Here is a 56,695-nt window from a genome sequence, read left to right as displayed (position 1 = left end):
TGCCGGTCAGGCCCTGGAAGGGTTTAGGCATGAAGGTTGCGCGCAGGCCGTGCTTTTCGGCGACCGATTTCACCATGAATTTGAAGAAGGAATGCTTGTCGGCGGTCGCCAGCGCATCGTCGAAGGCCCAGTTCATCTCGAACTGGCCGTTGGCGTCCTCGTGGTCGTTCTGGTAGGCGCCCCAGCCGAGCGCCAGCATGTGGTCGCAGATCTCGGCGATCACGTCGTAGCGGCGCATCACCGCCTGCTGGTCGTAGCAGGGCTTCGACGCCGTGTCATATTCGTCGGAAATCGTCTTGCCATCCGGCGAGATCAGGAAGAATTCGGCCTCGACGCCGGTCTTGATGTGCATGCCGTCGCCAGCAGCCTCCGCGATCAACCGCTTCAGCGTGTTGCGCGGCGCCTGCTCGACCGATTTGTCGTCCATGATGCAGTTGGCGGCGACCCAGGCGACCTCCGGCTTCCAAGGCAACTGGATCACCGAGGCCGGATCCGGCACCGCCAGCATGTCGGGATGCGCCGGCGTCAGATCGAGCCAGGTGGCAAAGCCGGCAAAGCCGGCACCGTCCCGCTGCATGTCGGCGATCGCCTGCGTCGGCACCAGCTTGGCGCGTTGTCCACCGAACAGGTCGGTGTAGGATATCATGAAATATTTGACGCCCTTTTCCTTGGCGAAGGCGGCGAGATCGTTCCCCATTATAGTTCCTCGCTTACTGGCATTTGGTTTGTCTTAGAAGCCGTTCTTGCCCGGTATCCAGTTGGTGCCGGCCAGCGGCACGCCGGCCATGGCGGCGGCTTCGATCGTCAAGGCCACAAGATCCTCGGGCTCGAGATTGTGCAGGCTGTTCTTGCCGCAGGCGCGGGCGATTGTCTGAGCCTCAAGTGTCATCACCTTAAGATAATTCGCCAGCCGTCGGCCGGCCGCAATCGGATCGACCCGTTTCATTAGCTCGGGATCCTGCGTGGTGATGCCGGCCGGGTCGCGACCCTCATGCCAGTCGTCATAGGCGCCGGCGGTGGTGCCGAGCTCGTTGTATTCCGCCTCCCAGCGCGGGTCGTTGTCGCCGAGCGCGACAAGCGCTGCCGTGCCGATCGACACCGCATCGACGCCGAGCGCCAGCGCCTTGGCGACGTCGGCGCCGTTGCGGATACCGCCGGAGACGATCAGCTGCACCTTGCGGTGCATGCCGAGATCCTGCAGCGCCTGCACGGCCGGCCTGATGCAGGCAAGCGTCGGCTGGCCGACATTTTCAATGAACACTTCCTGGGTCGCCGCAGTGCCGCCCTGCATGCCGTCGACGACGACGACATCGGCGCCCGATTTCACCGCAAGCGCGGTGTCGTAATAGGGCCGCGCGCCGCCGACCTTGACGTAGATCGGCTTTTCCCAGTCGGTGATCTCGCGCAGTTCAAGGATCTTGATCTCGAGGTCGTCCGGCCCGGTCCAGTCGGGGTGGCGCGAGGCCGAGCGCTGGTCGATGCCTTTCGGCAGCGTGCGCATTTCGGCGACGCGGTCGGAGATCTTCTGGCCGAGCAGCATGCCGCCGCCGCCTGGCTTGGCGCCCTGGCCGACGACCACTTCGATCGCGTCGGCGCGGCGCAGGTCGCGCGGGTTCATGCCGTAGCGTGACGGCAGATACTGGTAGACCAGCGTCTTCGAATGGCCGCGCTCTTCCTCGGTCATGCCGCCGTCGCCGGTCGTCGTCGAGGTGCCGGACAGCGTCGCGCCGCGGCCAAGCGCTTCCTTCGCCGGGCCGGACAGCGAGCCGAAGCTCATGCCGGCAATGGTGATCGGGATTTTCAATTCGATCGGCTTCTTCGCATAGCGCGAGCCGAGCACGACGCTGGTGTCGCAGCGCTCGCGATAGCCTTCGAGCGGATAGCGCGAGATCGAGGCGCCGAGGAACAGAAGGTCATCGAAATGCGGCAGCTTGCGCTTGGCGCCGGCGCCGCGGATGTCATAGATGCCGGTCGCCGCGGCGCGGCGGATCTCGGAAAGCGTGTAGTCGTCGAAGGTCGCGGATTTGCGCGGCGTCGTCGGCGGGTTGCGATAGGTCATTGAGCCTCAATACGCGTCGGCGTTGTCGATATTGAAATTGTAGAGGGTACGAGCCGAGCCATAACGCTTGAACTCCGCCGCCTTGACGCCGGTCACGCCGGCGCGGTCGAGCAAGCGTTGCAGCAATTCGAGATGCTCGGGCCGCATCTCCTTGGCGATGCAGTCGGCGCCGAGGCTTTCGACCTTGCCGCGCACGAAAAGCCGCGCCTCGTAGATGGAATCGCCGAGCGCGTCGCCGGCGTCGCCCAGCACCACCAGATTGCCGGATTGCGCCATGAAGGCCGACATGTGGCCGATATTGCCATGGACGACGATGTCGATGCCCTTCATCGAGATGCCGCAGCGCGACGACGCGTTGCCTTCGATGACGAGCAACCCGCCCCGGCCGGTGGCGCCGGCATACTGGCTGGCATCGCCTTTGACGACGATCTGGCCGGACATCATGTTCTCGCCGACGCCGGGCCCGGCCGAGCCATGCACGGTGATGGTGCCGCCGTCGTTCATGCCGCCGCAATAATAGCCGACGCTGCCGCGCACATCGATGGCGACCGGCTGGTCGACGCCGACGGCGACCGAATGGCTGCCTCGCGGGTGGAGCACCTCCCAGGCGGTCTCGTTCGAACCGGGCGCCAGATCGTGCAGCGCCTGGTTGAGCTCGCGCAGCGACATTTCGGCCAGATCGAAGACCCGTGACGCATGGCCCGGCTCGCGAGCCGCCTTGGAGAGGTTAATTGCCGGCATTGGTTCAATGCTCCCAGAAATAGACGGTTGCGGGCTCGGGTTCCCAGACCTTCGCATTGTCTATGCCGGGCAGTTTGGTGAGCGCACGATATTCCGAGCCGAAGGCGACATACTGGTCGGTTTCGGCCATTACTGCGGGCTTGCAGGCGATCGGGTCGCGCACCACGCCGAAGCCGTTCTTGGTGCCGACGACGAAGGTGAAAAACCCGTCGAGATCACTCAGCGTGCCTTCCAGCGCCTCGCCGAGGTTCTTGCCATGCGCCATCTGCGAGGAGAGATAGGCGGCAGCGACCTCGGTGTCGTTCTCGGTCTCGAATGTCATGCCTTCGCGGATCAGCTCGCGGCGGACATTGTTGTGGTTGGACAGCGAGCCATTATGGACCAGGCACTGGTCGGCGCCGGTCGAGAACGGATGCGCGCCCATCGTCGTCACCGCCGATTCGGTCGCCATGCGGGTATGGCCGATGCCGTGCGTGCCGGTCATCTCGCGGACGCCGAAACGGTCGACGACCGCTTCGGGCAAGCCGACTTCCTTGTAGATTTCGACGACGTCGCCGGCGCCCATGATGCGGATGTCGGGGCGCAGCGCCTGGATCGTCTCGCGTGCTTCGTCGATCTTGGCAGGCGTCGTCCGGACCACGGCATGCGTCGACTTCGCAGCAATGCTCACCGGCGCGCCGATTGCCTTGGCGAGTTCGGCGTCGAGGCTGCGGAAATCGCGCTCCGGCTTGGCCGACTGGATGGTGATCTTGGCTTCATTGGAGGGCGCGCCATAGATGGCGATGCCGGCGCTGTCGGGACCGCGATCGCTGAGCGAGATCAGCATCTCCGACAGCATCGCGCCAAGCTGGGGCTCGAGCGACTTGTCCTTCAAAAACAGTCCGACGATTCCGCACATGTCAGCCTCCGCGAGTTTGTTCCCTCCGAGATGTATCGAATGAGTCCCGGGAATTCAATTGGTATGAAAAAAATTTTCCTGTCGTTATATATCGGCTGAGGCGCCGCCGGCCGCACTATCGCTGCGCTGGCCGCCATTGTGAACCCATTTGGCATAGCGGATGCGGGCGATCTTGTAGGCATCCAGGATCGACAGGGCATAGATCAGGAAGCCGCCGGCATGGCGTCCGACGAAGCTGGCGTCGGGCGGCGCGATCTTGGCGGTGACCCAGGCGAGGATCACCATGAAGAACAGGAATTGCAGGCCGCGCACCGGCACGCCGAGCACGACATGCCCGCTCGCCGGCAAAACGATCGCAGCGCCCAGAACCAGATAGGGGCTCGGTGGTGCGGGGGAGGTGGTGATCTGGCTGGTCATGCCGCTTGCCGTTCGCTTTGATTGATGGCATCGCGCAGCGCCGAAGCCGACGACAGCAGCCTCTCGATCAGCACCGGATCGAGCCTGACCGTGCCGAATTCGGCTTGCCGGAATACGCCGTAGCGCGCCCGCTCGGCCTCGGCCAGCAGCCAGACGATGCGCACGCCGTTCGGCGTGATCAGCAATTCCTTGGCGCGCTCCTCGGCAAAGACATCGAGGTGGCCGGCGATGATGGCTTCGGGGAAGCGCACGCCCTTGCGGTCGCTCCGCAGCACCGCCTCGGCCGGAAACCCCGCCGCCTTCGGCAGCGGGTGGACGAGATGATCGAAATTGGAAAAAGTCGTCGGCGATCCCGGCCGCATCATCATATCGAAAGTGCCTGGTATCGCGACCTTTTCGGTGATCGAAACGCTAAGCCAGCGCGCCGGCAGCTTCCTGATCGCCAGCGTGTCGACGATGGTCCGCACCTGCACCCGCCGGCCGTTCCACGAGCCGGCGAAGGTGACGACGCCGGCAGTGCCGTCCGAGACGTTGGCCGCGTCGGGGACGACGACGCGGACGCCGGCTTCGTCGGCGGCAAGCCCGGTCGAAGCCTTGGCGCGGCTGGCCCGCGCAAGCCAGGCTATATGGAGGACGAGAGCCAGGGCAACCGCCCCGGCGAGCAATGCTGAGATCACCTAACGCACCTCGTCACGCAAATGCCCGCCCAGACCGGGCGCGCCGTCAGTAGCCCTGCGGCTTCGGCCACGGCATGGTGAACTGGGCACCACGGCGCACGAATTTGTAGCGGTAGAAGTGGAACCACAGCGAGATCAGGAAGTAGAAGGCGACCATGGCGATCAGCTGCGAGCCGAAGCCGAGGAAGATCGCAAAGAAGGTGACCACGCAAAGGCAGAACAAGACGATCGCCGGCAGCGGATGGAACGGATGGGTGTAGCCGCGGCGGATCGAGCCGAGCGGCCACTTTTTCCTGAACATGATGATGTTGATGCTCATGAAAGTGTATTGCAGCACGCCCGACAGGATCGAGAAGGTGATCGCCTGGTTGAGGTCGGCGATGAAGGCGAAGGCGAGCGCGATCGGCAGCAGAAACAGGATCGAGCGATAGGGCGTGCGGTATTTCGGATGCACCGCCGAGAACCAGGTCGGCAGATAGCGGTCGCGGCCGAGCGAAAACCAGGCGCGCGCGGCGTCGTTGATGCAGCCATTGGCGGAGGCGAGCGCGGCAAGCAGCGTCGCGATGAACAACAGGTTCTCCAGCAGCGCACTGCCGGTCAGTTTGCCTGCATCCCACAGCGGATAATAGGTGATGCCGAGATATTCCCAGGGCATCATCGAGGCGCAGACATACCAGGTCATGGCGGCGGCGATCAGAAGCGTGATCATACCGGCCATCGTGCCGTAGGGCAGCGAGCGCGCCGGCGAGCGCACTTCCTCGGCGGCCTGCGTGGTGCCCTCGATGCCGAGATAATACCAGATTCCGAACTGGAAGGCGGCGATGACGCCGATCCAGCCGTAGGGCAGGGCGTTGCCCGGGGTCACCAACTCGTTGAGCTTGAGCACGGCGCCTTGCGTCCACGGGCTGACCGAGAAGAACAGGATGACGATCGAGACATAGGCGATGGCGGTGATGACGAAGTTGACGTTGAGCGTCATCAGCACGCCGCGATAGTTCAGCCATGCCAGCACGACGATTGTCGCGGCGATGAAGGAATTGTGGTTGAGGCCCTCGACGCCGGCCTTGGCGACGATGGTGTCGCCGAGCAGGATCGCGTCCGACACTTCGAGCATGGTGTAGGCAAAGACCAGGAACAGCGCGACGTTGAAGGCCATCAGCGGCCCGACAATGTGCTTGGCCTGCGCATATTGGCCGCCGGCGGCGGCAACCGTCGAGGTAACTTCGGAATCGATCATCGCGACCGAGGTGTAGAGCAGGCCGACGATCCAGCAGACGATCAGCGCCGCCAGCGCGCCGCCCTTGTCCGCCGCGAAATTCCAGCCGGTGAATTCGCCGACCAGAACGATGCCGACGCCGAGCGCCCAGACATGGGCGGGGCCAAGCACCCTGAGCAGTGAAACCCTGTCGCCCTGCACTTGCACCGCTGGTTCAGCCGTGATCGTCATCGCTCAATCCCCCACTCAGATCCGGTGTTTTTCGGACACGGCTTCAAGTTCGCCTTCCCTGGACGAGGTCAGCATCTCTTCGGAATAGGTCGTGTCGATCTTGAACCAGTCGTAGAGCATCCACAGCGCGAGCACGATCGAGATGCCCCAGCATGCGTAAGAGAGTGCCACCCACATGACGATGCTTCCTATCTATTTGTCGCCGAACTTTTCGTCGATGACGTCGCGGTATTCGCGGTCCGATGCGCGGAACAGAAAGATGAAATAGCCGATCAGCACCGCCGCCATGATGATCAGCGTCGGCCAGTCGATGATGTAGTGGAACCGGTTCTGGATGATGTCGTGCGCGGTTTCCGGCGTGTAGCCGAGCTTTTCCCAGATCGAGGCCATGGTCGGGTTCTGGCCGAGCGCTTCCCACGTCTTGGCGTCGAGCGCGTCGATGGATTTTGCCGCCCCTGCCAGACCTAGTTTCAGCGGCAGCCACAGCGCGACGAAAATCGCGACCACGACGACGGCGATATCGAAAACCTGTCCGGCCTTGCTCTGTTCGGGCGGTGTATAGCGGGCCATGCGTCTCCCCCCTCAGGACTTGCGGTTGCGGTAGGCGTCGGCGTTCTTGATGTCGAGGCCGTAGATGAAGTCCTTGTCTTCCTTGTAGTGGTTGACCATCGCCAGAATGGCGGCCGTGTTGAAGATCAGCACGGCGGCGGCGGCGACCGCGACGACGAGCTTGATGCCGGCGTCGGGGACGTATGGCCATGTCATGAACAGGACAAAGAGGATCGTCGCCCACAGGCAGACGATCAGGAGCACGGATCCACGCACGTCGGAACGGTACAACGCTTGCACGCGCTGTTGCAGGTCGGACATCGGCTTTCCCCTTTTTCAACGCCGGTCCAGATTTGCCGGTCATTGCCCACTTTCAAGAGAGTGAAATTTTTTTCATAAAATCCGGCCGAATTCTGGAATTGTCAAGACGATTTTACGCGACGTTAACCGTTTGTTTCGGCGCGCCGGATTTGCCTGACAATGAAATTATTTGCTTACGGGTATTGCAGGCTCCCGGCGTTTGCGATCAATATTCAAGCCAACGCTCCCGCCTGTGTGCAGGGAGCAGGGGAAAGCAAAAAAGTTTCTTTCGAACGGAGGACAGCGGATGACGGCATCCTGGAGATTTTCGACGCTTGCGGACCGCCATCTCGCGCTCGGCTCGAAGCTCGAGGACTGGAGCGGCATGGGCACCGCCTGGACCTACGACAAGGACGCCGACGAAGAGTATATCGCCATCCGCACCAAGGCCGGCCTGATGGACGTGTCCGGCTTGAAGAAGGTCCACATCACCGGGCCGCACGCCTCGCACCTGATCGATCTGGCGACGACGCGCGACGTCGAAAAGATCTATCCCGGCAAGTCGGCCTATGCCTGCATGCTCAACGAGGCCGGCAAGTTCACCGACGACTGCATCCTCTACCGCACCGGCCCGAATTCCTGGATGGTCGTGCATGGCTCGGGCACCGGGCATGAAGAGTTGCAGCGCGCTTCCGTCGGTCGCGACGTGTCGCTGCGCTTCGACGACAATCTGCACGATCTTTCGCTGCAAGGCCCGACCGCCGTCGATTATCTGGCAAAGCATGTGCCCGGCATTCGCGACCTCAATTATTTCCACCACATGCAGACCCAGTTGTTCGGCTTTCCGGTGATGATCTCGCGCACCGGCTACACCGGCGAGCGCGGCTACGAGATCTTCTGCCGTGGCCAGGACGCCGGAACGATCTGGGACAGGATCCTCGACGACGGCAAGAGTGCCGGCATCATCCCGTGCCGCTTCACCACGCTCGACATGCTGCGCGTCGAGAGCTACCTGCTGTTTTACCCCTACGACAATTCGCAGAAATACCCGTTCGAGAACGAAGGCCCCGGCGACACACTGTGGGAGCTTGGTCTCGACTTCACCGTCAGCCCCGGCAAGACGGGCTTTCGCGGCGCCGAGGAGCATTATCGCCTCAAGGGCAAGGAGCGCTTCAAGATCTTCGGCGTGCTGCTCGAAGGCAAGGAGCCGGCCGACGAGGGCGCGCCGGTCTATCGCGACGGCAAAAAGGTCGGCGTGGTGACCTGCGCCATGTATTCGCCGCTGGTCAAAAAATCGATGGGCATTGCCCGGCTCGACGTCGACTGCGCGGTGCAGGGCACCAGGCTCGAGATCCGCAACAAGAGCGGCACCATCAGCGCAACCGCCGAGCCGCTTCCTTTCGATGATCCGAAGAAGACCAAGCGCACGGCGAAAGGCTGAGGCATACTGCGGGTATGGCAGCGAAAAGCATCATCAGCCGCCCGGTCTATGGGACCCTGTCTCCGCAGCCTGGCAAGCATCATCTTTTCATAGCGGATGCAGAGGGAGCGCTGGCGATTGCCGATCTGGCCGCCAAGGCACCGGCGGATTTCTTCGGTGGTGCCCACATCATCTTCATTCCCGGCCGCGACGGCAAATACGCCGATGCGCTCGAAGCCCTGAAGCCGGCACAGTTCTACCTCGGCCATTCCTTCGCCAGTGCCCTGCCGCGGCTGAAGCAGACGCTGGCCAACGCGCATATGGGACTCAGGCTCTATCTTGCCGGTACCGAAGGGCTGATCGGCCAGGCCATGCAGGCGGCGCTCGAAGCCGGCATCGACCACACCTCGATCCAGACCGAGCATCGCGGCTCGCTGGCGCGCCGCATGCAGTGCGTCCATTGCAAGGGCATCACCGAGAACGTGACGACGCAGCCGGCAACCTGTTCGCATTGCGGCCTCTTGCTTCTGGTGCGCGACCACTATTCGCGGCGGCTCGCCGCCTTCCAGGGCGTCTGCATCAACGCCGAGGACCGCAGCGAAATTCCTCCGATCGAGGAGGTCTTTCGATGAGCACCGGCACCACCAAGCTCGATGTCGTCGTCAGCGATGTCGTTCCGGTCAACGAACTGGTGACGCGCTTTCATTTCCGCCGGCGCGACGGCGAGCTTTTGCCGACCTTCTCCGGCGGCGCCCATGTCGTCGTCGAGATGCGCGATGGCGAACGCACCAGGCTCAATCCCTATTCGCTGATGGGCTCGCCGCTCGACACCAGCGAATACACCATCTCGGTGCGCCGCGACGACGCCGGCCGCGGCGGCTCGCTGTTCATGCACAGGCATGTCAGGCCGGGCACGGAGATGGTGGTGAGCTACCCCGTCAACCTGTTCTCGCTCGATCTGCGCGCCAGGAAGCATCTGATGCTGGCCGGCGGCATCGGCATCACCCCGTTCATGGCGCAGACCGCGCAACTGGCGGCGGAAGGCGGCAATTTCGAATTGCATTACACCTGCCGCACCGCCTCGCTAGGCACCTATGCCAACCTGCTCAGGGAGCGCTACGACCGCCGGGTCAGGCTCTATCACGACGACCGCGACGAGCGCGTCGATCTCGACCGGCTGCTGTCGTCGCAGCCGCTCGGCACGCATCTCTATGTCTGCGGCCCGTCCGGCATGATCGACTGGGTGCGCGATCGCGCGGCTGCCTTAGGCTGGCCTGCCGAGACCGTGCATTTCGAGCATTTCGCGGCACCGCAGCCCGGCGCGCCCTTCGACGTGACGCTGGCGCTCAGCGGCAAGACCATCCGTGTCGACGAGCAGCAGAGCCTGCTCGAGGCGATCGAGGCGGCCGGGGTCGATCCGCCCTATCTCTGCCGCGGCGGCGTCTGCGGCCAGTGCGAGACCAACGTCATTTCGCATGACGGCAAATTCATCCACAACGACCACTGGCTGAGCGAGGAAGACCACCGTTCGGGCTGCAAGATCATGCCCTGCGTCTCGCGCTTCGAGGGCCGGTCGCTGGTGCTGGAAAGATAGGAGGCGAGCTTGGGCATCACCTTTCGCAAGGAAACGTTCCGCGACGACTTCACCTTCAGGAACAGCCCCGAGCACATCAGGCGGTTCCCGTTCCCGTTCCATGAAGACAGCTACATGTATGCCGTCAACATCGAGCCGCATGTCGCCGGGCCGAAGGGCAGCGTGCTGGAGAATTTGATCGACGTCGACGAGCACTATGTCGCCGAGATGCAGGACCGCGCTTTGGTGCTGGCCGAGGATCCGCTGCGCTGCCAGTCGCTGCCGCACATGACGCTGGCCGGCTGGGATCTGCTCGAGCTTTTGATGGAGCAGCAGGCGCTGGGCTATCCCGAGCATTTCACGCTGACGCGCCATGGCGACCGCTGGCGCTGGATCAACCGACCGCTCGGCATCGACGACAGCTTCACCTTCGGCGACGTCTCGACGCTGCCCTATGGGCCGATGGAATACATCACCCGCCAGAGCCAGGGCGATTTCTGCATTCTCGACCAGCGCGACGGCAATCTGTGGATGGATGCCGGCATGGTCACCACCCAGGCCGACTGGTCGCTCGATTTCGACATCGGCATGAACTTCTTCGAATGGCACGCGCCGGTGCCGCTGGCGCATGAGAAGGGCATCTTCGTCCGGGCGCTAAAATTCCTCACCAACATCCAGCAGGGCAAGCCGGCGCGCCGGCTGAACTGGACGATGACAATCAATCCTCGCCTCGATACCAGCCCGGAAAATTATCACAAATGGGGTCCGGACCGCGCCACGGTGACGCCCAAAAACGTCGGCGACAAGGTCCATCTGCGCGTCGAGCTGCAGAGCTTCTGGCGGCTGCCGCGCTCGAATGCGATCGTCTTCCCGATCCGCTGCTACCTGATCAAGATGGACGAGCTGGTGACGCAGCCGAAATGGGCAAGGCGCCTGCACCGCGTCATCCGCGACCTTCCCGACGAACTCGCCAACTACAAAGGCCTGACGCGCTACCGAGCGACGCTGGTCGAATGGCTGTCGAAGCTGGATGACGGCAGTGCGACATCGCCGGGGTTCGGGCCGGATTGAGGTTCTGTTTGCGAGGTTCGCGCTGCCCGTCAAGCTGCCAATCTCCCCCCAAGAGGGGGAGATGCCCGGCAGGGCAGAGGGGGGCGCCGTAGAGCGCCGGCCTTTAGCCCCCTTGCGACCAATCGAGGACGAGCTTGCCCTGCAGTTCAACGTAGCGGAGACCCTAGGATCCATGCCGTTACCGTGGCCGTGGAGTGCAGCGATCCAGGATTGCTTGCGCGCCCCTCATCTCCGGCTCACCCCGCGCTGCTCTGCGGATAACAGATGATCGACAAATACCGCATCGGCAGGACGCTCAGCACTTCCGGTCCGTGCGGCGCATCGGCGTCGAAGAACAGGCTGTCGCCAGGCCTCATCGGGTAGAGATTGCTGCCGTGCCGGTAAACCACCTCGCCCTCGAGCATATAGAGGAATTCCATGCCTTCATGCTGGAAGGTCGGGAACACGTCGGAATCCTCGGTCAGCGTGATCAGATAGGGTTCGACGACGACGCCGCTGGTGTTGGAGCCGATATGGCCGAGCAGATTGTACTGGTGGCCGGCGCGCGTGCCGCGGCGTTCGACGTCGAGGCCTTCGCCGGCCTTGACGAAGACGGCACTGCGCTCTTCCTCGAAGCGTCGGAAGAAGGCGGTGACGGGAACGCCGAGCGCCCGCGACAGCGCCTGCAACGTGGTCAGCGATGGCGAGGTGATGCCGTTCTCGATCTTCGACAGCATCCCAAGCGAAATGTCGGTGGCGGCAGCCAGATCGGCGACGGTGATGCCGAGCTTCTTGCGGAAGGCCCGCACCTCGCGGCCGATCGCGACCTCCAGGACTTTTTCGCGGGTGTCGCGAATGGCGTGCGGGTTCTGGGTGAGCGGCGCGCGTATCTTGCGCGGATCGACTGCAGCGACCGACGGCTTGGCCTTGGCGGCGACGACGGCCGCAGCGGGCTTTAGACTGGATGCTTTTTTCGCCATGTTGCCACCCCGGACCTTGCCGATTCATTTCACTCACGGTGAACATATTCGGTGCCGATACAGAAGCGCAACTGCCACGGCAAGCCACCCGTGTCGAATTGCGCAATGTCTGGATTTCGCCCGAGCTACTGCGTCGCTTGGAAATCCAGCTGGGCGAAACGCGGTTTCGCGACAAGCCCTGTTGACAGCATCGAAGGGGCAATTACTGTCCTGTCAGTGAAATTTGTTTCGTTAGGGAAATGAGATCGGGAGGCCCGCAATGAAAGATCGTGTTGCCGTCATCGGAGCCGGGCCGTCCGGCATGGCCCAGCTCAGGGCCTTCAAGTCGGCCGCCGACAAGGGCGCCGACATTCCCGAAATCGTCTGCTTCGAAAAGCAGTCCGACTGGGGCGGCCTGTGGAACTACACCTGGCGCACCGGCCTCGACGAGCATGGCGACCCAGTGCACGGCTCGATGTACCGTTACCTCTGGTCGAACGGCCCGAAGGAATGCCTCGAATTCGCCGACTACACCTTCGAGGAGCATTTCGGCCGGCCGATCGGCTCCTATCCGCCGCGCGCCGTGCTGTGGGACTACATCAAGGGCCGCGTCGAAAAATCCGGCGTGCGCCAATGGGTGCGCTTCAACAGCCCGGTGCGCATGGTCACCTTCTCCGAAACGACAAAAAAATTCACCGTCACCGCGCATGACCGCACCAGCGACGTCACCTACTCGGAAGAGTTCGACCATGTCGTCGTCGCCTCGGGCCATTTCTCCGTGCCCAACGTTCCCTATTTCGAGGGCTTTTCGACCTTCAACGGCCGTATCCTGCACAGCCACGATTTCCGCGACGCCATGGAATTCAAGGGCAAGGACATTTTGATAATCGGCCGCTCCTATTCAGCCGAGGACATCGGCTCGCAATGCTACAAATACGGCGCCAGATCGATCACCTCCAGCTACCGCTCGAAGCCGATGGGCTTCAAATGGCCGGAGAACTGGAAGGAAGTGCCGCTTCTGCAGAAGGTCGTCGGCAAGACGGCGCATTTCAAGGACGGCAGCACCAAAGACGTCGACGCCATCATCCTGTGCACCGGCTACCTCCATTCCTTCCCGTTCCTCACCGAGGATTTGAAGCTGAAGACCGCCAACCGCATGTGGCCGGACGGGCTCTACGAGGGCGTCGTCTGGGAGAAAAACCCGAAGCTGTCCTATATCGGCATGCAGGACCAGTTCTACACCTTCAACATGTTCGACGCGCAGGCCTGGTTCGCCCGCGACGTCATCATGGGCCGCATCAATCTGCCCTCGGCCGAAGCCATGGCCGAGCACGGCCGGAAATGGCGGGCACGCGAGGAAACACTTGAAGACGCCGAGCAGATGATCTGGTTCCAGGGCGACTACACCAGGGAGCTGATGGAGCAGACCGACTATCCCGGCTTCGATGTCGAGGCTGTCAATCAGACCTTCATGGAGTGGGAGCACCACAAGGCGCAAGACATTATGGGCTTCCGCGACCATGCCTACCGCTCGCTGATGACCGGCACGATGGCGCCGCTGCATCATACGCCCTGGCTGCAGGCGATGGACGATTCGATGGAAAGCTATCTCGAGATGAAGGGCGTGGCGGCGGAGTAGCAGTCCGAACGGCGATTGACTTGCCTCAGACAACTTCCCGCGCCGGGTCGGCCGCCAGCGCCAGGGAATTTGCGACGTGCTCGAGGTGCTCCTCGTCCAGAATGCTGGTCGCGACGCGGACAGCGTTCGTTTTTCCGGTCGAAAACTTCGCCCCGGCATGGACCGCGATGCCGTGGGCGGCCAGCGTGACCATCGCGTAAGGTTCCGAAGCAACCGGAATGAGGACGCTGAGACCGTGTCCGGCGTCGATATCGACATTGCGTTTGGCCAGTTCGCCGGCGAGCCGTTCGCGACGGCCGCGGTATACCTCCTTCGCCTGCTCCACCAGGGCGGCCGTGGCCGGGTCTTGCAGCAGCCAGGCGGTGGCCGCCTGCAGGATGCGGCTGGTCCATCCCGAGCTGAAGCTGCGGTAGGACTGGATCTGCTCGACGATCGTCGCCGATCCGGACAGCACGGCGAGCCGCAGATCCGGGCCGTGGGTCTTGGAATAGGACAGGATATGGACGACGCGATCGGGAAAACGCCGGCCAAGCGAAATGCGCGGCGCCGAGGCAATATCGCCGACGCCGTCATCTTCGACAATCAGCACGTCGGTGCCGGCGAGCAGGTCGCCGATGACTTCCAGCCGCGTCGACGACATGCAGGCGCCGGTAACCGAATGGACGCGCGGCTGGAACAGGAACGCGACGGGCCGCTGCCGCAGAGCGTTGGCAAGTGCATCCGGCAAGGGACCGTCGCTGTCGCAGTCTACCGGGATGATCGGCACATCGAGATCCTCGAGGATGTCGAGCAGGCGAAGCGCCGTCGGGTTCTCGATGGCCACCGGCGCTCCCGGCGGGACCAGCGCATGCAGCAAGGTGTAGATGGCGTTGTAACCGCCATTGGTGGCCAGGAACGCGCCGGGATCGTACGGCCATGACGGGCGCACCGCGGCCTCCAGCTCGGGCAGGATGCGTACCCGCTCGTAGCTGTTGAGCTTTTCGGCGCGCGCACCATGCGCCAGCGCGATGCCGAGCGGCGGCAACAGCCTCACATCGGGCTCCGCGATCGCCAGGTTCAGAACATCCTGTCCGTAATTGCCACCGCTCATGTGGCGCTCGGGCCGGGCGGCAAAGCGGTTGCCCATGATCCAGGTGCCGTTGCGTCCGCGGCCGCCGATGATCTTGTAGCGCCGCAATTCGCTCCACGCCTGCGAGACCGTCGCCGGGCTGACGCCAAGCACATAGGCCAGATCGCGCACCGGCGGAAGCTTTGCGCCGACAGGCAGCGCGCCGCTTCTGATCAGCGCTCCGGTCTCGCGCGCGATGCCGCGCATCGTGCGGTCGCCAAGGCGATCAGCGAACCATCCTGCATCGAAATCCATCGGCACCCGCGACCATTAAAGCTAATGTTCAATAACATAATAACATTTGATCGGCCAAAAATAAACATTTACCAATCGCCGATCAAACATAGCTTTGAAGTTCATGCCGATGCCCGTCTCCATCACTATAGCCACCCGCGATTGGGACTATCTCACCCCTTTGGTGCTGGGTGACGTCGCTTCGAGCCGCTTGTCGGTGAAGGTTGACCGCGTCGCCACGCTCATTCCGGACCTCGGCACCGATCCGAACCACGATGCGGCGGAGGTCTCGTTCAGCCGTTATGTGTCGGCCATGGCTTCCGGCAGGGATACGGTGGTTGGAATACCGTGCTTCATCATGCGCGGCTTTCGCCATCGCTGCATCATAACGGTCGAGGCCAGCCCGCTGGAACGGCTTTCCGACCTTGCCGGCAAACGCATCGGCGTGACCGGCTGGCGCGATTCCGGCAACACATGGACGCGCGCGGCGCTTCGCCGGGAAGGCGTCGGCGTCGAGGATGCCTATTGGTTCGCCGGCAGGCTGACATCGGAGCACCCGATCGCCGACCGCCTCGACGGATTCGGCAGGCCGGGGCGCATCGAAGCAGCACCAGGCGAGCGCCCGATGATGGAGCTGCTGTCGCAAGGCGAGCTCGACGCCGTTTTCACGCCCTTCATGCCGGACGGCTTTTTCGGCCCGGTTTCCGGCTTCCGGCAAGTGCTGCGCGATTTTCGCGCGGCCGAACGCGCCTATTTCGCCGACGTCGGTTATGTCCCGGGCATGCATCTGGTCGCCGTCAAGGCGGCAGTGGCCAGGGAGCACCCCTGGCTGCCGCAGGAACTCGCCAGGCTGATCGACGAAAGCCAGCGCGTCTGGACGGCAAAGCGCCGAAAATACGCCGATACCTCGCCCTGGATCCTCGAGGAGCTGATTCATGCGGGGCGCGACCTGCCTGCCTCCTGGAACGCCAGCGGCCTGCCGGCCAACCGGCGCATGATCGAGGATTTCGTCACCGAGCTCCATGCCCAGGGCATTCTGGCGGAACCGATTTCCGCCGACGCCTTGTTTCCTTTCGAGGCCAGATCGCGGGCCACCGCAGCCTGACAACGCACAACGAAGAACACGAAGGAGAATGCCATGAGGACAATCAGCTTCATATTCGCCTCGCTCGTCACCATGCTGGCGCAGGCCAGCTTTGCCCAGGATATCCAGAAGCAATCGGTGAACGAGGATTTGCGGGCCCGGCTGCCGGAAGAGATCCGCACGGCGGGAAAGATCACAGCCGTCAACAACGGCTCGTTCCCGCCCTATGAGATCGTCACCGGCACCGAACTGTCGGGGGCGACCAGGGACATTTCCGACGCCATCGGCCAGCTGCTCGGCGTCGAGATCGATCATGCCTCGGTCGCCGGCCTGCCGGCTTTGCTGAGCGGCATCAATGCCGGCCGTTATCAGTTCGCGATGGGTCCTGTCGGCGACTATCCCGACCGCCAGAAATCCAACGACTTCATCGATTGGGTGCGCGAATACGTCGTCTTCGCCGTCGAGAAGGGCAACCCACAAGGCATCACCTCGCTCGACACCGCGTGCGGCAAGCGCATCGCCGTCATGTCGGGTGGCTCGGCCGAAAAGGTCATCAAGCAGCAGGCGCAGAAATGCACCGAAGGCGACAAGCCGGCCGTCGAGGTGCAATCCTTCACCGACCAGCCGAGCTCGATACTGGCCGTCCGGTCGAAACGCTCCGACGCATTCTTCTCCTCGCAGGCGCCGCTGACCTATTTCGTCGAGCAGGCGAAGGGCCAGCTGGAACTCGCCGGGGTCGGCCAGGCCAACGGCTTCAAGGACATCTATCAAGGCGCCGTCGTCAAGAAGGGCTCGCCGCTGGGCGGCGTGCTGCTCGACGCGTTCAAGATCCTGATGAAGAACGGCACCTACGCCGCGGTCATGAAGAAGTGGGGCCTCGAGAAAAACATGATCGATGCGCCAGGCATCAACCAGGGCCAGTAGAGGCTGCCATGACCGATGCCACCGCTGCCTACGCGGCCGGGCTGCCGCGACGTCCCGACGACGCGCTGCGCGACGTCAAACGAGCCCACCGGCCGTTTCCGCTCGTCCGGCTGGCGCTCTGGGCGTTCACCGTCGCCGTGGCGGCCGGCTTCGCCTATATCGTTGCAGTCAACCCGAATTTCGGCTGGCCGGTGGTCGCCCAGTATTTCTTCGATCCGACGGTCATGCAGGGGCTTTCGGTGACGCTCGGCCTGACGGTCGTGGCTATGATCCTGGGCATCGTGCTCGGCCTGCTGCTCGCCATCGCGCGCATGTCGAGCGACAGGCTGGCATCCTTTCTCTCCGGCCTGTTCATCTGGTTCTTCCGGGGAACGCCGCTGCTGGTGCAATTGATCCTGTGGTACAACCTTTCGACGCTGTTTCCGCGCATTTCCATCGGCTTCGCCAGTTGGAACACCAACGACCTGATCACGCCGTTGACCGCCGCCGTTCTTGGTCTGGCGCTGAACGAGGCCGCCTACATGGCCGAGATCATCCGTGGCGGGCTGCTGTCGGTGGACAAGGGACAGGCCGAAACGGCTGAAGCCTTCGGCATGACCCGCGCGCGGGCCTTGCGGCGCATCATCATCCCGCAGGCGATGCGGTCGATCGTGCCGCCGACCGGCAATCAGCTGATCAGCATGATCAAGGCAACTTCGCTTGTCAGCGTCATCGCCATGGCCGACCTGCTCTACTCGGTGCAATCGATCTACAACCGCACCTTCGAAATCATTCCGCTGCTGATGGTTGCAGTGCTGTGGTACCTGCTGATCACCTCGGTCCTCAATGTCGCGCAAGGCGCGATCGAACGCCACTACAGCCGCGGCGATCGCGGTGCGCGCGAGAAGACGGCGACCGCCACCCTGGAGGCCGCCAATGAGCGCGCATGACACGCCCCTGGTGCGGGCGCGCGACGTTCACAAGGCCTTCGGCCCGCTCGAGGTGCTGAAGGGCATTGATCTGGACGTCGCGCCTGGCGAGGTGGTGGTCATTCTCGGACCGTCCGGCTCCGGAAAGTCGACCTTCCTGCGATGCATCAATCATCTCGAGGCGATCGACCAGGGGTCGATCGAGGTGGACGGCGAGCAGATCGGTTACCGGTTGCACGACGGCCGCCTCGACAAACTTTCCGACCGCGCGATCGCCGCGCAGCGGCGCAAGATCGGCATGGTGTTCCAGCAGTTCAATCTCTATCCGCACATGACGACCCTGCAGAACGTCATCGAGGCTCCGGTCGGCGTTCACCGGGAGAACCGCAAGGAGGCGATCGGCTACGCCCGCGAACTGCTGACCCGTGTCGGTCTTGCCGACAAGATCGACGCCTATCCGCGCCAGCTTTCAGGCGGCCAGCAGCAGCGCGTCGCCATCGCCCGTGCGCTCGCCATCCGCCCGAAATTGATGCTCTTCGACGAGCCGACCTCGGCGCTCGATCCGGAGCTGGTCGGCGAGGTGCTCGCCACCATGCGCGATCTCGCCAGGCAGGGCTTGACCATGATCGTGGTCACGCATGAGATCGGCTTCGCCCGCGAAGCGGCGGATCGGGTGGTGTTCATGGACGACGGTAATGTGATCGAGGCCGGGCCTCCGGACGAGGTTCTCGCCAAACCCAGGCACCCGCGCACGCGGGCTTTCTTGAGCCGTTTCATCTAAAAGCAAAGCCGGCGCGGCACCTGCTCGGCCGGCAAAGGACCTTCCATGCCAAAGACCTCCAACCAGTTCGCCGATATTTCCGACTTCGCCGACAAGGCCGCCGAGCTTGCAGCGGCCCGCCAGCACCTGCACGCGCATCCCGAGCTTTCATTCCAGGAGCGCGAAACGGCTGTATACGTTGCCGAACGGCTCGAAAGCTGGGGCTATGAGGTGACGCGCAATGTCGGCGGGTTCGGCGTCGTCGGCCGCCTGCGCCAGGGCAGCGGCCGCAGCATCGCCATCCGTGCCGACATGGACGCCCTGCCGATCACCGAAGCTACCAATCTCCCTTATGCCAGCCAGGCCAGCGGCAAGATGCACGCCTGCGGTCATGACGGCCACACCACGATGCTGCTCGGCGCCGCCGAATACCTGGCGCGCACACGGCATTTCAACGGCACGGTGAACCTCATCTTCCAGCCGGCCGAGGAAGCCGGCAAGGGAAGCGGGGCGCAGGCGATGATCGCCGACGGCCTGTTCGAGCGCTTTCCCTGCGATGCGATTTTCGGGCTGCACAACCACCCGGGCGCGCCGACGGGTTCGTTCCTGATGCGCGCCGGGCCGCTGATGGCGGCGAGCGATACCGTCACCATCAGGATCGCCGGGCGTGGCGGCCACGCCTCGCGTCCGCACCTGACGGTCGACCCGATCGTCGCTGCCGCCAACATCGTCATGACCCTGCAGACGGTTGTGTCGCGCAACGTCAACCCGATCGAGACCGCTGTCGTCACCGTCGGCACGATTCACGGAGGCACGGCCTCCAACGTCATTCCGGAACACGCCGAAATCACGTTGAGCGTCCGCTCCTTCTCGGCCGAGATCCGCGACACGCTCGAGCAGCGTATTCGCAATATCGCAGCACTTGTGGCGCAGGCGCATGGCGCAACGGTCGAGATCGATTACGAGCGCGGCTACCCGGTGGTGGTCAATTCCGAGCGCGAGACGTCCTTTGCGACAGACATCGCTGTCGAACTCGTCGGTCAGGACAAGGTGTCCGTCTGCCCGTTGATCCCCGGCAGCGAAGACTTTTCTTATTTCCTCGAACACAAACCCGGTTGCTTTCTGCGCCTCGGAAACGGCGAGGATTCAGCCATCCTGCACAGCTCGAAATATGATTTCAACGACGGCAATCTGACCGTCGGCGCAGCGCTCTGGGCTCGTTTGACCGAGAGATTCCTGGCCGCCTGATCCATGACTGCGGCTTGGATTGTCGATCGGCCGGTCGAGCATTATTGGGGCGACCGGCCGCGCGACGATGCTCAACGAATTCTCACGCATTCCCCCACTTCGAATGCGATAAGAGCTTCGCTTTCAGACAAACAAAAAGTCACCCGTCGTCAGCGGGCTTGTAAAGTTTGCGAGAGTAACTTGATCGACTCCTGCGGTAATGATGGTGTCGGTTCCACTTTGCGCAATTGTGAGATCATCGAACGATTGCACGCCCTCCACGCCACTAAATACAATGGTGTCGTCTTGGGTCTGGCTGAAATCGTAGATGGTGTTTTGGGTTCCGACCGTCATTGAACCATCGTCCTTGAATATGAATTGATCTCTGCCGCCCTGAGCCAGTTCGCTCAGTTGCCCGTCACCCCACATGTCGTTGATGACGGTGCAGCCGGGTGCCGCGCTCCCGGCGTACAGGGTATCGTTTCCGCCCAGAGCCGAACCGGACATTTGCAGGGCGTCGCCGCACAGGAAGTTGCGGACCTGGCCGCTTTCGCTGTTGTGGCCCCCGGTAAGAATGTCGTTGCCGCCCGTGGCGGACCCGGACATAGCGAATGCGTCGCCGTACAACTCGTTTAGAACATCCGGACCGGAGCTCTTATTGCCGCCGGTTAGGATATCATTGCCGCCCACAGCATTGCCGGCCATCGCGCCAGCGTCGCCATAGGCGAAATTATGGGTGCCTTGCAGCACGGCCACGTCATCGCCCCCGCTAGCAGAGTCGGACATGATGCCGGCCGCGTCACCATAGAAACTTATCACGAACCCACCCACGCTCGTGAAGGTGTCGTCGCCGCCCTTAGCAAAGTCGGACATATGTAGGCTCGCGTCGCCAAAGAAGGTTTTGGTCTGAATCGTGCCACCAAAGTCTGTGTAATGGTCGTCGCCACCCTGAGCATGGCCAGACATGCTGCGACCGGCATCACCGTAGAAAATAGTGTTGGCGTCACTAGCGCCATTGAAAGTGTCGTTGCCGCCCTTGCTGTAGTCCGACATATCGCCGCTGGTGTCCCCGTAGAAAGCGTTGCTGGAGTCGCTCCTGGCCGTGAAACGGTCGTCGCCACCTTGAGCATGGCCAGACATGTTGTTCCCGGCGTCGCCAAAGAAAATGTTGACGGCCACGCTGGTGCCCTCGAAGGTGTCATTGCCACCCTTGCTGTGGTCGGACATATCGACGCCGGCGTCACCGTAGAAAGTGTTGAAGGAGTTGGGAAAGGCCGTGAAACGGTCGTCGCCGCCCTGAGCATGGCCGATCATGTTGCCGCCGGCGTCGCCGAAGAAAATGTTGCTGGCTTGCGCGGCGCCCGTGAAAGTGTCGTTGCCGCCCTTGCTGTGGTCCGACATATCGTCGCCCGCGTCACCGTAAGCAGTGGTGGTGGAGGAGCTCGACACCGTGAAGGTGTCGTCACCGCCCCGAGCAAAATTGAACAAGCTCCGAGCCGCGTCGCCGTAGAAGGTGTAGGTCGACGGTGCGGTTTCCGTAAAGGTGTCGTTGCCGCCTTTTGAGAAATCGAGCAGGCTGCCGCCAGCGTCGCCGGTCAAGATATTCGTATTTGGATCGCCTGTGAGGGCGTCATCGATACCCCACTGATGATCTGCCAGATCACCGGTAGTAAAGGGAACGCGTTTAGACATTATCCGCTCTCCTGTTGAGCCTACCCGTCCCATGGCAGCCGTACGATGTGAGGCAAAAACGAGCAATAATCCCGAATGGCTATGTCTTTAGGCGTAGGGATCGGTGCCTCGTTAACGGCGCGCTTGGCGGCAGCTTCCTGAGGCCGTCCTATTCCGGACTATATCCCAGCCTTGCCCGAGCCTTCGCCGTCCAGGCGTTGAACAGCCGGTCTGCGACGATGCCGATGAAGGCGATGGCCAGGCCGGCGACGATGCCGCGGCCGGAATCGGCCTTGGACAGGGCGATGAACACCTCCTGGCCGAGATCGCGCGTGCCGACCATGGCGCAGATGATGATCATCGCCAGCGCCATCAGGATGGTCTGGTTGACGCCGAGCATGATCTCGGGCAACGCCAGCGGCAGCTGCACGCGAAAGAAGGTCTGGCGCCTGGTGCAGCCCGAAACCTTCGCCGCCTCGATCAGCGCCGGCGGCACCTGCCGGATCCCGTGATTGGTGTAGCGGATCGCCGGCACCACGGCGAAGGCGACGGTGGCGATCATCGCGGTGACGTCGCCGACCCTGAACAGCATCACCACCGGAATGATGAAGCAGAACGACGGCAGCACCTGCAGCGTGTCGATGACCGGCGTGACGGTCTTTTCGAAGCGGTCGCTGCGCGATGCCATCAGCCCGATCGGGATGCCGATCAGGCAGGCGACAAAGGCCGAGATTCCGCACAAATAGACGGTCGCCATGGTCTTTTCCCAAAGTCCGGTGACGGCGCAGAACGCTGTCAAAGCCGCGACCAGGGCGGCGAGGCGCAAGCCGCCGAGCTGGTAGCCGGCAAGGCCGAGGAGACACACCGCGCCCAGCCACGGAAAACCCTCGCAGAAGGCGCGCACCGGGTTCAGCACGTTGAGGATAAGCGCCACGCGGAACGCTTCGATAGTGTCGAAGAAGTTGATGGTGATCCAGTTCACCGCCGCCTTCCACAAAGGCGCGGTGGTGAAGGTGATCGCTTTCGGCACCGCGGCGAACGCCGGCACGAACAGGCCGAGCAGCGTGGCGACGGCGAGGATGGCAACGGCCAGCGCCAGATTGGGATAGCGCCGCCAGAAACTGGTGCTGGCCTGGTGGCGGACATTGCCCTTGGCGTGATTGTGCGCGATCGCCTGGCTCAGCCGGTCGAGTGCAATTGCCAGTGCGACAATGGCGAGGCCAGCTTCCATCGCCTCGCCGACCTTGAGTGCGCGCAACGCCAAAAGCACGTCATAGCCGAGCCCACCGGCACCGATCATCGAGGCGATGATCACCATGTTGAGCGCCAGCATGATGACCTGGTTGACGCCGACCATCAATGTCGGCCGCGCCGACGGCAACAGCACCCGCCACAGCTTCTGCCGTGCCGTGCAGCCGGCCATCTCGCTGAAATCGTCGATCTCTGACGGCACCCGCGACAGGCCGAGCATCGTCGCCCGCACCATTGGCGGCGTCGCGAAAATTGCCGTCGCGATCATTGCCGAGACCGGGCTGTTGCCGAACAGAAGCAGCATCGGGATCAGATAGGCGAAGGTCGGGATCGTCTGCATCAGATCGAGGGCAGGGGAGATCAACAACCTCTCCGCCCAAGGCTTGCGCCATGCCCAGATGCCGGCGAACAGCCCGGTGACAATGCAAAACGGCACGGCGATCGAGATCAAGCCCAGCGTCAGCATGGCGCTGGTCCACTGCCCGAACAGCGCGATATAGAGAAAACAGCCGCCGGCCAGCGCACCCAGCTTCCAGCCGCCGGCGGCGCGTCCGGCAAGGTAGGCGGCAGCGCAGACGCCGACCCAGGACAGGCGCGGCAAGACGATCATATCCGCGCCATGGCCGATCTTGAAATTCTTGGCCAGAAGAGCGAGCGCGAAATCGAGCGGCACGCCAAGCACCGCGGTGATCGAGCGGGTCAGCCAGGAGAAGTTCGACTTCACCCAATTCATCAGCGCACCGACCCAGTCTGCGACAGGAACGATCGCGCCGGCCGGGTAATTGACCGCCCAGGGCAGGCTTTCCTGCAGCAGGAAGACAATAAGCACGGCGGCGAGCGCACAGGCCCAGATCGCCAGCCAGGTTTGAACCGGCCGGGGCCTCGCTGCGCTGGCGCTTGCCGTGACGGTCATCCGCCGGCCCCACGACGCTCGATGCCGGCGAGAAGATCGACCACCGCCTGCGGCGTGACTTCGCCGATCGGCTTGCCGGTGCCGTTGACCACCGCGAAGGGCTTGCCGGCAGAGACGATATCTGCCGAAAAACTTGATATCTTGGCATCCGGCGCGACCGTGCCGCCGTACTCGGCGCCGTCGCAGGCGCGCATCAGGCGGCGCGCCGAGATCACCTTGGCGCGATCGACATCGCGGGTGAATTCGGCGACATAGTCGGTCGCAGGGTTGACCACCAGCTCTTCCGGCGTGCCGATCTGGATGACCTCGCCGTCCTTCATGATGGCGATCCGGTCGGCCAGCCGGATGGCCTCGTCGAAATCATGGGTGATGAAGACGATGGTCTTGTGCAGCATGGTCTGCAGCCGCATCAGCTCGTCCTGCATCTCACGGCGGATCAGCGGATCGAGAGCCGAGAACGGCTCGTCGAGGAACCAGATTTCCGGCTTCGTGGCGAGGCTGCGGGCGATGCCGACACGCTGCTGCTGTCCGCCGGAAAGCTCGCGCGGATAGAAATGCTCGCGGCGGCGCAAGCCAACCAGCTCGATGACTTCACGGGCCCGCTTCTCGCGTGTCGGCCGGTCCTGCCCCTGGATGCCGAGGGGGAAGGCAATGTTCTCCAGTACGTTGAGATGCGGCAGCAAGGCAAAATTCTGGAACACCATGCCCATGCGATGGCGTCGCAGCTCGATCAGCGCGGCATCGGAAATCTTGAGCAGGTCCTTGCCTTCAAACTCGACCTTGCCGTGGGTCGGCTCGATCAGCCGTGACATGCAGCGCACCAGCGTCGACTTGCCTGACCCCGAAAGTCCCATGATGATGAAGATCTCGCCCTGGCGGATTTCGAGATCGACGGCGCGCACCGCGCCAACCAGTCCGGCAGCGGCGATGTCCGCCAGGCTGGCCTTGCCGTCGCGCCGGCGGATGAAATTGGCCGCGTCCGCCCCGAACAGCTTCCAGACATTGCGACAGCCAAGCTTTATCGGGCGGGCATCCTTGCCCGTTGCTTTCACCGCCTGTTCAATCGTATCGCTCATGCAATCGTCCTTCTGGAATAGGGGATCGAGACCCGGCCCTGAATGGCCGGGTCGTCGCGTTTCCAGTCAGACGGTCACTCGGCCCAGGCTTTCCAGTCGGCTTCGTGGGCGGCGATCCAGGCGGCGGCGACGTCTTCCGGCGTCTTGCCTTCGAGATCGATCTCGCCGCTCATCTTGTTGAGCTCGTCGGTATCGACCGTGTAGTTTTTCGCGACCTTGTAGGCGACCGGCCATTTGTCCTTCATGCCGGCCCAGGAATATTTCCAGATCTCGCCATGCGGCTTGCCGCAGTCATATTTCGCGTCGGGGTTCACACCCCATTTCGGGTCGGTGTAGCACTCGGTCGTATAGTCGGGGAATTCGACCCATTCGCCCTTGTATTTGGCTGGCGCCCAATGCGGCGAATAGATCCACAGCATGATCGGCGCCTTGCGCTGATAGGCCGAGTCCAGTTCGGCGAACATCGCCGCGTCGGTGCCGGCATGGATGACGGTGAAGGGCAGTTTCAGCGCCTCGACGCGTTCGTCGTCAAAACCTTCCCATGTCACGGGTCCGCCGAGATAACGCCCCTTCGGCGCGGTTTCGGCCGTCGAGAAGGCCTCGGCGCATTTCGGGTCTTTCAGCGCTTCCCAGTTCGGCAGGCCGGGGCATTTCTCTTTCATATATTCGGGAAACCACCATTCTTCCTTGGCCTTTGGTCCGAGCTTGCCGAGGCGTTCGGTCTGGCCCGTCGCGTCCGAGGCCTTCATCGCCTCGCCGGCCGTCGTGTCCCAGAATTCCAGGCCGACATCGATGTCGCCATTGGTCAGGCCGGTGGTCAGGCTGGAGAGATAGTCGGCGGTCGGATACTCGACGGTATAGCCGAGCTTTTCGAGGATGCCGCCGAGGATCTTGGCGTTCAGATTGACGCTGGTCCAATCGAACAGCGCGATCTTGATCGGGTCGTTGGATTCCGGCGCCGCCGCATAGGCCGAAGATGTCAGTGCGGCTGCGGCAAGTGTTAAGGCTCCCATTGAGAAATTCGAAATCATGCTCCGAAGTGACATGCTTGTTCTCCTGTCAAGCTCTGGTGGAAATTATCGTTAGTTCCCTTCTTGCGTCTTTTTTTGATTGTGTTGGAAAAGCTGCTCGTTGCGCAAGGCCGTAGGCGCCACAATGCTGCCGAAGCGGATGCCGGCGCAAAACGGGGGTGGTGCCCAAATTGGTGAAGATGTGGCGGGACCGGCCGCGTCATGACTGCCGAAGGATTGCTGCCAAAGCAGTCATCCACGGATCGATCGCCGGTCTTGAGGGGCAAACCATCAAAGTCCCATGATCTCGGCTGTTGGCTCCGCAACTCGCCCAGAGCCACTTTCATGAGATGAAATTATATATACCAACGGTCATGTCGCGCAACGAATAACGCCGGTGCCAATTTCACGGCCCGTCTTTTTACATGGACCCGCAGATCGGTTCGAAAAAAGCCAAGGTTGCCGATCATCCCGTATGCGAGCCGCAAGATAGGGTACCGATACAATGCAGCAGACCTCTTCCTTGAACAGACTGCGCATCGCCGTGCTCTTTGGCGGACGTTCCGCCGAGCATGACGTTTCGGTGCTTTCAGCAACCAATGTCATGCGTGCGCTGCTGCCCGCCAAATACGATGCCGTCCCAATCTTCGTCACGCGCGAAGGACAGTGGCTGCTGAGCAGCTTCCAGGATGGTACGCTCGCAAAGCCTGCGGGCGGTTTGGAAGTTTGCCTGGTTCCGGGCGGGCACGGACGGATGATGGCGATCCCGGCCGACGGCACGCCCTATGACCTGCCGAAGATCGACATCCTGTTTCCCGTACTGCACGGCCCTCATGGCGAAGACGGCTCGGTACAGGGGGTGGCCGAGGTGGCTCGGGTGCCGCTCGCCGGCTGCGGCATCCTGGGTTCGGCAACCGCGCTGGACAAGGACATCGCCAAACGGCTCCTGGAAGCGGCGGGGCTGCCAATCGCGCGCTCAGTGACGATCCATGAAGGTGCGGCGCCCGCCCTCGCCACACTGGAAGGCGAGCTCGGCCTGCCGTTCTTCATCAAACCGGCGCGTCAGGGATCGTCTGTCGGCGTCGGAAAAGTCCATGCCGGCCAGGAATTCGATGGAGCGCTTGCTGAAGCCTTCCGGCACGATTGCAAGCTGTTGGCTGAGGAATTCATTCGTGGGCGCGAGATCGAATATAGCGTGTTGGAGGACCCGGCAGGCAACCTGTTCGTCTCGCGGCCAGGCGAGATCGTGCCGGCCGAAAGCCACGATTTCTATAGCTACGATGCCAAATACATCGACGAGAACGGCGCGGCGCTAAGAGTGCCGGCCGATCTGCCGCCGGAGGTCGAGGCAGGCATGCGGGACGTGGCCGCAAGGGCTTTCAGAGCCGTCGGCTGTGACGGGATGGCCCGCATCGACTTCTTTCTGACGCCGGACATGCAGTTCCTGGTCAATGAAATCAACACCATCCCCGGCTTCACCGACATCAGCATGTATTCCAAGGCAATGGCGGCAAGCGGCGTCAGCTATTCCGAAATCATCGACCGGCTCGTGGAACATGGATTGGCTCGGGCGGGCCGAGCAGCCTGAACGCAGCGAAGCGGCATTCATATCCGGTCGATGGTACGTCGGCCCGCGCCGCTCACGACATGATCAGGCCGCCATCGACATTGATGGTCTGGCCGGTGATGTAGGCCGCATCGTCGCTGGCGAGAAAGCTGACCAGGCCGGAGACGTCCTCGCCGCTGCCGGCGCGGCCCATCGGGATGTTCTTCACCCATTCGGCCATCAGCTCGCCGGGCTTGTAGTCGCCCATCAACTTGCCCCATGCGGCATCGTTATAGGCCCACATATCGGTGTCGATGATGCCGGGGCAGATCGCGTTGAGGGTGATCTTCTCCTTCGCCACTTCCTTGGCGAGGCTCTGGGTGACGCCGACGACGCCGAATTTCGAGGCCGCATAATGCGGCGTGTAGATAAAGCCCTGCCGCGCCTGGCCGGATGCGGTGTTGATCAGCCGGCCGCCATCGCCATGCTTGCGGATGCGCGCGATCGCCTCCTGGCAGCACAGGAACACGCCCTTGGTGTTGACAGCCATCACCTTGTCCCATTCGGCCTCGGTCATCGCCTCGATCCTGGCGATGGTGATGACACCGGCATTCTGCACGGAGATATCGACGCGGCCGAACTCCTGCTCGGCCAGGTCATAGAGGGCGACGACTTCGTCTTTCTTCGTCACATCCATGCGCAGCGATGCGACCCTGGCGCCCGCAGCCTTGAGATCGGCGGCGACCTCTTCGACGCGCGCGTCGATGGCGCTGACGACGACCGCGGCACCTTCCGCCGCGAAGCGCCTGGCCATTGCCGCGCCGATGCCGCCGCTGGCGCCGGTGATGACCGCCGTTTTTCCCTGGAATCGCTTCTGCATCTTTTCTCCTACCAGCAGACGAAGCCGCCATCGACGATCAGGTCGATGCCGGTGACGAAACTCGAGGCGCGGCTGGCCAGGAACACGGTCGGGCCGACCATCTCTTCCGGCGCCGCCATGCGGCCCATCGGCGTGTCGCGCTCAAAGATCCTGACCTGGTCGGCGACCTCCGGCCGCTTGTTCATCGGCGTCAGCGTGTAGCCGGGGCTGACGACATTGACGCGCAGGCCGCGATCGGCCCATTCCATGGCGAGGCTCTTCGACATGTGGATCACCGCGGCCTTCGACGAATTGTAATGCGCCTGGGTCAGACCGCGATTGACGATCGAGCCCGACATCGACGCGATGTTGATGATCGAGCCCTTGCGTCGCGTCAGCATGGCGCGGGCCTCGGCCTGGCAGGACAGGAACACGCCGCTGACGTTGACGTCATAGAGCTTCTGCCATTTCTCCAGCGACAGCGTCTCAGCCGGCTCAGCTCCGGCGACGCCGGCATTGTTGACGGCGATGGTCAACGCGCCGAGTTCCATCTCCGTACGCTCGATCGCGGCCGCGAGATCGGCCTCTGAAGTCACCGTGCCGTTCAGCACAAGCGCCTTGCCGCCGAGTGCCGTGATCCGGTGCGCGGTCTCCTCCAGCCCGCCTTTCGAGGCGTGGCCGAAGCAGGCTATGTCGGCGCCGGCCTCGGCCAGCCCAATGGCGATTGCCTGCCCGATGCCGCTGCCGGCGCCTGTCACAAGTGCCACGTCACCATGAAGGTCGAATAATTTCATCGTCGGTCCCTCTGCTCCAACCGCCGTCCTCCGGAAATAAAGGGGCGCCAACTCTGTTGCTGGCGCCCCGCGCGGTCTGGTGCCCGGGAGGATACCACCTGCTGCGCTTTGTTTCGATGGGCGTCCTAGCTCGTGGCGAGTTCCATCACGGCGATATTGCTTGCTTCGCTGCGGTCGAGAATGCCGCGTTGCCGGCCGCGGCTCAGCACCAGCACGCGATGTGACAGGCCGAGCACTTCCTCGAGGTCGGAGCTCACCACCACCACGGCCATGCCGGAGCGGGCAAGGTCGGCGATGACATCATAGATCGCGGCGCGTGCACCGACGTCGATGCCGCGCGTCGGCTCGTCCAGGATGAACACCTTGGGCGGGCGCGACACCCATTTGGCGATGATCACCTTCTGCTGGTTGCCGCCTGAAAGCTTGCTGACCGCCTGGTTCGGCCGGCCCTTGACGCCAAGCCGGCGAATGCCGGCCTCGGCGAATTTCTGCACTGCCTTCGGAAACACCCAGCCATTCGGCGCCACATGGTCGAAATTGCCGATCGCCAGGTTCTCGCCGATCGTCTGGTCGAGCACCACGCCCTGCGCCTTGCGGTCTTCCGGTACCAGGACGACGCCGGCCTTGATCGCCGCCGCCGGGCCATTGAGATGCACCGGCTTGCCGGCGACGCGCACCGATCCCGATGAGATCGGATCGGCACCGGCGATCGCCCTCACCAGCTCCGTGCGTCCGGCGCCGATCAGCCCGGCAATGCCGAGGATTTCGCCGGCCCGCACTGAAAAGCTGACATTTTGAAAGCTGCGTTCCGGCGAGGACAGGTTCTCGACCTCGAGCAGCGTGTCGTTGCCCGGCGCCGATATCGTAGGGAACATCCGCTCGACACTGCGGCCGACCATTTGTTCGACGACGGTGCGCACCGGAATGTCGGCGCGCTCGTGCCGGGCGACGATGCGCCCGTCGCGCATCACCACCACGCGATCGGCGATCTGGGCGATCTCGTCCAGCCGGTGGCTGATATAGATGAAGGACATGCCTTCCGCCTTGAGCTTGCGGATCTGCTGGAACAGGAGCTCCGTTTCCTCGCCGCCAAGGGCCGCCGTCGGTTCGTCGAAGATCAGCAGCTCGGCATTGAGCGTCAGCGCCTTGGCGATCTCGACCTGCTGCTGGGCGGCGATACGCAGCGTGCGCACCTTGCGCTCGGGCGAGACATCGAGGCCGAGGCGCTTCAACTGGGCCGATGCCCGTGCGTTCATTGCCGCGCGGTCGATGCGGCCGCCACGCATCGGCAGGCGCCCGACATAGACGTTTTCGGCGACCGACAGATCGGGCAAGAGCTTCAGCTCCTGGTGGATCATGCCGATGCCGGCGTCGATCGCCGCGGCAGGATTGGCGGGGGAATAAGGGTTCCCCCGCCAGGTGATGGTGCCGGCATCGGGTTTGGTCGACCCGGCGATGATGTTCGAGACGGTGGACTTGCCGGCGCCGTTTTCGCCAAGCAGCGCCACGACCTCGCCCGGCCGCACCTCGAAGCTCGCATCGGCCAGGACCTGCACCGGCCCGTAGCTTTTGCAGAGGCCGCTGACGACGAGCCCGTTATGGGGGCTGTGCGTGTGGCGAGGATCGGTGGACATCGTTGCGCTCGTCGACTGCCGGACTGGTCTCAATCAGGGATGCTTGGCGATGAACTGCTCGACATTGTCCTTGGTGGTCAGCGTCGCATCCTGCAGCTGTTCGGCGGGAATGGTCTCGCCGGCCACCAGCTTGATTGCTGCGTCGACGGCGAGCCGGCCCATGCCCTGGGTTTGCTGCGTCGCGGTCACGTCGAAGACGCCGTCCTTCAGTGCCTTGAGCGCCGCCACATCGCCGTCGAAGCCGGCAACCCAGACCTTATGGCCGGGATTGGCGACCTTGACCGCCTGCGCCGCACCGAGCGCCAGCGCATCGGCCTGGCCGATGACGATCGACACGTCGGGGTGCGACTGCAACAGATCCTGCGTCAGCTTGAAACCTTCGTCCTGGTGCCAGCCTTCGCTCCACAATTCTCCGACAACCTTGATGTCGGGATAGCCTTTCAGCGCTTCGCCGCAGCCCTTCGAGCGGTCGACTTCGGGCGTCGTGCCCTTCTGGCCGTGGATGATGATCAGCTCGCCCTTGCCGCCGGCCTGCTTGGCGATGTAGTCGCAAACCGCCTTGGCCGATGCCACGCTGTTGGTTGCGATGAAGGTATCGCCGGGCGCGCCATCGGCGTTGCGGTCGACATTGACGACCGGGATGCCGGCAGCCTTGGCGGTCTTGGTCGGCACGGTGGCGGCGGTGGCGCCGGCCGGAATATAGATCAGCGCATCGATGTTCTGCGTGATCAGGTCCTGCACCTGGCTGACCTGAGTCGCCGAATCGCCCTTGGCGTCGACGGTAACGACCTCGATGCCCTTTTCCTTGCCGTAGGCTTCGACGGACTGCTTGATCTGGTTGAAGAAGTCGGCCTGCAGATTGGCGACGGCGAGCCCGAGCTTTTTGGCCTCCTTGGCCGAGGCCATGTCGGACAGGCCAAGCAGCGGGATGACGGCCGCGGCGGCAAGCAGCAATGAACGTTTGGTCAGCATGTTTATTCCTCCGTTGATGTTCAATCTGTCCTGCCCGCGCATCGCGGCGCCCCTTGGCCGAACAACTCCCAGTTTCGGATCACCGATCCGTTTTCGCCCGAATATCGGGGCGAATCTCATTGAGCCCAATTCTTCATTGTGCCCCATTCTTCATTGTGCTCGGCGCCGCCACGTGTCGGTGGCCACCGCCAGCGCGATCACCACGCCGATAACCACTTGCTGGATGAAGGGCGAGACACCGAGCAGGTTCAGCCCGTTGCGCAGCACGCCGATGATGAGGACGCCGATGGCTGTGCCGCCGATCGAACCGACGCCGCCCGACAGGCTGGCGCCGCCGATCACCACCGCCGCGATGGTGTCGAGTTCGTAGCCAAGGCCGGAGCTCGGCTGGACGGAATCGAGCCGGGCGGCAAGCACGATGCCGGCGAGACCGGCCAGCACGGCGCAGATCGCATAGACCCAGTTTGTCAGCGACTTGACCGGTATGCCGGACAGCCGGGCGACTTCGGCGCTGCCGCCGATTGCGTACAGGCTACGGCCGGTAGCGCGATAATTCAGGAAGATCGCGAAAATGACGGCAAGCACGATCATCAGCCCGACGGTGACCGAGAGGAAGCCGAAATGGCGGATTATCGACAGGCTGGTGAACCAGTCGGGAAAGCCGACGATCTGCGAGCCGTCGGTGATCATGTTGGCGAGGCCGCGCGCCACCGACATCATCGCCAACGTGGCGATGAAGGGCGGTAGCTTGGTGACCGTCACCAGCAGGCCCGAAACCAGGCCGCAAAGACCGGCGACGACGAGGGCCGCGGCGATGCCGGCGGGCAGGCCGAGATTGAGATAGTCCGGATGGGCGACGAAGCCCATCACCATGGAAGCCAGCGCCAGCACCGAGCCGACGGACAGGTCGATGCCGCCGATCAGGATGACCAGCGTCATGCCGATCGCCATGATGCCGAGCACGGTGACCTGGTCGAGCACGTTGAGGATGTTGCGGATGGTCAGGAACGTGTCGGTAGTCAGCGAGAGCGCCAGGCACAGCAGAGCCAGCCCGATCAGCGGACCCATGGTTCCGGCAAAGACAGCCGAAAACCTTGCGCCCGCCGTAGCCTGCGCGCCAGAGCCTGCCTTCAACTCGCCTGCCTTCAAATTGCTTGCGTCGTTGCTCACAGCCACTTTGTCTCCTCCACAGCAATCCGGCGCTGCATCACCGGGCCACTTTGTTCACCAGGCCCCTCCCTGTGAACAATTTATCTTTAACATGCAATTTTGTTCAGCTAAACTGTTCGTCGGAAAATTGTCAAGGCCTGCCGCTTCATTCGACGACGGGTTTGCGCTGTCCGCCGGTTTGCCTTACGCAAGGTCTCCGAAATCTTGGGCATTTCGAAGTCGCCGGATTGGAATATCATGAGCAGAGCCGGCGGCTGCGGCAAGGCAAACAGATGACGATCGTAGAGAACGAAAGAGCCCCGCGCTTCCCCGACGCCGAACTCAAGGCCCGCGCCGCCTGGCACTATTATGTCGAGGGTCTTACACAGGAGCGGATTTCCGAAATTCTCGGCGTCGGCCGCATCAAGGTGCATCGCATTCTCTCCGCCGCCCGCGAAGAGGGTGTCGTCCAGTTTCGCATCCGCGACAGCGTCGTCGAATGCGTGATTTTGGAGGAAAGCCTCAAGCAGCGGTTCGGGCTCAGCCAGGCTGTTGTGGTGCCGTCGGCGGCCGACCGAAGCAACGCGCCGCTGATGATCGGCCACGCCGCCGCCGCCTACCTGGCCGACCATGTGAATGCCGGCGATGTCATCGCACTGGGCTGGGGGCGGACACTGAAATTCGCCATCAATGAATTGCCGCGGCGGCCCATCGCCAGGACGACGGTGGTTTCGATGCTTGGCGGCCTCACCCATGCCCAGCCGCTTAACCCGACAGAAAGCGCCTGGGATTTCGCCGAAAAGATCGGTGCGGAGTGCTTCCTGCTGCCGGTGCCGGTCTATGCCGACAGGCCGGAGCAGCGCGACGCTTTCATGAGCCAGCGCAGCGTTCAGGACGTCGTCTTCCGTGCACGCCGGGCAAACATCGCCGTGCTCAGCGTCGGCTCGTTTTCCAACGACAGCCCGATCGCCAATTACGGCTTCATCAAGCCAAGCGAACTCGAGGAACTGCAGGCGGCCGGTGCCGTCGGCGATATTCTGTGTCATTTCATCGACGCCGAGGGCCGCCCGGTCGACCACGAGGTCAACCGCCGCGTCTGCGCCTATCCGCTGCAGGATCTGTCGGATATCCCGAGCATCATCCTGGTGTCGGGAGGCAGCGAAAAGGTAGCGGTAATGCGGGCTGCGCTCGCCAACACCAAGGTATCGGTTCTGATCACCGACGAAGACGCGGCCAAGGGCCTGCTCAACCGCTAGATTTCGCCGAGAGCGCTGAGGCGGGTGTGGATGTCGCGCGTCGCCTGATAAAGGTCGCGGTAGATTTCCTTGCGGCGGCGATAGGCGGCGACAAGCCCGTCGACCGGATCGACATGCCTGGTGGGAGCGGCAGCCATTGCCTGCGCGGCGGCTTCCGGCGAGGCAAACCAGCCGACAGCCGCTGCCGCCAGCATGGCAGCGCCGAGTGCGGCGGCTTCGTTGACCGGCGAAACCGAGAGCGGCCGCTCGAGCACGCTTGCCATGATCTGCATGAGCAGCGCGCAATTGGTGCCGCCGCCGGCGGCAATCATCGCCGCCGGTCCGCCGGCCTGGGCTTCCATGGCCTCGGTGGCGACGGCCTGCTCGAAGGCGATGCCTTCCAGGACAGCGCGGAAGAGATGCTCCGGCCGGTGATCGAGCGACAGGCCGACAATGGCGCCGCGCGCCGCACCGTCCCAATACGGGCTCATGACGCCGGCCCAATAGGGCATGATGAGCAGGCCCTCGCTGCCCGCGGCAACATCCAGCGCCACTTTCTCCAGCGCTGCCGCCGAGGGCGAACCGGTGGTTCGCACGATCCAGTCGACCAGCTGCATGCCCGAGCGCAGCACGGTCTCCAGCATGAAACCGGAGCCGGTCGGCGAAACCAGCGTGCGAAACGCGTCCGAGGTTTTCACCTTGCCGGAATAGCAGCCGCTGACCACGCCGGAGCCGAGCGAGAGATAGCTCTTGCCCTCGCCGTAGACGCCCATGCCGAGGCCCATCGCCTGGCCGTCCCCAGCGCCGGCAACGACCGGCGTGCCGGCCCTCAGGCCGGTCAGCTGCGCTATGCTTGCGGAAAGACTGCCGCAGACCACGCCTGGCGCGACCAGCTCGGGCAATTGCTCCATCTGCAGTCCGGCGGCCGCAACGAGGCGGGGATGCCAGGTACCTTTCTCGACGTCGAGCAGCCCGAGCGGATCCGCACTTGCGGTGCTGGTGACCAATCGCCCGGTCAGCCGCTGGACGAAGAAACCGTGCACGTCGACCAGTGCCGCTGCCTGGCGAAGCACTTGCGGCTGGTGCTCGGCAAGCCAGGCAATGGCGTAGAGCGCCGGCGTCGGGTCCGGCGGCTTGCCGCTCCAGTCGCGGATCGCCTCGCGGCCGAGTTCGGCCGAAAGCCTGATAACCTGCGGCCGGGCGCGTTCGTCGAGCCACAGGATCGCCGGCATGAGTGCTTTGCCGGCGCTGTCCACCAGCGTGAAGGTCTCTCGCTGGTGAGCGATGCAGATCGCCGCCACCCGCGTAGTGCCGACCGCCTCGGTGACCTGCTTCAATGCGCCAAGCAGCGCCGTCCACCATTGTTCGGCCTCCTGCTCGAAATGGCCGGGCTTCGGATTTGAAAGCGGATAGGTCTCGCGCGCCTGGAACAGCTCCTCGCCGGCGCGGGTGAAGGCAATCGCCTTCACGGCCGTGGTCGAGGCGTCGATCCCGATTACGACATCGTCCATCAAGCGGAGATCCGGCGGGGTCAGGCTGCGTTTGTAACGAACCGTCCGTCCGACTGGTCGAGACGGCGGCGGATCTGGGTTATCACCATCGAATCGTCGGGTACACAATTTTCATAGGTCAGGAAGTCGCCGGTCTTGAGCGGCTTGACCACCTTGGCGCGTTCGGCAAGGCCGAGCGGCAGGGCGCCACGGGCGCGCGCATCCCCCCAGGTCATGGCGAAGCCGCGATAGTCGTTCTCGCCGATCATGCCGAGCGACTGGCCAACGCCAAGATCGCTCTTGGCGACCGCGACCGCCTCGGCCACAGGATGGTCGAGCGGCTCCATGTCGGCCCGCTTGTAGACCACGGCGCGCGCCGCCGACAGCGGCACTTCCAGGCTGGTCAGATGATAGGGCCGGAAGATCGTGAAATAGGGGCCCTTGCCGACCTTGAGGTCGATCATGCGCTCCAGCACACGCGGGTGCCGGGTCTCGATGATGCAGAACACGCCGGGCGCCACACCCTTGCCGATCGAGTAATCGACAACGCCCTTGCGGTGCAGCACGCCGCCATCCTCGCGCGGGCAAAGCACGCTTGCGAGCTCCTCCAGCGTCGCGGTCGGGCCGTGCATTCCTGGCACATCGGGCACCAGGCCGGTCGCATTGGCGATCGCCACCATCTCGATCGCCGTCTTCGAGCCGTCGACGAATTCGACCAGCATGCGCGCATTCATGTTGCGCTCGGCCGCCTCCTTCTCGTAGTCGGCCGGCATGGCGTCGATCTTCAGCGGATTGTTCTTGCCCTTGCCGGCGGCGATGATGTTGAAGCCGAGGCTCTTGGCAAAGCCGATGATCTCCAGCGTGCAGGCCGGCTCGTCGCCGGCCGCACCGGTATATACGACGCCGGCCTTACGCGCTTCGTCCTTGAGGAAGCGGCCGATGGTGATGTCGGCCTCGACATTGAGCATGACGATGTGCTTGCCGTTCTTCATCACTTCCAGCGCGAACAGCGTGCCGATATTGGGATTGCCCGTCGCGTCGATGATGACGTCGATCCGGCCGGCCGCCGCCAGCGCATGCAAATCTTCGGTCACCGCGATCTTGCCGGCCTCGATGGCGCGGTCGATCGCGGCCGCATTGCCGGCCTGGACGATGTCGGAACGGTTATGGCCAGCGAGCAGCGCCGCGTCGATCGCTGCCTGCGGCCTGACTTCGGAAATGGCGCCGATCCGCATGCCCGGCATCAGCGCGACCTGGACGACGATGTCGGTGCCCATCTGTCCGGCGCCGGCAAGCCCGATGGTGATCGGCCCCTGCTGTTCAGCGCGCTGCAGAAGTTCCGCTGCAAATTGCGGATGGGACATGTCGCTTCCTCCAGTTCCTGACGCGCCGCAGCGTCCAAATCAACGTTTTGAACATTTCTATTTGCAAATGAAAAATATTTCAACCGGCAATTGGGCATTGTCGCTCTGCAATCGGCCGAAGACGATTGGATGAGCGGTCAATCCGCACGGCAGTCAGAAGGACGCGGCATATTCAGCTTGATTGGGTGCAGCCTTGTTGCAGCTCAGCTGCCGATTTCGAAGAAGGGCGCACCGAGCAGGCCGGGAACGACATCGATGCCGAGGCCCGGCCCATCCGGAATGCCCATACGGCTTCCCGAAACCGGCGGCATGTTGGATGCGGTGCGCACCGTCACCCATTCGTGAAAGGCGATGGCGTGCAGCCGGCGTTCCTCCGGCGTCGACAGCGACAGATGCGCCATGGCCGATGTGTCGATCTCGGCGCCGCCAGTGTCCTCGACCGTGATCATGAAGCCGAGGTCGACGGCAAGGTCGCGGATCTGGCGCGTTTTGGTGACGCCACCGAGGCGTGAGATCTTCAGCGTCAGCCCGTCGGCCGCGCCCTTGCGATGGATATCGAGCATATCATCAAGCGAGGCGACGGATTCATCGAGCACCATCGGCTTGTCGAGCGAGCGGCGCACCGACAGGCATTCGTCGATCGTCGTGCAGGGCTGCTCGAACGTGTAGTCGATGGTGCGCGTCGCATCCACGAACTGGCGCGCCTGGTAAGACGTCCAACCGGCATTGGCGTCGCAGAAGATGACGGTGCCCTTCGGCACGGCGGCGGCGACGGCTGTGACGCGTTCGATGTCGTCATGGACGTTGCCGCCGACCTTGACTTGCAGCCGATGAAAGCCGTTCTTGACGATGTGCTTGGCGAGCGCGGCCATCGCGTCGACCGTGCCGTGGGTGACGACCTTGTAGAGTTCGGCCGTCTCGCTTTCGCGCCCGCCAAGCAGGGTGACCAGCGGCACGTCGACGGCGCGCGCCGCGAGATCCGAGCATGCCATGTCGAGCGCCGACTTGATGTAGGGATGGCCCTTGAACACGGTGTCCATCAGCCTGTTGATACTGGCTAGCCCGCGTGGGTCATGGCCAATGAGATGCGGCGCGATCTCGACGACACCGGCGCGAGTACCCGCAGCGAAGGCAGGCGAATAGAAATTGCCAAGCGGCGCCATCTCGCCCCAGCCGGTGAGCCCGCTATCGGCGATGACGGCGACGATCACCGCGTCGAACGCATCGGCGACACGCCCCTTGGACATGCGGTAAGGCCCGTCCACGAAGGGCTGCACGACATGGTAGGCCTTGATGGTTTTGATCTGCACGTTTTCTGTCCGTTGTCTGTGTTCCGGGATGTCCGTCAAATTTGTCGGGCTCAGCCGCCTTTAGGTCGGCCGGCACGATCGGCGCCGGCGCCCTTTGAGCCGCGCTGTTCCAGCCCGCGCGCATAGGCGAGCAGTTCCTCGAAATCCAAATCGATATGCTCCTTGGCATGGCGCTGGGCGGCGGGCATGTCGGTGCCCTTGAGCAGCCGCACATAGGTCTCGTGAGCATCTTCGGCAGGCACCGGCTCGTTGCGCGCCCGCTGGTGCAGCGCGAAATACATCTGCAGCCGGCTGGTCAGCCGTTGCCACGTTTCAAGCAGCACCGAATTGTCGGCCCATTCGTGGATCAGGCCATGCAGTTGCAGCGCCGTTTCGATCTGCCGCGTCGTGTCCAGGTCGCGCGTCGCCTGCTTCACCGCCGCATGGCGCCGGTCAAGCTCGTCGAAGAAGCGCTGGTCGCGAAGCGGCCAGGTCCGCGCGATGGCGAACTCGTCGAGCACCTTGTTGAGCGAATAGGCGTCGTCGATGTCCTTGGCGGTGACGTCGATGACAAAGGTTCCGGCGTAGGGAATGCTGGTCAGGATGCCTTCCTGCACCAACTCGCGCATCGCCTCGCGCAGCGGCGCGCGGCTCACCCGCATCTGCTCGGAAATCCTGAGTTCGTTGAGCTTCTGTCCAGGTTCCAGCTGGCCGGTCAGGATCGCCCGCCGGAGCAGCCCCACGATCTCGGCCCTGCGTGTCGTATCCGCGATCGGACTGAAATCCAGCTTTGCCATTCGGCTGCTCCAGGAACCGAAACCAAGACAAGCAGATTGTCGACAATCTAACAAGAGGCGGGTTGTGGATTTCTTGACTTCCGCTTGGCCGGCTGGCTTGCGGCGCCGGCAAGGCCGTCAGGCCGCACGGCCGCAAAAACCGAACCGTTCTTCATCGCTGAACATCACGCCGGCTTCTCGAAGCCGGCGTGATGTAGCGCTTTCCCAAGGAATTGCGTAAAACGAAACATAGCAAAAACGGCGCCCTTGGCGTGGGAGCCGAGGACGCCGCGGAACCGGACCTGATGGGGGTTATCAGGTGGCCGGTTTCTCGGGCAGCGGCGAGACCGGCATTCCCGGGCCGATCTTCTGCAGATTGCCGGTAATCACCCGGTCGCCTTCGGCCACACCGCTCAAGATGGCGACCTGATCGCCATTGGTCGGTCCGAGCGAAACGATACGCTGGTCGACCGTGTTGTCCTTGCCGACGACATAGAGGTATTTGCCGAGCTGGCCTGAGCCGAGTGCCGTCTGCGGTACCATCAGCGCATCGGGCTGCTCTTTGACGTGCAGCCGGACGCGGACATATTGGCCGGGCAGCAGCGTGAACTTGCCGTTGCCGATCGTCGCCCGTGCCGTGATCGTGCCGGTCGAGCGATCGATCGTGTTGTCTATGAAGGTAAGATCGCCCTTCTGGCGCGGTTCCGTTTCACCGGGAAGCAGGACGTCGACACTGATCGGTCCCGCGGCCCGGGCTTCCTCGATCTGGGTCAGGTCCGTTTCGCTCGGATTGAAGGTGACGTAGATCGGATCGAGCTGCACCAGCGAATTGAGCACGGTGCCGGCAACGCTGACCAGCGTTCCAACGGAAGCCTGGCTGCGTCCGATGCGTCCCGCGAACGGGGCTCGGATTTCGGTATAGCTCAAATTGAGCTCGGCGGTCCGCAAGGCGGCCTGGTTCACGGCGAGCGAGGCCTGAGCCTCACGCAAGGTGCTGGTGCGCTGGTCGAACACGTCCTTGGCGAGATAGCCGCTCTTGGCGAGTTCGCTGCCGCGCCCGAGATTGGAGCGCGCATAGTCGAGCGTCGCCGTGTCGCGCTGGATAAGCGCCTTCGCCTGCTCGAGGGCAGCCTGAAAATCCTCCGGCGCGATCTTGTAGAGAAGGTCGCCCTTCGCCACGTCGCTGCCGTCGGTGGCAACCTGCTCCTGCAGATAACCCGGCACGCGCGCCTGCAGCGTGATGCTGCGGATCGGCTCCACCCGGGCGGCGTAGTCAAGATAGATCGGGATCGTCTTCTTGACGACGCTCACCACCGGCACCGGCATGACAAAGGCTTCCGGCTTGGGTGTTGCCGCCCCGGCTGTGCCCGCGTTGAGGCTGAGGCTGCCCATGTCGAGCAGGTGAACGCTCGCCACCGAAATCGCCCCAAGGGCGACGGCCGTTCCCAGCGCAATTTTCCATTTACGCATGATCAATTCTCCAGTCCTATTCGGCCGCTTCGGCCAATGGCTCGAAGGCGGGTTCGGCAGTTGGTTGTTCGGTCGCTTCGGAAACCGGTTCGCTCTCGCTGCGGCGCTCGCGCAGCTGCTCGATCACCGCATAGAAGACCGGCACGAACACCAGCGACAGGATCGTCGCCGCGACCATGCCGCCAAAGACGGTGGTGCCGATCGACTGCCGGCTTGCGGCACCTGCACCTGTAGCGAACATCAGCGGCAGCACGCCGAGGATGAAGGCGAAGGCGGTCATCAGGATCGGTCGCAGCCGAAGCCGCGCCGCTTCCATCGCGGCGTCGACGATGCTGAGGCCTTCTTCGCGCCGGCGCCGGGCAAACTCGACGATCAGAATCGCGTTCTTGGCCGCCAGTCCGATCAGCATGACGAAGCCGATCTGCGAATAGACGTCGATCTGCATGCCACGCAGCCACAGCACGACGAACGCACCGAACAATGCGAGCGGCACCGCCAGCAGCACCATGAACGGCATCGCCCAGCTCTCATATTGCGCGGCGAGGATCAGGAAGACGAAGACGATCGCGAGACCAAAGACGACGGATGCGATCGATCCCGCCTTGAGCTCCTGATAGGTGATGCCGGTCCATTCGTAGCCGAAATCTCTCGGCAACGCCGTGGCAGCGGCACGTTCCATCGCCGCCACCGCCTGGCCGGACGAAAAGCCGGGCGCGGCGCCGCCATTGATCAGGGCCGACGCATTGTTGTTGTAATGCGGCACGGTCTCGGGGCCGACGATCGGCACAAGCTTGCCCAGCGTGCTCAGCGGCACCATCCCACCCGAGGCATTGCGGACATAGAGCCGCGAAATGTCGGCCGGACCGGCGCGAGAGTCCTTGTCGGCCTGGATCGTCACCCGGAAGGTGCGGCCGAACAGGTTGAAATCGTTCACATAGAGCGAGCCGAGATAGATCTGCAGCGTATTGAACACGTCCGGCAGGTTGAGCCCGAGCAGCTTCGCCTTGGCGCGATCGAGATCGTAGTTGAACTGCGGCGTCGAGGTCGAGAACGACGAGAACAATTGCTGCGGGTTGAGCTCGGGCTGCTTGCGCGCCTCGGCAATCACCGCTTGCGTCGCATCGTTGAGCGCCACGCTGCCGCGGCCGGTCAGGTCCTCGACCTGGAACTCGAAGCCACCGGTGGTGCCGATGCCCGGGATCGACGGCGGGTCGAAACTCAGCGCAAAAGCCTCCGGAATTTGCAGCAGCTTGTTGCGCACATCGGCGACGAGCTTCGAGGCGCTCTGGTCGGGGCCGCGTTCGTCCCATGGCTTCAGGATGGCGAATTCGACCGCCGAGTTCGACTGCGCGGCGCTGGTCAGGAAGTTCAAGCCGCTGATCGAGCCGACGATGTCGACGCCGGGCGTGTTCTGCAGGATGTCGCGTGCCTTTTGCGCCACCGCGTCGGTGCGTTCCAGCGAGGCCCCGTCGGGGAGCTGGATGACGGCGAAGAAATAGCCCTGGTCCTCGACCGGAAGGAAGGTCGAGGGCAGGCGCTGCCAGACGAAATAGGTCGCGACAAGTCCGGCTGCGAACACGCCAAGCATGATCCAGCGCAGGCGGATGAGAATGCGTACGCCATTCGCATAGGCATGCGCCAGCCGTTCGAAGCCCATGTTGAACCAGCGGAACAGCACGAACTGTGTTTCCGGCCGGTGGCGCAGGAAGGCGGCGCTGAGCGACGGAGTAAGCGTCAGCGAGACGAAGGCCGAAATGCCGAAGGAGATCGCCACAGTCAGGGCGAACTGGTTGTAGAGCCGGCCGGACACGCCGGGAATGAAGGCAACCGGCACGAACACAGCCATCAGCACGGCGGTCGTGGCGATGATCGGGCCGGTAACCTCTGCCATCGCCGTACGCGTGGCAGCCAGCGGTTTGAGGCCGGCCTCAAGTTGGCGTTCGACATTCTCGACGACGACGATGGCGTCGTCGACGACGAGGCCGATCGCCAGCACCATGCCGAGCAGGCTGAGCATGTTCAGTGAGAAGCCAAGCATATGCATGACGGCCAGCGTCGCCACCAGCGACACCGGAATTGCGATCGTCGGGATGATCGTGGTGCGCCAGCTTTGCAGGAAGATGAACACCACGGCGACGACCAGGACCAGCGCTTCGCCGAGCGTGATCAGCACGTCGTGCATTGAGGCCGAAACGAAACGTGTCGTATCGTAATGCATGGCGTAGCTGACGCCCTTCGGGAAACGGGCCGACAGCTCCTGCATCTTGTCCTTGACACGTTGCTGCAGATCGAGCGCGTTGGAGCCCGGCATCTGGTAGACCGCGAGCACCACCGTCGGGTCCTTGCCGAAGAAGGCCGACGACGAATATTGCAGCGCACCGAGCTCGATGCGCGCAACGTCGCGCAGCCTGACCAGCGAGCCGTTGGCGGTATTGGCCCGCACGACGATGTCGCCGAACTCCTTGGGATCGCTCAGCCTGCCGACGGCGTTGACCTGCATCTCGAAGGCGGTGCCGGCGGGAGCCGGTGATTGCCCGATCTTGCCGGCCGCCACCTGGACGTTCTGCTCGGCGACGGCGTTCTGCACGTCGACGGCAGTAATGCCGAGATTGGCGAGCTTGTCGGGGTCGAGCCAGATGCGCATCGAATAGCGCCGCTCGCCGAAGATCTGCACGTCGCCGACGCCGGGCAGGCGCTTCAGCGGATCGACCACCTGCAGATAGGCGAGATTGCTCAGCGCGACCGGGTTGACGGAACCGTCCGGCGAGGTGAGGTCGACGATCAGGACGAAGTTCGGGTTCTGCTTCTTGATCGTCACGCCGCCCTGGTTGACGATGGCCGGCAACGAGGAAGCCGCCTGCGAAACGCGGTTCTGGACGTCGACGGCCGCCGTGCTCAGATCGTAGCCGACGTCGAAGGTGATGGTGATCGTCGAGGAGCCGTCATTGGAGCTCGACGACGACATATAGGTCATCCCCTGGACGCCGTTGATCTGCTGTTCGAGCGGCGTCGTCACCGTGTCGGCGACGACCTGCGCGCTGGCGCCCGGGTAATGGGCGCTGACCACGACCTGGGGCGGCGTGATGTCGGGAAACTGCGAGACGGGCAGGAGGAAATAACAGATCGCTCCGGCGAGCACCATGATGATGGCGATCGCCGACGCAAAGATCGGACGATGAATGAAGAAGTTTACCATGAGATGCAAGCCTCGCCCGATGCTCTGGCCCGGCCAAACGCCCTGGCTACCCTGGACAGCCGCCGGCTGCGTGTTGAGCCGGAATCTTCGAGAAAGCCGAAATCTTCAAGGCGGCGCGGCGCATTGCGGCGCTCGGCCTGCTCATCCGCCAGCGCACGCAGCATCGCCTCGAAAGACCGCGGGTCGACGCGGTCGGCCTTCATCAGCATGCGGATCATCGGATCCCTCACGACTTCATCGATCGTCAGATCATTGCGCTGCGACATCGAAGCGGCTCCTGGTTTTTGGTGATTCGCGGCAAGCCGCGGATCGGGTGTTTTCTTGCTCGCCGGCCGAGGCCGTAAGGTGCGGTTCGTCCCCTTGCCGATCGGGGCGCGGCTGGTGGCCGGCACTTGCGAGTTTGACATGATGCAATGCGGGTGTTACAGGTAAGTAACATCTCTAACGTTACAGACCGGTAACACCCTAGTCAAGAGGTGCACCGAGGGAATTTCGGGAAACGCAATCACGGAGGTTTTGATGACAGACGGTGTTGTGGAGCGTGTTCGCCCCCGGGACAGGATCCTGGAGACGGCACGGGACATGTTTCACAAGCATGGCATTCGCGGCGTCGGCATCGACGCCATTACCGAGGCCGCCGGCACCAACAAGATGACGCTCTACCGACATTTCGAGTCCAAGGACGACCTGATCATCGAATGTCTGCGGGCGACCGCTTGCAGCGCCAACGCGATGTGGGAAAAGTTCGAGGCCGAGAATCCGGGCGACAAGCTGGCGCAGCTGCACGCCTGGGTCCGGATGGCGGCCGATTGCCTGATGTCGGATCGTCGCGGTTGCGACATGGCCAACGCCGCCATCGAGCTGAGCGAGGCCGATCATCCGGCAAGGCAAGTGATCAAGGAACTCAAGGAAGCGCAGCGCGAGCGGCTGGTCTCGCTGTGTCGCGATGCCGGCATCGGACAGGCCGAGCTTCTTGCGGACACGCTGTCGCTGTTGCTCGAGGGCGCCCGCGTCAGCCTGCAAAGCGTCGGCGCCGAGGGCCCGAGCGCGCAGTTCGTCCGCATGGCGGAAGGCCTGATCACGTCTTTCAGGGCCAGATAGTCTCGCAAGCGGCGAAACGATACGTGGCGTTTCGATTGCGGGCCGCGCCGCCGGGTGATGTCTCGTCCCATCGCGATGTGCCATCTCGCGTCTCCTGTGCCGATCCTCCGCACCATGGCCGGCGCGGCGTTGATTGCTGGTCGTGAGGCAGGATAGGGCCGCCGGCGAACCGGTGAGAGTGACAACTGTGACAGGATTCTGCCCGACAAGCCGCGGCGGTCGCAGCGAAGCTCATCGATCCGCGGATCAGCAAACGTGTCCGGTGCTGTCCTGACCGCAAGCATTGGCCGCTATCCCGGAGCTGGAACAAAAAAAGCCCGCTGCCGGGAGGAGGTGGCAGCGGGCTCGATTTCGAATACGGCACGGGAGGAGGTGTACCGCACTCAGCGTCGGCATCGCATCTGGGAGGAGTAGATGGCCGACACCTGCGAAACTATCGATTGCCCAATGATTCGGCAACCACAAAAGTTGCATAGGTGATGTGCAGATTTGCGGTATCAACCGAATTTTAACGATCGAGGCCCGAGCGACCATCGCCTCGCGCGACATCACTGCACCGGGACATTTTCCTTGAAGATCAGGCGCGGCTCGATGAATTTCCGCGTCAGATAGGGCGCCGACGAGGCGATCGAGCCGAGCAGGCGAATGACCGACTGTTCGGCGATCAGCCGCGCATTCTGGTCGATGACGACGTCGAGCAGATCGTCGACGAGATAGCCGCGCGTCTCGCGCGTCAGATCATGGCAGATGAACACCGGCTTCGTCTGCGGCCTGACTTCGAGCAATGCTTTTGCCACGCCCGAGCGCCCGGCGCCGATACAATAGATGCCGAGCAGCTCCGGCTCGTTGTGCAGCGCCTTCATGGTCGCGGTATAACTGACCTCCGGCTCGTCGTTGATCTCCACGGCGCTGGTGACGGTTAGGTTGGGGAACTCCTCGCCGAGCACGGAGCGAAAGCCCATCTCGCGTTCCTCGTGGCCGCGGTAGGAGCGTGCACCGATGACCATCGCCAGATGGCCCTGGCGGCCGCCGAGGAACCGTCCCATCAGCAGCGCCGCGGTGCGGCCGGCCACCCGGTTGTCGATGCCGACATAGGCCGAGCGGGGCGCGCCAGGAACATCGGACACCAGTGTGACCAGGCGGATGCCGGCCTCGACGATCTCGCGCAAGATGTTGCGCGTTCTCGGATGATCGATGGCGATGACGCCGACGCCGTTCGCCTTGAGCGAGAGGTTTTCGACGGCCGCCTGCAAGGCGCTCGGCGAGATGCCGGCGAGCTTGTGGATGCGGCAGGAGGCGACCAGCGGCAGGCGCGCCGCATAATCCTCGATGTGCCTGGCCAGATCGGCCATGAAGGCATTGCTGCCGATCGGCAGGAAGAATTCGAGATGCGCCGGCCGCGATGGCAACGCGACCTGGTCGACGACCGGCAGATAGCCGAGCTGCTTGGCCGCCTCCATCACGCGCTGCCGGTTGGCGGCACTGGCCCCCGGCCGGTTGTTGAGCACGCGGTCGACCGTCGCGGTCGACAGGCCGCAGCTCCTGGCAATATCCGAAACGGTGGCTTTCATGTCGCAACCATGTGGCGATGCGATCCAGTGCCTCGACGATCAGCCCGACCCCCGGCTGCTCAGCCGGGCCGTTGCGTGCCCTCGACCAGCGCGTCATGGATCTCCTTGTCCGACATGCCGGTGATGACACGTTCGACTTCGGCGACGCTGGTCTTCTTCGGGTCAATATCGTCGGCGACCACCTTACCGCGGCGCATGACGACGATGCGGTCGACCACCTGGAAGACATGATGGATGTTGTGGGCGATGAAGATGCAGGAATGGCCGGAATCGCGGGCGCTGCGCACGAAGCTCAGCACGCCTTGCGTTTCGGCGACGCCGAGATTGTTGGTCGGCTCGTCGAGGATGATGAGGTCGCTGTCGAAATGCATGGCGCGCGCAATCGCCACCGCCTGCCGCTCGCCACCGGAGAGCGAGCCGATCGGCGTCGTCGGCGGGATGTTCTTCGAGATGCCGACCTGCTTGAGCAGGTCGCGGGCAACCACGTTCATTGCCTCCTGGTCCATCCGATTGAGGAAGCGCGGCGGCTTGATCGGCTCGCGCCCGAGAAACAGGTTGCGGGCGATCGACAGCTGCGTCACCAGCGCCGAGTCCTGGTAGATCGTCTCGATGCCATGCGCGATGGCGTCGCTGGTAGTGCGCAAATTCACCTTCTTGCCGCGGATGAAGATATCGCCGCTGGTCAGCGGGACCGCGCCCGACAGCACTTTGATCAGCGTCGACTTGCCGGCGCCGTTGTCGCCGAGCAGGCCGACGATCTCCCTTTCGTTGACATGGAAATTGGCATCAACCAGCGCCTGCACGCGGCCATAGGACTTGCGGATATTTTCCATGCGGACAAGCGGTTCGGCCATGGATCAAGTCCCTGCCTGATGCCGGCGTTCCAGCCATGAATGGAGCGCCATCATGCCGAGGATGATGGCGCCGATGAAAATATTATAGGCAAGGCCCGGCACACCGATCAGCACGATGCCGTTGCGCATCACGCGCAGGATCAGGATACCGAGCACCGTGCCGATGATTGTGCCGCGCCCGCCTGTCAGCGCCGTGCCGCCGATCACCACCATGGCGATGACTTCGAGCTCGTAGCCGGTGCCGCTGTTGGGGTTGGCCGCAGAGGTACGCAGCGAGGAGATGACGCCGGCAAGCGAGGCCAGGATCGACGACAGGATGAACAGGCCGATCTTGACGCCGCTGACATTGACGCCGCGCGCCCTTGCAGCACTCGGGTTGCCGCCGGCTGCCTGGATCCAGTTGCCTGTCCGGCTCTGCGTCAGCACGTAACCGAGCGCGATTGCGGCGGCGATGAACCAGAACAGCGACATGTAGATACGGAACGGCCCGATGAAGAAATCGCCGACCAGCGCTTCCGCCAGCCAGCTGCCCTCGGCGCTCCAGGTCCGCTGCGGAAACCCGTTGGTGACGAACAAAGCGGTGCCGCGCACCACCAGCAGCATGCCCAGCGTCACCAGGAAGGACGGGATCTTGAGCTGCGTCACGAACCAGCCATTGACCAGTCCAATGAACGCAGCGACCACCAGCGCAATGACGAAGGCGGCTTCCAGCGAGGCGACGCCGCTGTTAAACAACGTCCACATCAGGACCGGCGAGAAACCGAACACCGAGCCGACCGAGAGATCGAATTCGCCTGATGTCATCAACAGCGTCATCGCCAGCGCGATCAGCCCGAGCTCGACCGTAAAGGCCAGCGTGTTCGAGATGTTTTGCGGCGACAGGAAGTCGTGGTTGATGCCCCAGAACACGGCGATCTCGACGACGAGCAGCACAAACGGCCCGAACTCGGGCCGCGCGATCGAGCGTTGGATAAGAGAACGATTTTCCACCTTGGACCCGCGATAGGATTGGATTTGCCGCGACCGCAACCGGCTTCGGCGGAATGATGAGACAGTCACGGCCGCCGAAGCGGCCGTGACCAACTCGATCGCGGATTTATTTACCGGACAGGATCTTGTCGTAGACTGCCGCGGTGTCCTTCTCATAGAGCGCGCCGGTGATCACGTCGAAGCCGGGCGGAATACCGCTCGCCGCCATGTTGGCGAGCGAGAGCGCGACGTAGCTGGTCGCCTGCGGATCCTGCCACTGCGCGGCATTGACGTAGCCGTTCAGCACTTCCTGGGTGGTGTCGAGCGAGTTGCCCCAGCCGACGACCGGAATTTCGCCCGGCTTGACGCCGACCTGGTCGAACACCCGCTTGATCGAACCGGTGACAAGGTCGCCGAGGCCGATAACCGCCTTGACCTTGGCCCTGTTGGCGGTGAGGTAATCGACCATGCGGTTGATCACTTCGGCCTGGTCGAGCGTCGCTTCGGTGATTTCATAGGTGATGCCGAGCGGCTCGAACACGCTCTTGATGCCTTCCTCTTCCTGGACGCCATAGGTGGCGCCGGGAATCTCGACCGGCATCCAGACGAAGTCGCCCTTCTTCACAAGGCCCTTGTCGACCAGATACTGCGCCCAATGTTTGCCGAAGGTGACGTTGTCGCCGCCGACATAGGCGTTGAAGTCCGCCTTCGGGTCGGGCGTGTTGAAGTTGATGATCGGGATGTTCGCCGCCCGCGCTTCCTTGGCGATCTCCACAAGGCTGCCCGGATCAGGGCTGGTCGTGGTGATGCCGTCGGCCTTGGCGGAAATCGCGGCGCGAACAGCCTCCTGCTGCGACGCCACGTCGCCATTGTGGAACGACGTGTTGACGGTGTTGCCGGTGTCCGCCGCCCATTGCTTGGCGCCGGCAAGGAAGTAGGTCCAGACCGGATCGGCCGGGCCGCCATGCGAAATCCAGTAGAACGTCTTGGCCTGTGCCGCGGCCGGAATGGCCAGGGCCACCACCAAGCCAAGTACAAGCAGTCTTAGCCTCGTCAGCATTTGATTTCCTCCCATTTGAACCGAACTCCTCCTCCGACGACGATCGCGGCCAAAAACCGTGCGCGGCCAAAGCCGTGATCGCATTTGCCAGCGTCGACCTGGGCGCATTAGAGCATTCCCTTTTTCGATCGATGGCAAGCCTCGATTGCCAATGGACGTTGGCGCAAGGCACCGCGCCATCAGCAATCCCATCAGATTGCATCAGTTTGGCTGATATTTTCCAGGCGGGCGACGATCGGCCTTGCGACCGTCATGCAATGCTGCGCGGCGGCGCGCCGAGCACGGATTGCTCTAGGTCGATAAGCGTCCCGGTCATCAGCCCGGAGGCGTCGCTGAGCAGGAACAGCGTTAGCTGGGCGACTTCGTCCATGGTCAGCAATCGACCAAGCGGCAGGCCGGCGGCGGCAATCTTTGCCCAGTTTTCGCCCTTGCCCAGCGTGCGCGCCTGCATCTCTTGTTCGGCCGGCGTCGCTACCCAGCCCATGTTGATGCCGTTGACGCGGATGCGATCGGAAAGATGCGCGTTGGCAATGTTTCTGGTCAGCGTCGAAAGCGCGCCCTTGGTTGCGGAATAGATGGCAAGGTCCGGCGCACCGCAATGCGCATTCACCGACAGTATGTTGACGATGGCCCCCGCCGCCCGCCGTGTCTTCATGTCGGCTACGGCCGCCTGCATGAGGAAGAACGGCGCGCGCGCATTGACGGAAAATAACCTGTCCCAGTCGTCGATTGTGCCAGTTTCCAGCGAGGCCCGGTCGGTGAGGGCCGCGGCGTTCACCAGACAATCGATGCGGCCGAGTCTTTTGATCGCTTCCGCCATGACAGCTGCAGGCGCGGCCGGATCTGCAAGATCGGCCTGGATGAAGACGACGGGCCGGCTTGGTCGTGAAAGCTCTTCGGCGATGCGTCTGCCACGCTCGGCATTGCGGCCGACAATGGCGATCCCTTCGCCGCCGTCGGCTGAGGCCAGCCGGGCGATGGTCTCGCCAAGCCCTTGCGTTCCGCCGGTAACGACAAGGGTCTTGCCCTCAAGAGCGACGATCAATGGACTCTCCCGAATGCCGACGAGCAGGTAATTTCCAATCAGAGAATTCTAGAAACTATCGGATGTTAGGCTGCGGGACTAGATGAGGTCGGCCCTGGCGAGGTCGCGCATCAGGTGGCTGGCGCCGTAGGTCCAGTGTGGGCAGTCGGGCGACAGCCGCACGCGGTTGACCAAGGCGCCGAATTTCTCCGACGAGATGGTGACGATGTCGCCGACCTTGTGGGTAAAGCCCTTGCCTGTTTCGCCCCGATCCTTCGACGGCACGAACATGGTGCCGAGATAAAGTGCCAGCCCGTCGGGGTATTGATGATGCGGCCCCATGGCGGCGGCGACCAACTCTTCCGGCGAGCGGCTGATCTCGGCCATCGAACTGGCGCCCTCCAGCGAGAACCCATCCTCGCCCTCGACCTTCAGGCGTACGATCGCCTGCTTCACGTCGCCAATGGAAAACGTCTCATCGAACAGCCGGATAAAGGGGCCAAGTGCTGCCGAAGCGTTGTTGTCCTTGGCTTTGCCGAGCAGCAGCGCCGAGCGCCCCTCGACGTCGCGCAGATTGACGTCGTTGCCGATCGTCGCCCCGACAATCCTGCCGCTGCTGGCGGCAATCATGGCGATCTCCGGCTCCGGATTGTTCCATGTCGAAACCGGATGCAGGCCGACATCGGCGCCGAAGCCGACCGAGGCCATCGGCTGGCACTTGGTGAAGATCTCGGCATCGGGGCCGATGCCGACTTCCAGATATTGCGACCAGGCGCCGCGCGCAATCAGCTTGGCCTTGATCTCCATCGCTTCCGGCGAGCCGGGCTTGAGCTTCGACAGATCGTGGCCGATCAGCCCGGCGATGTCGGCGCGAATGGCGTCGGCCTTTTCCGCCGAACCGCGCGCCTGCTCCTCGATCACCCGTTCGAGCAGGCTGACGACAAAGGTGACGCCAGACGCTTTGATCGCCTGCAGGTCGACGGGGGACAGCAGGTACGGTTTCCCCGGATCGCGCGCTGTCTCGAAACTGCTGGCGGCAATGGCATCGAGCGGGCCGATCGGCCGCCCCTTGGCCGAGCGGACGTGCCCCGCCGGATCCGGCAATTCGCAAACGTCGCGCACGGTCGGCGCCACATTTGACGTGATATCGAAGACCGTGCCGTCACGCACCGTGACCACCAGCGGATGGGAAGCATCGCTCGCCCTGGCGCGGCCCACGAAGAGGCCTTCGGCGGGCAAATGTGTGGCGTTCGTCATGGCTTACATTTCCTGTTGTCTTGTCCTTCGGCCGCGGCACTTTCAACAAATTCCCGCCAAAGGTCTATCCCGCCTGCAGGACGAGCTTTGTCAATTCTTTCAAGCGGTCTTCGCATCGCTGGACCTTGATTGAGCCTGACGTGCGCCAACGGCGACGGAAAACGCTCTTTCAAAATAATGAAACCGTCGCTAGGGTTTTCACCTACTGAAATCTCCAGGTGACGCTTGCCCGTACGGTTTTCCGATCCAATCTGGCAGAAGCCGCGGACAGCCACCGCGTTCCAGTCGCTTTTTCCCGCCGGCCAATGCGTCGATGTCGTTATCGTCGGCGGCGGTATCATGGGGCTGTCGACAGCCTTGCACGCTGCCCGGCTCGGCCTTGCCGTCCAGGTGCTGGAGGCCGGCGAAATTGGCAATGGCGCATCCGGCCTGAACGGCGGTCAGGTCATTCCCGGCCTGAAATACGATCCGGACTGGCTGCTGGAGCATTTTGGTCTCGAACGCGGCGAAGCGCTCGTCAACTTTGCCGCCTCGACCGCTGACACCGTCTTCGAATTGATCCGCGACGAAAGACTGGCGGTGCCGTTCGTCCGCAATGGCTGGATCCAGGCCGCGCATACCGAGACCGCGCTGAAAGCGGCGGCAAGCCGGGATCGGCAGTGGCGGGCGCGCGGCGCCGATGTCCGGCTGCTGAGCGCGACGGAGATCGCGACGATGACCGGCGCGCAAGGCTATCTCGGCGGCTGGCTCGATCGCCGCGCCGGTGTCATCGATCCGCTCGCCTACACGTCGGAACTGGCGCGCGTCGCTGTAGCGGCGGGCGTGAAAATCGCCGAACGCCAGAACGTGATGCAGATCAGCCAGAATGCTGGCATTTGGCACGTTTCTACGGAAAGCGGCGCCGAACTCAAGGCCAAGGCGATTATCCTGGCGACCAACGCCTATACCGGCGGCCTGCTTCCCGGCCTCGCCGAGACGATCGTCCCGCTGCATTCCTTCCAGATCGCGACAGCACCGCTATCGTCCAATCTCGCGGCGGCTATCCTGCCGGAAGGGCAGGCAGTGTCGGATTCGCGCCGCATCCTCGTCTATTACCGCAAGAGTGCCGATGGCCGGCTGGTGCTCGGCGGACGCGGCCGCATGGCCTTGCCGAACGGCCCGGCCGACTGGGCGCATCTGGAGCGCGCGCTGCTGCGGCTTTATCCGGCGCTGTCAGACATTGCCATTGAAAAGCGGTGGTTCGGCCGGGTGGCAATGACGCCGGACCATCTTCCGCATATCCACGAGCCAGAGAAGGGTCTGCTGGCGGTGGTTGGCTGCCAGGGCCGCGGCATCGGCCTGATGACCGCGCTTGGCGAGCGCATCGCCTCCTATTTGTCGAGTGGTGACACCAGGCAATTGCCGTTCCCGGTCTCGCCGATCCGACCGATCCCGTTTCACGCCTTTCGGCAGGTCGGCGTTGCCGCGACCATCGCCTGGTACCGGATGCTGGACGCCTTCGAACGCTGACGTTCATGCCCAAGCGTGAAACAGCTTGACAATTTCACAAATATGAAAAAAGCTTAATCGATTTCAAATTTCGATGGAGAGCCGATGTCGACCATCGTCCTAACGCAGTCGCTGCCGGAAACCCGGTCTTCGCCGGGTTTTCGCTTCGCCATGCTGCTGCCCGGCGGGTTGGTCACCTTCTTGCTGATCCTTTTCGCCCTTGGCCTGGTGTTCTTTCTCGCCTTTCGCGGCAATGACGGCTCGCTGCTGGGGGCTGGTTTCACCCTTGCGAATTTCGTCACCGTGGCCACCGATCCGCTGTACTGGACGGTGACGCTGCGCTCGCTGGGCATCGCCGGCCTGGTGACGCTGGCAACCGTCGTCACCGCCTATCCCGTTGCCTACTATCTGGCCTTTCACAGCGGGCGGCGGCGCGGGCTGCTGTTGTTCCTGCTGACCCTGCCGTTCTGGACCAGCTATCTGCTGCGCGTCTTCGCCTGGAAGATCGTGCTTGCCTATAATGGCGTGCTGAACTCGGCGCTGATCGAAAGCGGCATCTGGTCGGAGCCGACATTGGCCTTCCTTAATACGCCGGCAGCGGTCGTCGTCACGCTCGCCCACGCTTATGCGCCGTTCGCCATCCTGCCCATCTATGTGGCGCTGGACACCATCCCGAAATCGTTGCTCGAGGCCGCTTCCGATCTCGGCGCAAAACCGTTCACCAGCTTCCGTCGCATCGTGCTGCCTAATTCGATGCCGGGCGTGCTGGCGGCTGCTCTCGTCGTCTTCGTGCCGACCGTCGGCGATTATGTGACGCCGGCGCTGGTCGGCGGCCCTGCCAGTACAATGATCGGCACACTGATCCAGGCCGAGTTCGGCAAGGCCAATGACTGGCCGTTCGGCGCCGCACTCGCCGTCGCCGTCATGCTGGTCATTCTCGCGGTGGTGCTGGTGGTGCGCTTCGCCGACCGGCGATACGGCAGCCGCACATGAACACGGCGCGCCTGGACGCAAAGCAAGGCGGCGGCTGGCTCGGAGCCTACGTCCTTGCCTATCTGGTGTTCCTGTATCTGCCGATACTGCTGATCCCGCTGTTTTCCTTCAACAATTCGATCCAGGCGGCATTTCCGCTGCAAGGCTTCACGCTTGAGTGGTACGGCACACTTTACGGCAATTCGGCGCTGTCCGGTGCGCTTGCCACCAGCCTCGTCATCGGCGCCATTGCCGCCACCGGCGCAACACTCTGCGGCATCACCGTGTCCTATATCGACCTCTACGGCCGCTCGCCGCTGGCCGCCACGATCAGTGCCATTGCGCGGCTGCCGATCCTGATCCCCGGCGTCATCGTCGGCATCTCGCTGCTCATCCTGGTCAATCTCGCCGGTTTCGGGCCGTCGCGCATTGCCATTTTGCTCGGCCATATATTGGTGGCGCTGCCGACGACGGTGGTGGTCATGCGCAGCCGCTTCGCCGCCATCCCGAAGACCATCCGTGAGGCAGCGCTCGACCTCGGCGCCTCGGACTGGACGACCTTCAGACGGGTGATGCTGCCGCTCAGCCTGCCCGCCATTATTTCGGCGTTCATGCTGGCCTTCCTGACCTCGTTCGACGAGTTCATCGTCGCCTTCTTCCTTGCCGGCACCGAGCCGACGCTGCCGCTTTATATCTGGAGCCAGCTGCGCTTCCCGAAATCGCTGCCGACCGTCATGGCGCTCGGCACGGCGATCCTGGCCGTGTCGTTCGTCATCGCCGCACTCGCCGAAATCCTGCGCCATCGCGGGCTTGCCGCCACCCGGCGGCCAGCGCCCGCCAGCCTGTCAAAACCAGAAGAAACCGAAAGAGGAGAACTGCAATGGCATTCGACTTGAAATCGATAACGGCAAAGACAACGAAAACCGGACTGGCTGCTTTCGCGCTGGCGCTTGCGTCGACTGTCGCCTTTGCCGGCGACAAGCTGCAATATTTCACCTGGTCGGGCTACGAGCTGCCCGACTTCAACAAGAGCTTCCTCGCCGCGCACCCCGATGGTGTCGAAGCCTCGATGTTTGGCGACGACGATGACGCTTTCACCAAGGTCAAGGCTGGCTTCCGCCCCGACATCGCGCACCCTTGCTATGACAAGGTGGCGCGCTGGAACAAGGAAGGCCTGCTGCAGCCGATCGACACCAAGCGCATCAAGAACTGGGATTCGATCTTCCAGGTCTTCAAGAACCTGCCCGACCTGCAGGCCGGCGACGGCAAGGTCTGGATGGTGCCGTGGGACTGGGGCAATACCTCGATCCTCTACCGCACTGATCTGGTGAAGAACCCCGAAGCCAGTTGGAACCTGCTCTGGGACAAGCAGTATGCCGGGCGCATGGCGACCATCGATGCCGTCCACGACACACCGGTGGTGGCGGCCCTTCTGGCCGGCGTCAATCCATTCGACATGACACCGGAACAGATGGACAAGGTGGCGGAAAAACTGCGCGAGCAGCGCCCGCTGCTCTCGAACTACACCACCGACATGACCTCGGTCGAACAGGCACTGGCGAGCGGCCAGCTGGTCGCGGCCATGACCTGGAACGCCTCGGCCACCTCGCTGAAGAAGCAGGGCGTGCCTGTAGAGTTCATGAAGCCGAAGGAAGGCATGCTGACCTGGGCTTGCGGCTTCGTCATGCTCAAGGACGCCAAGAACGTCGATCTTGCTTATGACTTCATCAACAGCCGGCTGGAAACGGATTCCGGAAAGTATCTGATCCAGGCCTACGGCTATGGCAGCTCGACCAGCTCGGCTTTCGCCGCCGTGCCGAAGGAGGAGTTGGAGAAACTGCAGCTGCCTTCCGATCCCGAGGTGATGCTGAAGACCACGATCTTCACCGGACCGATGAAGCAGAATGACGAACTCGCCAAGATGTTCGAGAAGGTCAAGGCAGGCGGCTGAGTTCGCTCTTCCTTCTCCCACAAGGGGGAGAAGGGAAGACCACGCGGCGCCGGCCAAAAATACTGTAACAAGGACGAACGAATGGACATGCTGGACGAAGCGGCTGAGAAGCCGAAGGACGACGCCGACGTCAGGGTCGGCCGGCGCGTGCGAGCGCTCAGGCTGGAGCGCAATCTCTCGCTGGCCGAACTTGCCGCCAAGGCCGGTGTCTCGATAGGTGCGCTAAGCCAGATCGAGCGCGGCATGTCGTCATTGCGGGTCCGCGTGATCTGGCCGCTTGCCGCCGCCCTCGATATAGAGCCGTCAGCGCTGATCGCTGACGGCAAGGATGTCGGCAACGATCTTTATTGTGTGCGCGCCAACAGCCGGCGTCAGATCCCGGTCAAATCGGAAGGCATCGCCAAGGCGCTGCTGTCGCCGCCGGCCGCCACGCTGACCGGCATGCTGGTGACCGTTGACGCCGGTGGCGGCACCGCCGAAGCTTACGCCCATGCCGGCCATGAATTCGGCTTCGTCCTGTCGGGCGAGGTCGAGCTGGTGGTCGATTCGACCAGATACGGGCTGAAGGCCGGCGACAGCTTCGCCTTCAGGAGCACGTTGCTGCATGCCTTCCGCAATCCGGGCAGCGAGCACTGCCAGATCCTGTGGGTCAACACCACTAAGCCGTCCGAGGTTCGCGATGGCGCCTGATCCTCTCGTCCGGCTGGACAAGGTCTCCAAGATTTTCCCCGGCGGCATCGTCGGGCTCGACGCCGTCGATCTTGACATTGCCCGCGGCG

The 56,695-nt window shown here is 63.2% G+C and carries 53 protein-coding genes (2 of these 53 running past the window's edge); 19 read left to right on the top strand and 34 right to left on the bottom strand.

The genetic code is table 11. The annotated features are described in order from the left end of the window. The 10 genes from glnT to NKI39_RS04325 all read right to left on the bottom strand — a co-directional run. Window positions 1-697, bottom strand: the 5' portion of a protein-coding gene (gene glnT / locus NKI39_RS04370) for a type III glutamate--ammonia ligase (RefSeq protein ID WP_352830813.1). 611 nt of this gene lie to the left of the window's left edge; only the first 697 of its 1,308 coding nucleotides appear in the window; it begins with the start codon at window positions 695-697; its stop codon lies beyond the left edge, outside the window. Between the two features lie 33 nt (window positions 698-730). Beyond that, window positions 731-2,059 (bottom strand): FMN-binding glutamate synthase family protein, encoded by a 1,329-nt coding sequence (locus NKI39_RS04365; protein ID WP_023673984.1) that lies wholly within the window; start codon window positions 2,057-2,059, stop codon window positions 731-733. 6 nt (window positions 2,060-2,065) lie between these two features. Further along, complete coding sequence (locus tag NKI39_RS04360; RefSeq protein ID WP_352830811.1) at window positions 2,066-2,800, bottom strand: GltB/FmdC/FwdC-like GXGXG domain-containing protein; 735 nt, start codon at window positions 2,798-2,800, stop codon at window positions 2,066-2,068. 4 nt (window positions 2,801-2,804) lie between these two features. Further along, window positions 2,805-3,698, bottom strand: a complete 894-nt coding sequence (locus NKI39_RS04355) for a class II glutamine amidotransferase (RefSeq protein WP_352542208.1) — start codon at window positions 3,696-3,698, stop codon at window positions 2,805-2,807. 84 nt (window positions 3,699-3,782) lie between these two features. After that, window positions 3,783-4,115, bottom strand: coding sequence for a hypothetical protein (locus tag NKI39_RS04350; protein WP_352542207.1), 333 nt, complete (start codon window positions 4,113-4,115; stop codon window positions 3,783-3,785). Beyond that, window positions 4,112-4,792 carry a hypothetical protein gene (locus NKI39_RS04345; protein ID WP_352542206.1) on the bottom strand — a complete coding sequence of 227 codons (681 nt, stop codon included), beginning with the start codon at window positions 4,790-4,792 and terminating at the stop codon, window positions 4,112-4,114. The genes NKI39_RS04350 and NKI39_RS04345 overlap by 4 nt, the downstream gene beginning before the upstream one ends. 46 nt (window positions 4,793-4,838) lie before the next feature. Then, entirely contained in the window at window positions 4,839-6,239 is a 1,401-nt protein-coding gene (locus tag NKI39_RS04340; protein ID WP_352472309.1) for an APC family permease, read from the bottom strand. 15 nt (window positions 6,240-6,254) lie between these two features. Continuing rightward, complete coding sequence (locus NKI39_RS04335; protein ID WP_023673991.1) at window positions 6,255-6,416, bottom strand: hypothetical protein; 162 nt, start codon at window positions 6,414-6,416, stop codon at window positions 6,255-6,257. 15 nt (window positions 6,417-6,431) lie between these two features. Continuing rightward, window positions 6,432-6,809: a hypothetical protein gene (locus tag NKI39_RS04330; RefSeq protein ID WP_023673992.1), complete on the bottom strand. Its 378-nt coding sequence runs from the start codon at window positions 6,807-6,809 to the stop codon at window positions 6,432-6,434. Window positions 6,810-6,821: 12 nt separating this feature from the next. Next, on the bottom strand, window positions 6,822-7,109 hold the full coding sequence (locus NKI39_RS04325) for a hypothetical protein (RefSeq protein WP_352830809.1): 288 nt from the start codon (window positions 7,107-7,109) through the stop codon (window positions 6,822-6,824). Window positions 7,110-7,395: 286 nt separating this feature from the next. Here NKI39_RS04325 and NKI39_RS04320 point away from each other — a divergent pair, with 286 nt between their 5' ends. From NKI39_RS04320 to NKI39_RS04305, 4 genes are read left to right on the top strand one after another with little or no spacing between them, the layout of a single operon-like run. After that, complete coding sequence (locus NKI39_RS04320; protein WP_352830807.1) at window positions 7,396-8,529, top strand: aminomethyl transferase family protein; 1,134 nt, start codon at window positions 7,396-7,398, stop codon at window positions 8,527-8,529. 14 nt (window positions 8,530-8,543) lie between these two features. Next, window positions 8,544-9,140, top strand: a complete 597-nt coding sequence (locus NKI39_RS04315) for a dimethylamine monooxygenase subunit DmmA family protein (protein WP_023673995.1) — start codon at window positions 8,544-8,546, stop codon at window positions 9,138-9,140. Then, entirely contained in the window at window positions 9,137-10,102 is a 966-nt protein-coding gene (locus NKI39_RS04310; protein WP_352830805.1) for a PDR/VanB family oxidoreductase, read from the top strand. The genes NKI39_RS04315 and NKI39_RS04310 overlap by 4 nt, the downstream gene beginning before the upstream one ends. A gap of 9 nt (window positions 10,103-10,111) precedes the next feature. After that, window positions 10,112-11,152: a heme-dependent oxidative N-demethylase family protein gene (locus NKI39_RS04305; RefSeq protein WP_352830804.1), complete on the top strand. Its 1,041-nt coding sequence runs from the start codon at window positions 10,112-10,114 to the stop codon at window positions 11,150-11,152. 236 nt (window positions 11,153-11,388) lie between these two features. Here the strand turns inward: NKI39_RS04305 and NKI39_RS04300 are convergent, their stop codons facing one another. After that, entirely contained in the window at window positions 11,389-12,111 is a 723-nt protein-coding gene (locus tag NKI39_RS04300; RefSeq protein ID WP_352502037.1) for a helix-turn-helix domain-containing protein, read from the bottom strand. A 259-nt stretch (window positions 12,112-12,370) separates the two neighbouring features. On the opposite strand from NKI39_RS04300, the gene NKI39_RS04295 reads away from it, so the two are divergent. Then, on the top strand, window positions 12,371-13,729 hold the full coding sequence (locus NKI39_RS04295) for a trimethylamine monooxygenase (RefSeq protein ID WP_352473418.1): 1,359 nt from the start codon (window positions 12,371-12,373) through the stop codon (window positions 13,727-13,729). A gap of 25 nt (window positions 13,730-13,754) precedes the next feature. On the opposite strand, the gene NKI39_RS04290 is transcribed toward NKI39_RS04295, so the two are convergent. Next, window positions 13,755-15,092, bottom strand: coding sequence for an aminotransferase-like domain-containing protein (locus tag NKI39_RS04290; RefSeq protein WP_352830802.1), 1,338 nt, complete (start codon window positions 15,090-15,092; stop codon window positions 13,755-13,757). 109 nt (window positions 15,093-15,201) lie between these two features. Between NKI39_RS04290 and NKI39_RS04285 the strand changes: the two genes are divergently transcribed. The 5 genes from NKI39_RS04285 (at window position 15,202) to NKI39_RS04265 (ending at window position 19,995) form a co-directional block, all read left to right on the top strand. Then, the gene (locus NKI39_RS04285; RefSeq protein WP_352830800.1) at window positions 15,202-16,176 is read left to right on the top strand and encodes a substrate-binding domain-containing protein; all 975 of its coding nucleotides are present in this window, start codon (window positions 15,202-15,204) and stop codon (window positions 16,174-16,176) included. 72 nt (window positions 16,177-16,248) lie between these two features. Beyond that, window positions 16,249-17,079 carry an ABC transporter substrate-binding protein gene (locus NKI39_RS04280; RefSeq protein WP_502898545.1) on the top strand — a complete coding sequence of 277 codons (831 nt, stop codon included), beginning with the start codon at window positions 16,249-16,251 and terminating at the stop codon, window positions 17,077-17,079. Window positions 17,080-17,087: 8 nt separating this feature from the next. Next, on the top strand, window positions 17,088-18,008 hold the full coding sequence (locus NKI39_RS04275; RefSeq protein ID WP_352746205.1) for an amino acid ABC transporter permease: 921 nt from the start codon (window positions 17,088-17,090) through the stop codon (window positions 18,006-18,008). After that, a complete protein-coding gene (locus tag NKI39_RS04270; RefSeq protein ID WP_352768892.1) occupies window positions 17,995-18,768 on the top strand; it encodes an amino acid ABC transporter ATP-binding protein in 774 nt (257 codons plus the stop codon). The genes NKI39_RS04275 and NKI39_RS04270 overlap by 14 nt, the downstream gene beginning before the upstream one ends. A 45-nt stretch (window positions 18,769-18,813) precedes the next feature. After that, entirely contained in the window at window positions 18,814-19,995 is a 1,182-nt protein-coding gene (locus tag NKI39_RS04265) for a M20 aminoacylase family protein (protein WP_352768889.1), read from the top strand. 123 nt (window positions 19,996-20,118) lie between these two features. Here the strand turns inward: NKI39_RS04265 and NKI39_RS04260 are convergent, their stop codons facing one another. From NKI39_RS04260 to NKI39_RS04245, 4 genes are all read right to left on the bottom strand, one after another. Continuing rightward, window positions 20,119-21,666 carry an autotransporter outer membrane beta-barrel domain-containing protein gene (locus NKI39_RS04260; RefSeq protein ID WP_352830799.1) on the bottom strand — a complete coding sequence of 516 codons (1,548 nt, stop codon included), beginning with the start codon at window positions 21,664-21,666 and terminating at the stop codon, window positions 20,119-20,121. Between the two features lie 148 nt (window positions 21,667-21,814). Beyond that, complete coding sequence (locus NKI39_RS04255) at window positions 21,815-23,809, bottom strand: ABC transporter permease (protein ID WP_352830798.1); 1,995 nt, start codon at window positions 23,807-23,809, stop codon at window positions 21,815-21,817. Further along, complete coding sequence (locus tag NKI39_RS04250) at window positions 23,806-24,885, bottom strand: quaternary amine ABC transporter ATP-binding protein (protein WP_352830796.1); 1,080 nt, start codon at window positions 24,883-24,885, stop codon at window positions 23,806-23,808. Before NKI39_RS04250 ends, NKI39_RS04255 begins: the two co-directional genes overlap by 4 nt. 74 nt (window positions 24,886-24,959) lie before the next feature. Beyond that, a complete protein-coding gene (locus NKI39_RS04245) occupies window positions 24,960-25,931 on the bottom strand; it encodes an ABC transporter substrate-binding protein (RefSeq protein WP_352473408.1) in 972 nt (323 codons plus the stop codon). 469 nt (window positions 25,932-26,400) lie between these two features. On the opposite strand from NKI39_RS04245, the gene NKI39_RS04240 reads away from it, so the two are divergent. Beyond that, window positions 26,401-27,483 (top strand): D-alanine--D-alanine ligase family protein, encoded by a 1,083-nt coding sequence (locus NKI39_RS04240; protein ID WP_502898543.1) that lies wholly within the window; start codon window positions 26,401-26,403, stop codon window positions 27,481-27,483. A gap of 52 nt (window positions 27,484-27,535) precedes the next feature. Here NKI39_RS04240 and NKI39_RS04235 read toward each other — a convergent pair whose 3' ends face one another. From NKI39_RS04235 to NKI39_RS04215, 5 genes are all read right to left on the bottom strand, one after another. Next, entirely contained in the window at window positions 27,536-28,321 is a 786-nt protein-coding gene (locus NKI39_RS04235) for an SDR family oxidoreductase (protein WP_352830792.1), read from the bottom strand. Between the two features lie 8 nt (window positions 28,322-28,329). Continuing rightward, window positions 28,330-29,094 carry an SDR family oxidoreductase gene (locus tag NKI39_RS04230; RefSeq protein WP_352502025.1) on the bottom strand — a complete coding sequence of 255 codons (765 nt, stop codon included), beginning with the start codon at window positions 29,092-29,094 and terminating at the stop codon, window positions 28,330-28,332. A gap of 125 nt (window positions 29,095-29,219) precedes the next feature. Then, window positions 29,220-30,728 carry a sugar ABC transporter ATP-binding protein gene (locus NKI39_RS04225; protein WP_352502024.1) on the bottom strand — a complete coding sequence of 503 codons (1,509 nt, stop codon included), beginning with the start codon at window positions 30,726-30,728 and terminating at the stop codon, window positions 29,220-29,222. Between the two features lie 33 nt (window positions 30,729-30,761). Then, entirely contained in the window at window positions 30,762-31,700 is a 939-nt protein-coding gene (locus NKI39_RS04220; RefSeq protein WP_023674026.1) for a sugar ABC transporter substrate-binding protein, read from the bottom strand. A gap of 150 nt (window positions 31,701-31,850) precedes the next feature. Continuing rightward, complete coding sequence (locus tag NKI39_RS04215) at window positions 31,851-32,834, bottom strand: ABC transporter permease (protein ID WP_502895673.1); 984 nt, start codon at window positions 32,832-32,834, stop codon at window positions 31,851-31,853. A 308-nt stretch (window positions 32,835-33,142) separates the two neighbouring features. On the opposite strand from NKI39_RS04215, the gene NKI39_RS04210 reads away from it, so the two are divergent. Next, complete coding sequence (locus tag NKI39_RS04210) at window positions 33,143-34,105, top strand: sugar-binding transcriptional regulator (RefSeq protein ID WP_352473400.1); 963 nt, start codon at window positions 33,143-33,145, stop codon at window positions 34,103-34,105. Here NKI39_RS04210 and NKI39_RS04205 read toward each other — a convergent pair. The 7 genes from NKI39_RS04205 to NKI39_RS04175 all read right to left on the bottom strand — a co-directional run bounded on the left by NKI39_RS04205 (window position 34,102) and on the right by NKI39_RS04175 (window position 43,935). Beyond that, window positions 34,102-35,595: a xylulokinase gene (locus tag NKI39_RS04205; protein ID WP_352830790.1), complete on the bottom strand. Its 1,494-nt coding sequence runs from the start codon at window positions 35,593-35,595 to the stop codon at window positions 34,102-34,104. The two genes, NKI39_RS04210 and NKI39_RS04205, sit on opposite strands and share 4 nt — an antisense overlap. A 20-nt stretch (window positions 35,596-35,615) precedes the next feature. Continuing rightward, window positions 35,616-36,938 carry an NAD(P)H-dependent oxidoreductase gene (locus NKI39_RS04200; RefSeq protein ID WP_352502020.1) on the bottom strand — a complete coding sequence of 441 codons (1,323 nt, stop codon included), beginning with the start codon at window positions 36,936-36,938 and terminating at the stop codon, window positions 35,616-35,618. A 203-nt stretch (window positions 36,939-37,141) separates the two neighbouring features. Next, a complete protein-coding gene (locus NKI39_RS04195; RefSeq protein ID WP_352830788.1) occupies window positions 37,142-38,248 on the bottom strand; it encodes a mandelate racemase/muconate lactonizing enzyme family protein in 1,107 nt (368 codons plus the stop codon). 50 nt (window positions 38,249-38,298) lie between these two features. Further along, on the bottom strand, window positions 38,299-39,024 hold the full coding sequence (locus NKI39_RS04190) for a GntR family transcriptional regulator (protein ID WP_352830786.1): 726 nt from the start codon (window positions 39,022-39,024) through the stop codon (window positions 38,299-38,301). Window positions 39,025-39,318: 294 nt separating this feature from the next. Beyond that, on the bottom strand, window positions 39,319-40,473 hold the full coding sequence (locus NKI39_RS04185; RefSeq protein WP_352466107.1) for an efflux RND transporter periplasmic adaptor subunit: 1,155 nt from the start codon (window positions 40,471-40,473) through the stop codon (window positions 39,319-39,321). A 16-nt stretch (window positions 40,474-40,489) separates the two neighbouring features. Beyond that, window positions 40,490-43,669 carry an efflux RND transporter permease subunit gene (locus NKI39_RS04180; protein ID WP_352830784.1) on the bottom strand — a complete coding sequence of 1,060 codons (3,180 nt, stop codon included), beginning with the start codon at window positions 43,667-43,669 and terminating at the stop codon, window positions 40,490-40,492. Then, window positions 43,663-43,935, bottom strand: a complete 273-nt coding sequence (locus NKI39_RS04175) for a hypothetical protein (RefSeq protein WP_031211028.1) — start codon at window positions 43,933-43,935, stop codon at window positions 43,663-43,665. The genes NKI39_RS04180 and NKI39_RS04175 overlap by 7 nt, the downstream gene beginning before the upstream one ends. A 253-nt stretch (window positions 43,936-44,188) precedes the next feature. Between NKI39_RS04175 and NKI39_RS04170 the strand changes: the two genes are divergently transcribed. Further along, window positions 44,189-44,770, top strand: a complete 582-nt coding sequence (locus NKI39_RS04170; protein ID WP_031211029.1) for a TetR/AcrR family transcriptional regulator — start codon at window positions 44,189-44,191, stop codon at window positions 44,768-44,770. Window positions 44,771-45,318: 548 nt separating this feature from the next. On the opposite strand, the gene NKI39_RS04165 is transcribed toward NKI39_RS04170, so the two are convergent. From NKI39_RS04165 to NKI39_RS04140, 6 genes are all read right to left on the bottom strand, one after another. Further along, on the bottom strand, window positions 45,319-46,341 hold the full coding sequence (locus NKI39_RS04165) for a LacI family DNA-binding transcriptional regulator (protein ID WP_352830782.1): 1,023 nt from the start codon (window positions 46,339-46,341) through the stop codon (window positions 45,319-45,321). Window positions 46,342-46,400: 59 nt separating this feature from the next. Next, window positions 46,401-47,195, bottom strand: a complete 795-nt coding sequence (locus NKI39_RS04160) for an ATP-binding cassette domain-containing protein (RefSeq protein ID WP_352473390.1) — start codon at window positions 47,193-47,195, stop codon at window positions 46,401-46,403. Window positions 47,196-47,198: 3 nt separating this feature from the next. Then, window positions 47,199-48,185 carry an ABC transporter permease gene (locus tag NKI39_RS04155; protein ID WP_023674041.1) on the bottom strand — a complete coding sequence of 329 codons (987 nt, stop codon included), beginning with the start codon at window positions 48,183-48,185 and terminating at the stop codon, window positions 47,199-47,201. A 106-nt stretch (window positions 48,186-48,291) separates the two neighbouring features. Next, window positions 48,292-49,224, bottom strand: a complete 933-nt coding sequence (locus tag NKI39_RS04150; RefSeq protein WP_352473388.1) for a substrate-binding domain-containing protein — start codon at window positions 49,222-49,224, stop codon at window positions 48,292-48,294. 250 nt (window positions 49,225-49,474) lie between these two features. After that, window positions 49,475-50,269, bottom strand: a complete 795-nt coding sequence (locus NKI39_RS04145; RefSeq protein ID WP_352830780.1) for an SDR family oxidoreductase — start codon at window positions 50,267-50,269, stop codon at window positions 49,475-49,477. A gap of 78 nt (window positions 50,270-50,347) precedes the next feature. Further along, window positions 50,348-51,505, bottom strand: a complete 1,158-nt coding sequence (locus NKI39_RS04140) for a fumarylacetoacetate hydrolase family protein (RefSeq protein WP_352473385.1) — start codon at window positions 51,503-51,505, stop codon at window positions 50,348-50,350. A gap of 225 nt (window positions 51,506-51,730) precedes the next feature. On the opposite strand from NKI39_RS04140, the gene NKI39_RS04135 reads away from it, so the two are divergent. The 6 genes from NKI39_RS04135 to NKI39_RS04110 form a co-directional block, all read left to right on the top strand. Further along, window positions 51,731-53,014, top strand: coding sequence for an NAD(P)/FAD-dependent oxidoreductase (locus NKI39_RS04135; protein WP_352830778.1), 1,284 nt, complete (start codon window positions 51,731-51,733; stop codon window positions 53,012-53,014). Window positions 53,015-53,098: 84 nt separating this feature from the next. Next, window positions 53,099-53,986 (top strand): ABC transporter permease, encoded by an 888-nt coding sequence (locus NKI39_RS04130; RefSeq protein ID WP_352830777.1) that lies wholly within the window; start codon window positions 53,099-53,101, stop codon window positions 53,984-53,986. Next, complete coding sequence (locus NKI39_RS04125; RefSeq protein ID WP_352830775.1) at window positions 53,983-54,861, top strand: ABC transporter permease; 879 nt, start codon at window positions 53,983-53,985, stop codon at window positions 54,859-54,861. The genes NKI39_RS04130 and NKI39_RS04125 overlap by 4 nt, the downstream gene beginning before the upstream one ends. Continuing rightward, window positions 54,846-55,916 carry an ABC transporter substrate-binding protein gene (locus NKI39_RS04120; RefSeq protein WP_352830774.1) on the top strand — a complete coding sequence of 357 codons (1,071 nt, stop codon included), beginning with the start codon at window positions 54,846-54,848 and terminating at the stop codon, window positions 55,914-55,916. The genes NKI39_RS04125 and NKI39_RS04120 overlap by 16 nt, the downstream gene beginning before the upstream one ends. Window positions 55,917-55,997: 81 nt before the next feature. Beyond that, on the top strand, window positions 55,998-56,606 hold the full coding sequence (locus NKI39_RS04115; RefSeq protein WP_352830772.1) for a cupin domain-containing protein: 609 nt from the start codon (window positions 55,998-56,000) through the stop codon (window positions 56,604-56,606). After that, window positions 56,596-56,695 carry the beginning of an ABC transporter ATP-binding protein gene (locus NKI39_RS04110; protein ID WP_352540135.1) on the top strand. It continues 986 nt past the right edge of the window, so 100 of the gene's 1,086 nt are visible here — the first part of the coding sequence; its start codon is at window positions 56,596-56,598; its stop codon lies off the right edge, out of view. Before NKI39_RS04115 ends, NKI39_RS04110 begins: the two co-directional genes overlap by 11 nt.

This window comes from Mesorhizobium sp. M0664 (assembly GCF_040320565.1).
In the GTDB taxonomy this organism is placed as follows: domain Bacteria; phylum Pseudomonadota; class Alphaproteobacteria; order Rhizobiales; family Rhizobiaceae; genus Mesorhizobium.
Note: the sequence above shows the minus strand (reverse complement) of the source record. Positions and strands in the feature narration are given on the sequence as shown.

What these genes read in the sequence shown, in the direction of transcription:
- NKI39_RS04365 (WP_023673984.1), bottom strand. Translation starts at nt 2,059, where the DNA reads ATGACCTATCGCAACCCGCCGACGACGCCGCGCAAATCCGCGACCTTC.
- NKI39_RS04360 (WP_352830811.1), bottom strand. Translation starts at nt 2,800, where the DNA reads ATGCCGGCAATTAACCTCTCCAAGGCGGCTCGCGAGCCGGGCCATGCG.
- NKI39_RS04355 (WP_352542208.1), bottom strand. Translation starts at nt 3,698, where the DNA reads ATGTGCGGAATCGTCGGACTGTTTTTGAAGGACAAGTCGCTCGAGCCC.
- NKI39_RS04350 (WP_352542207.1), bottom strand. Translation starts at nt 4,115, where the DNA reads ATGACCAGCCAGATCACCACCTCCCCCGCACCACCGAGCCCCTATCTG.
- NKI39_RS04340 (WP_352472309.1), bottom strand. Translation starts at nt 6,239, where the DNA reads ATGACGATCACGGCTGAACCAGCGGTGCAAGTGCAGGGCGACAGGGTT.
- NKI39_RS04335 (WP_023673991.1), bottom strand. Translation starts at nt 6,416, where the DNA reads ATGTGGGTGGCACTCTCTTACGCATGCTGGGGCATCTCGATCGTGCTC.
- NKI39_RS04330 (WP_023673992.1), bottom strand. Translation starts at nt 6,809, where the DNA reads ATGGCCCGCTATACACCGCCCGAACAGAGCAAGGCCGGACAGGTTTTC.
- NKI39_RS04325 (WP_352830809.1), bottom strand. Translation starts at nt 7,109, where the DNA reads ATGTCCGACCTGCAACAGCGCGTGCAAGCGTTGTACCGTTCCGACGTG.
- NKI39_RS04320 (WP_352830807.1), top strand. Translation starts at nt 7,396, where the DNA reads ATGACGGCATCCTGGAGATTTTCGACGCTTGCGGACCGCCATCTCGCG.
- NKI39_RS04315 (WP_023673995.1), top strand. Translation starts at nt 8,544, where the DNA reads ATGGCAGCGAAAAGCATCATCAGCCGCCCGGTCTATGGGACCCTGTCT.
- NKI39_RS04310 (WP_352830805.1), top strand. Translation starts at nt 9,137, where the DNA reads ATGAGCACCGGCACCACCAAGCTCGATGTCGTCGTCAGCGATGTCGTT.
- NKI39_RS04300 (WP_352502037.1), bottom strand. Translation starts at nt 12,111, where the DNA reads ATGGCGAAAAAAGCATCCAGTCTAAAGCCCGCTGCGGCCGTCGTCGCC.
- NKI39_RS04295 (WP_352473418.1), top strand. Translation starts at nt 12,371, where the DNA reads ATGAAAGATCGTGTTGCCGTCATCGGAGCCGGGCCGTCCGGCATGGCC.
- NKI39_RS04290 (WP_352830802.1), bottom strand. Translation starts at nt 15,092, where the DNA reads ATGGATTTCGATGCAGGATGGTTCGCTGATCGCCTTGGCGACCGCACG.
- NKI39_RS04285 (WP_352830800.1), top strand. Translation starts at nt 15,202, where the DNA reads ATGCCCGTCTCCATCACTATAGCCACCCGCGATTGGGACTATCTCACC.
- NKI39_RS04280 (WP_502898545.1), top strand. Translation starts at nt 16,249, where the DNA reads ATGCTGGCGCAGGCCAGCTTTGCCCAGGATATCCAGAAGCAATCGGTG.
- NKI39_RS04275 (WP_352746205.1), top strand. Translation starts at nt 17,088, where the DNA reads ATGACCGATGCCACCGCTGCCTACGCGGCCGGGCTGCCGCGACGTCCC.
- NKI39_RS04270 (WP_352768892.1), top strand. Translation starts at nt 17,995, where the DNA reads ATGAGCGCGCATGACACGCCCCTGGTGCGGGCGCGCGACGTTCACAAG.
- NKI39_RS04265 (WP_352768889.1), top strand. Translation starts at nt 18,814, where the DNA reads ATGCCAAAGACCTCCAACCAGTTCGCCGATATTTCCGACTTCGCCGAC.
- NKI39_RS04260 (WP_352830799.1), bottom strand. Translation starts at nt 21,666, where the DNA reads ATGTCTAAACGCGTTCCCTTTACTACCGGTGATCTGGCAGATCATCAG.
- NKI39_RS04255 (WP_352830798.1), bottom strand. Translation starts at nt 23,809, where the DNA reads ATGACCGTCACGGCAAGCGCCAGCGCAGCGAGGCCCCGGCCGGTTCAA.
- NKI39_RS04250 (WP_352830796.1), bottom strand. Translation starts at nt 24,885, where the DNA reads ATGAGCGATACGATTGAACAGGCGGTGAAAGCAACGGGCAAGGATGCC.
- NKI39_RS04245 (WP_352473408.1), bottom strand. Translation starts at nt 25,931, where the DNA reads ATGTCACTTCGGAGCATGATTTCGAATTTCTCAATGGGAGCCTTAACA.
- NKI39_RS04240 (WP_502898543.1), top strand. Translation starts at nt 26,401, where the DNA reads ATGCAGCAGACCTCTTCCTTGAACAGACTGCGCATCGCCGTGCTCTTT.
- NKI39_RS04235 (WP_352830792.1), bottom strand. Translation starts at nt 28,321, where the DNA reads ATGCAGAAGCGATTCCAGGGAAAAACGGCGGTCATCACCGGCGCCAGC.
- NKI39_RS04230 (WP_352502025.1), bottom strand. Translation starts at nt 29,094, where the DNA reads ATGAAATTATTCGACCTTCATGGTGACGTGGCACTTGTGACAGGCGCC.
- NKI39_RS04225 (WP_352502024.1), bottom strand. Translation starts at nt 30,728, where the DNA reads ATGTCCACCGATCCTCGCCACACGCACAGCCCCCATAACGGGCTCGTC.
- NKI39_RS04220 (WP_023674026.1), bottom strand. Translation starts at nt 31,700, where the DNA reads ATGCTGACCAAACGTTCATTGCTGCTTGCCGCCGCGGCCGTCATCCCG.
- NKI39_RS04210 (WP_352473400.1), top strand. Translation starts at nt 33,143, where the DNA reads ATGACGATCGTAGAGAACGAAAGAGCCCCGCGCTTCCCCGACGCCGAA.
- NKI39_RS04205 (WP_352830790.1), bottom strand. Translation starts at nt 35,595, where the DNA reads ATGGACGATGTCGTAATCGGGATCGACGCCTCGACCACGGCCGTGAAG.
- NKI39_RS04200 (WP_352502020.1), bottom strand. Translation starts at nt 36,938, where the DNA reads ATGTCCCATCCGCAATTTGCAGCGGAACTTCTGCAGCGCGCTGAACAG.
- NKI39_RS04190 (WP_352830786.1), bottom strand. Translation starts at nt 39,024, where the DNA reads ATGGCAAAGCTGGATTTCAGTCCGATCGCGGATACGACACGCAGGGCC.
- NKI39_RS04185 (WP_352466107.1), bottom strand. Translation starts at nt 40,473, where the DNA reads ATGCGTAAATGGAAAATTGCGCTGGGAACGGCCGTCGCCCTTGGGGCG.
- NKI39_RS04180 (WP_352830784.1), bottom strand. Translation starts at nt 43,669, where the DNA reads ATGGTAAACTTCTTCATTCATCGTCCGATCTTTGCGTCGGCGATCGCC.
- NKI39_RS04175 (WP_031211028.1), bottom strand. Translation starts at nt 43,935, where the DNA reads ATGTCGCAGCGCAATGATCTGACGATCGATGAAGTCGTGAGGGATCCG.
- NKI39_RS04170 (WP_031211029.1), top strand. Translation starts at nt 44,189, where the DNA reads ATGACAGACGGTGTTGTGGAGCGTGTTCGCCCCCGGGACAGGATCCTG.
- NKI39_RS04165 (WP_352830782.1), bottom strand. Translation starts at nt 46,341, where the DNA reads ATGAAAGCCACCGTTTCGGATATTGCCAGGAGCTGCGGCCTGTCGACC.
- NKI39_RS04160 (WP_352473390.1), bottom strand. Translation starts at nt 47,195, where the DNA reads ATGGCCGAACCGCTTGTCCGCATGGAAAATATCCGCAAGTCCTATGGC.
- NKI39_RS04150 (WP_352473388.1), bottom strand. Translation starts at nt 49,224, where the DNA reads ATGCTGACGAGGCTAAGACTGCTTGTACTTGGCTTGGTGGTGGCCCTG.
- NKI39_RS04140 (WP_352473385.1), bottom strand. Translation starts at nt 51,505, where the DNA reads ATGACGAACGCCACACATTTGCCCGCCGAAGGCCTCTTCGTGGGCCGC.
- NKI39_RS04130 (WP_352830777.1), top strand. Translation starts at nt 53,099, where the DNA reads ATGTCGACCATCGTCCTAACGCAGTCGCTGCCGGAAACCCGGTCTTCG.
- NKI39_RS04125 (WP_352830775.1), top strand. Translation starts at nt 53,983, where the DNA reads ATGAACACGGCGCGCCTGGACGCAAAGCAAGGCGGCGGCTGGCTCGGA.
- NKI39_RS04120 (WP_352830774.1), top strand. Translation starts at nt 54,846, where the DNA reads ATGGCATTCGACTTGAAATCGATAACGGCAAAGACAACGAAAACCGGA.
- NKI39_RS04115 (WP_352830772.1), top strand. Translation starts at nt 55,998, where the DNA reads ATGGACATGCTGGACGAAGCGGCTGAGAAGCCGAAGGACGACGCCGAC.